Below are 57,355 nucleotides of genomic sequence, written 5' to 3' on the forward strand. Positions count from 1 at the left end.
CTTGGATTTTTTGAACCTCAAGCAGCGAGGGCCTCAAAAATCGGTGGGTACTTCAGACCTTCCTTAGAGCATTCTTGGAGTGTTTTTATAACCAAGAATCAATCTCGTTCCGAGGGGTGATGATCTTGTTAAGGAATTTTTCCGCAATACAGTACGAACTCAGCTTCCTGGCCGAGCAGCGACTGATCTCAGCAATAGAAGCGCAGGCCAACCTGACATATTGTAATGGTGAGTCTGTTACTGTCAGAGGGGCCAGCCGCGAGCAACTGATCGGTAGTCCACATAATACTGTCCGTCATCCAGATATGGCCGAAGTACTCTTCGCGCGCATGTGGTCGTACCTGAAACGTGTCAAAAATTGGATAGGAATCGACACTATACGCTGCAGCAGCGGCCACCCTAATTGGGTCAATGCTTATCTCACACCCACCTTTAAACAGGGCAATCTCATCGGCTATAAGTCCGTTCGGATCAAGCCTGCCCGCAACCAGCTTAGCGGTGTCACGGACCTTGATGCATGCCTGCAAAATCACGACAGCAGTTTGCAGATAAAGCAGCGACTAGGGGCCGTCCTTACTTCAATTTTCCTTCCCTTCGTCGTTCTTGCTGTCACTGCCGCAGCGTTGCTATTCGGTGGAGCGGCCCTAGGTGTTGCCGCCATCGCCTTGTTTTTTTTGGCGATACAGATATTGAGTGTTCACCAGTGGCATCGATCCCTCAACCACTTAGGTTCAGTCTCCACCGACTATGTTGATAGCGAACTGATTGCTCGCCCTTTCTCAGGCGAGCGAGGCCCGGTTGCCCGGTTACAGATGGTGTTAATCAGTGGAGGCGCCAACATTAGAACCGCGCTGAGCTTGATTAGTGACGTTGCCAACCAGACTGCAACACTGGTCATAAATAGCCAGTCGTTGAGGAGGCAGCCGGAATTGATCCTGAGCAAGCGACGGGATGGGGCCGACATTGCGGTGAGCTCTTCCGCCGTTGGAGATGACCTAAAGCACACTGTGCAACAAATCAATGCGCAGGTTGTGCGCTTCAAGAGCTAGTCGCCAGGCGGTCCAGGCCGTAGCGCGTCTTCTTGTAGATTGGGGATATCAGATGGCAAGCCTTATGGAAACGGTGAACAGCCGCACTCAGTTGGCTGGACAAAACCGTCTTGAACTGCTGCTTTTCCGCTTTAACGAAAGTCAGCTATATGGCATCAACGTATTCAAGGTGCGGGAGGTACTCAAATGTCCTCGACTGTCGGCGTTGCCAATGTCGCATCGCGTTGTCTGTGGTGTGGCGAATGTGCGTGGCGCATCAATTCCGATACTGGACTTGGCGTTGGCCACTGGACTGCCGGGTGTCAAAGACCACAGTACTGCCTTCGTCATCATTACTGAATACAACACCAAGACCCAAGGGTTCTTGGTCAGCGCGGTAGAGCACATAGTCAACCTCAATTGGGAAAGTATTCATTCGCCACCCAAGGGGAGTGGAATTAACAACTATCTTACCGCCGTAACACAGGTTAACGACGAGTTGGTTGAGATTATCGATGTGGAAAAAGTTCTGGCCGAAGTTTCGCCCGTATCCGAACAGATTTCCGAAGGCGTCATTCCGGCCGCTTTCCATGCGACAGCTGCGAAGTTATGCGTGCTGACGGTTGATGACTCTTCTGTGGCGCGCAAACAAGTTTCTCGATGTCTGGAGGCGGTGGGCGTGGACGTGATTGCACTCACCGATGGGCGTCAGGCCTTAGATTACTTGCACCGCATGCTCGATGAAGGGAAAAAGCCAGAGCAAGAATTGCTCATGATGATTTCTGATATCGAAATGCCAGAGATGGATGGCTATACCCTGACTGCGGAAGTCCGCAATGACCCGCGGATGCACGACCTGCACATAGTGTTGCATACGTCTTTATCCGGTGCTTTCAATCAGGCGATGGTGAGAAAAGTTGGTGCCGACGATTTTCTGGCAAAGTTTCGTCCGGATGATCTGGCAAGGCGAGTAATTGAACGAATGCAACGGCTGGGGGCTTGACTGCGTTTTCGGTAGCCCCGAACTGTAACGCAGAAATTAACAGTGAGACTTAAAGTTAAAACACATCGTTGTCATAACGATTGCGCCCGGGTGATCTAGATCACAGTGCTTCGTAGCGTCTGGAGCGTTTAGGTGTTTTAGATGAAGACGTTATCTTGCTGAATACCCTAAGCAGTATATAACGTGAGTGCTGGATTCAGCCACATTCGAAGTCTGGGTTGAGACCGACAACGGTTTAGATTTCGGAGCTGATGTGCCGGTTGTCAGCGTGTTACTGGCCAGCGCTTTCGTGCAGTTGCACACAGCAGAGCACTAGCCTCCAATAAGGTCTGAGTCAGGTTATACCTCTTCGAAACCATACGGGTTTTTACTAATCGTTTGCATTTGATCTGGCCTGCGATTGCACGTTGATAAGCACATTCGCTAATCATGAATGACAGTGGGCGGAAGTTTTCGGCTGCCCACCGAGCGCTTATCAGTGTTTTTATAGCGATGGAAGTAGATGATGGAATCCAAAACGTCAAAATCTTACCCGCTCAGCATGGCAGACAAATCTGTTCTGTATTAAAAAACGACAAGTGGCTGTTTGCCATCACCGCAGAGTCTTGTACAATTACTCGTGAATGTATAGGGTTTGTGCAGGTTCTGCTGTCAATAACAGGTTTTTATCTTACTGTCTTTAATAGCCAGTCCCTCGGGTTCTGTCACGGAGATTTAGCTCGATAAGTAGTATCGTGTCGTGTCCCTCGTATAGTGCTATAGCCTGCTTGCGTTTGATTCTTGTCTGTTAGGTTTAAGCAATGCCAGTGATTACCAGCAAGACTACTCTCTCCTTATGGGGCGGTATACCTGTGCCAATTATTAGCTCAAGATTTATGAGGTGAAGGTAACCAGCCGGGGGAGGTGCCGTGTTGTCAATGTAATGGGATAAAAATATTAGGATGTGTTGTGACGAATCCAGGTCGGGGTATTTTTTGTCTGGTGAAAAATTAAGATTTTTTTTGTGTGGGTTTTCATAGCCTGGTCGAAATTTTCTACGTCAAGTATTTCTAATGTCAAAGCCCTGGGGACATTGTGTCTTTTTGTTGCGCGATACGTGGCGTGAATTCGTTGTTCTTGGATTCAGGTGAGAATCATTTATTCGAAACATCCAAGTCGCACTCAAATAGATGAGTTGAGTAGAAAACTGTTGGTCAACTCTATAGTCGCGTCACTTCGTCCATAAATGGATGGTCTCAATCCATGTGTGCGTGTTCCGCTCGCATTCATAGCACGCTATCATATTATGAATGGTTTTTCTGTCCATAATAAATATTTTAACGGAATCAAGAAATGTCAAATTGCATGATTTTATATATGAGGGTGGCTGTACGGAGAATAAGTTTTGATGCTTAATGATATATCACTATTTGTTCAAATTGTTCGCTCGGGAAGCCTGTCGAGAGCAAGTAAAAAGCTATCCGTGCCAGCAAATACTTTAAGTCGGAGGTTGATAAATCTTGAGAGGCAGCTTGGGACTTCACTCATACTTCGCTCAACTCAGGCGCTTCGTTGTACCGCCGATGGTGAACGTTTGTTTGAGCAGTGCAGTTCCTGTATAGATAATTTAAATTCTACAATTAGTTCGCTTCAGTCTGCTATTGTTGGTGTTGTTGGTAAAGTTAAGGTTCAAGTGCCTTCGGCTTTTTTTGACTGCTCGATCAATAATTTTTTTTGCACACTACTTACCCTTCATCCTGGGCTTGAAATAGAAGTTGTAGTGTCTGACGAAGAGCCTGACCTGATTCAGGGTGGCATTGATTTGCTTTTGCATTTTGGAGAACTGAAAAAGGGTAGTTACATTGCTAGAAAGTTATGTAATTCAACACTTGGAATCTATGCTAGTGCGGAATATTTGTATCGTAATGGAACGCCGGAGTGCCCTGATGATTTGAATGCTCATACCTGTATTCATTATACATCCGAGGACTTTGTGGTTATTAGTCGGCGCGACGGCGGCGATCGTCATAGTGTTGCTGTGAACAAGCGGTTTCTAAGTAAATCTATTCCTGCTCTTGTTAATGTCGCGGAGCAGGGGGTGGGACTTGTGTTTATAAACACAATTTGCACGCTTACTAAAAGTGATTCTTTGGTGAGGGTGTTGCCAGATTATGTGTCGGAAGGAGAGCCGCTATTTGCAGCCTACTCAAATCGCCATGCATTATCAAATTGCGCGAGAGTTGTGATGGATTATGCGGTTGCCAGGGCTGAAGCATTTGATGATTGTTGATCTTTAGTCAGGATTGAATTTAAATTTACTAGGCTACGCTTGTGAAAAAAAACCTACCAATTACAAATCGAGAGCTAGTGTATCCGGCTGATCAGCGCCTTATTTCTGCGACGGATATACATGGAAATTTAACCTACTGCAATGATGAATTTATTGCGGTTAGCGGTTTCAGTCGGGAAGAGTTAATAGGCAGTTCGCATAATATTGTTCGTCATCCTGACATGCCGGAAGCGGTGTTTGCGCATATGTGGTCATACCTGAAGTCTGGCAAAAGCTGGATGGGTATTGTTAAAAATCGCTGCAAGAACGGTGACTTCTACTGGGTCAATGCCTATGTCACTCCGATTTTGGAGAATGGGAAAATAACCGGGCACGAATCAGTACGGGTAAAGCCGGACAGTGCACAGGTTGAGCGTGCAATACAGCTTTATCAGCGCCTGCAAAATGGTCAGCAGAGTGTCCGCTTAACCGAGCGCTTTCGCACAATAAGCAGTTTTTTTGGCATGCCGTTACTGGCTACAGGGCTAACGGCTATTGTGTTGTACAGCGGCACTTACTGGGCAAGTCTAGGCAGTGTCACTTTACTGCTGTTTGCGTTGCAGGCGCTAGCAAGTCGTCACGAACGCAAAGCGCTGGATAGCTTACGTAGTATTGCAGGTGGAAGTTTCGACAGCGAACTGATCGCCCGCACCTATACCGATGAGCATGGCGCTATTGCTCAGCTGCATATGATTTTAATCAGCGAGGGTGCGAAGCTCCGTACCGCTCTTAACCGGCTTAGCGATTATGCTCATCAGACCGCCACTCTTGCGTCCAAAAGCGGCAGCCTAGCCCAGCAGTCAGACAACGCTTTGCAGCACCAACGCGATGAGGCTGACATGGCGGCTACTGCGATGAATGAGATGGCTGCTTCAATTGGAGAAGTATCAATACACATTCACAACACGGCGCGGGAGGCCAATCAAGTCAATATCCTCAGCCAGACGGGGTCTGAGCAAGCTCAGAAGACCAGAGAGGTGATCGAGAAGCTTGCGACTACAGTACAAGCGATTAGCCAGTCGGTAGAGAGCTTAGCCTCCGAAACCAAATCAATCCAACAGGCTGCCGATATGATCCGCGCAATTGCTGAGCAGACCAATCTGCTGGCACTGAATGCCGCCATTGAGGCCGCAAGAGCCGGTGAACAAGGTAGAGGTTTTGCTGTGGTGGCCGACGAGGTCAGAGCTCTGGCGTCGAAAACCCAAGAATCTACACAGACCATTCAGCAGATAATTGGCTCACTCCAGCAGGTCGCTAGCCAGGCAGTAAGTATTGCTCATCAGGGCAGTCAAGAGGCGCAGGTAGGTGTCGAACAGGTCATCAATACGCAGCATGCGCTACACGGAATAAGCATAGCGGTCGATAGCATCCATCAAATGAGTGAGCAGATGGCATCAGCCTCTGAGGAGCAGGCTCATGTTGCTGAAGACATCTCGCGCCAGATTACATCAATCGCGCAAGTGTCCGACAAAAACGCCGACATCGCCAAACAATCCTCAAGTACCGGCAAAGAGTTAGAAAACACAGCGCATGCCCTTCATGCCTTGGTTGAACGATTCAACGGATAGATTAAATTGATGAAAGTTACCACGACGACAGGCAACCCATCTGGCCAAGTGTTCGCGCTGGGGGAGTTGTCTTCTGCTATATTCGAAGCTGCTGTAGACGCGATGATCGTCATTGATCAATTCGGCATAATTAATGCCCTGAATCCTGCGGCCGAGAATACGTTTGGCTTCAGTCGTGCTGAGTTAATCGGATGTAATGTCGCTGCACTTATGCCGGAGCCAGATGCTAGTAATCACGATGGCTATTTGCTTGCCCACGCCAAAACGGGTGAGCGAAAAATTATTGGTAAAGGGCGTGAGGTCGTTGGTAAGCGAAAGGATGGTAGCTTATTTCCAATGCACTTGAGTATTGGAGAGCTAAATATTGGTGGGCAACGATTGTATGTTGGGATCTGTCACGACATAAGTATTCGTAGGCAAATGCTTGAGCAGATCACGTACATGGCAACTCATGATAGTTTGACCGGTTGCGTGAATCGAAATCACCTTCATGATAACTTGCAACGGCTGATGCTTGAGTGTGAACATAGCAACTGGCAACTCGTAGTACTTTTTATAGACCTCGATGGCTTCAAGCAAATCAATGATCATTATGATCACGATGTAGGTGACCGCCTACTGAGTAGCTTGGCACAGCGACTTCAGGGGACCGTAGGTAAGAACGACCTACTCGCGCGTATGGGAGGTGATGAGTTTCTCATTGCTTCAAAACAGCCACGTGAACGTAATGCACCACGCAGACTAGCCCAGCGTTTGCTCGACTGTTTGGCAGCGCCTTTTGAAATCAACGGTATCGAACTTCGGGTGCGCGCAAGCATTGGCATCAGTCTGCACCCTGGGCCTGGCCAAAATAGCGATCAACTGGTCAATGATGCGGACATCGCCATGTATCAGGCGAAGGCTGAGGGAGGTAATTGTATACGTTTCTTTCGTCTGGCACTTCGCGACAAGATGGAAGCAATTTTCCGCACTGTCAGTCGGCTGCGAAAAGCAATAGAGTTCAATCAGTTTGAACTGCACTATCAACTGCAATTCGAACTGGCTCCACCCTATCGTCCCTCTGGTCTCGAAGCGTTGCTTAGGTGGCATGACGGTAGTAACGGTTTAATACCGCCGACCCATTTTATTCCATTGGCCGAAGAGTACGGTCTAATGCCGGCTATCAGCCGCCTGGTGCTCGAGCGTGCCTGTGGTGATAATAAGATATTGATTTCAGAGGGTTTGCTCGATGTGCCGATGGCAGTTAATATTTGTAGTCGTTCATTTCTGCAGAGTGACTTTATCGGTCAGGTAAGCTCAATGCTTGCGAAGTCAGGGCTGCCAGCCAGTCGTTTGGAAATTGAGATTACCGAAAGCGTGGCTATACACGATATTACTCTCGCCACTCAAACAATACTGGCTCTGCACGATATAGGTGTGGAAGTGTCCATGGATGACTTTGGTACTGGTTACTCTTCACCCGGTACATTAAAAAGTCTGCCCGTGGATCGTTTGAAAATTGATCGCTCATTCATTAGTGAGCTGCCAAATAATGACTTCGATCGAGCCATTGTCCAGGCAATACTTATTGTTGCCAAGAGCGCGGGTATGCAAGTTGTTGCCGAAGGCATTGAAAATACGGATCAGCTAAATTTTTTGCAGCAAAACGGATGTAGTCATGGCCAAGGCTACTGGTACGCAAAGCCTCTGCCGCTGGCTAAGCTGAAAGCTTTATTGAGGGATAAAGAAACAGTGTTTGATAGTGAGTCCTCGCCTATTGCCTAGGCTTTAAAAAGTTTTTAGTGCCATGCCGAGTGTTGGCTTTTTTAAACAATCTAAAATTGTTTGTGAGCGGTTATATGCAGTCATTGAAGGGTATTCGTATCTCTTTTGTTGATCCAGCACGCAAGGTGATGGACGTGGCATGTGCACTAAATATTGCTGGATTTTTTAGCGCAAATGACTGCTGGTTTAATCCGCCAGAATGTAATGAGTTCACAGCATGCTGCACCGCTCGCAGTACGCTATTTTTCATGCCGCTGTCTCAGGCGGTGACACCTAAGATTTGGAGTGTAATTGGTACATGGTTGGCCGCTGATGAAAAACGAAAGTTGCAAATTACCGTGGGCGAGGAAAAAAGCGAAACTGATTCTTTATCGGGTGTTCTAGAGGTGCTTGAACGAATACTTTTTACTTATAGCTCAATAGGTAGTGATGCGTGAAACTGATGTAGCTATTCACCTGTTCCTGCTGAAAATTGGGTTCTCGCTGAGCGACCCGGCCATGATCGTCTGTGCCATAAACGCCTGAACATCGTGACGTACTGACGACGTTACGTCGGTAAGTTATGGCTACTGCCCGATTCGTCCGGATCGTCTCTAAAGGTATTAGAGGCTGAAGAAATTTTTCTTATCGCATTACTAATGCATAGGTGATGGCCACTCATCAACCTGATGAAACTGAGCAGATACCATCATGCATACCGTTATCTTCAGCATCATCTGCTATCAATTGTTCTATCGCCTTAAAATGACTTTGCATCACCAGCACCAAGCTTGGGTCAAAGTGTCGGCCAGCCTGTTCAAGAATATAGGCTTGTGCACGCTCTGGGCTCCAGGCGTGTTTATAAGGGCGAGACATGCGCAGAGCATCATAGACGTCGCACAGCGCAACGATGCGTGATGACAACGGAATATCCTTACCGGCCAAGCCGCGTGGATAGCCACTACCATCCCATTTCTCGTGATGGCAATAAGCAATTTCTGCAGCCATATCGGTCAGCGCCGAAGCTTGGTCTTCATGGAGAATCTCGTAACCGATACGTGAATGCTCCATCATCTCGTGACGCTCCTCCAGGCTGAGAGGCCCTTCCTTGAGTAAGATCCGGTCAGGAATGCCGATCTTGCCCAAATCATGCATGGGGGCCGCCATACGGATCAGGTCGCACCAGTCCATCGGCATCCCAATGGCATCTGCCAGCAGGGCTGCGGTTTTACCAATACGTAAGATGTGATCCCCCGTCTCATTATCGCGGTAACCTGCAGCGCGACTCAGTGCTCGGATCACTGCACAATAGCTGTCTTGCAATTGAAGGGTGCGCTCGTGGACTTTGTCCTCCAGCACTCGGTTGAGGTTTTGCAGTTTCTCGGTAGCCTGGGACAGGCGTAGGCAGTTGCGTACACGCAGCACTAGCTCTGGCAGGTCCAGTGGCTTGGTCAAATAGTCGTTGGCGCCTAACTCCAAGCCAAGGCGGCGGCTTTGAGGTTCGCTGAGTGCGGTAAGGATAATTACCGGTGATCGAGATCGATCGCGCTCACTGAGTTGGCGCAGGATTTCAAATCCATCCGGGGCTGGCATGTCCAGATCAAGCAGCAGAAGGTCCCAGGGTTGCTCCTGCAGCCAGTGCAGACCGCTGGCGGAATCGACGAAGCTTGTCACATTGGACAGGCCAAAGGCCTTCAAGCTGGACTCAAGCAGGCGCAGGTTGGCAGCGACATCATCAATGATGACGATTCGGGTGTTCGCAGGAATATCAGTAAACATCCAAGTTCTCCTGTTGCAGCAGTGCGCTAACCAGCTCTCGCAATTCGTTCAGCTCTAGTGGTTTCCTGAGTACCGCCTGGAACTCACAACCCAGCATCATTAATGACCTGGGCGCAGAGCCCAACAGGATGACAAACAACTGATCGCCACCTGGCAAGCGCCGCATTTGCTGCAGCTTATTGCCAAGCTCGCTGCCCTGGCCGTCACAGTCGACTAGCAATATTGTCGGCACACCAGGGCTACCAGCGTGTGACAAGCACTCATCGAGGGTCCCGGCTTTCAGCTCTACCATCCCCCCAAGCGCATCTTCAATATGGTGCAGGGTCGCATCGTCGTCACCGACGTAATACAGATGTGGTGTACATACTGACGCAGTGCGTGCTGCGTTAGTGTTGGCCATAGGCAAGTCAATCCAGAAGCGGCTACCGACATCCAACTCGCTCTGCAGGCCCATACTACCGCCCATCAGTTCAGCAAGCTCATGGCATAACGCCAAGCCAATCCCGGTACCCTGAATGGCAGTGTTTTCCTTTCCCAGACGCTGGAAGGGCTCATACAGCGCGTGTTGCAACTCAGGGGCAATGCCGTACCCACCGTCCTCCACAAACAACCGAGCCCGATCACCATAGGTCGCCACGCCCATTAGCAGGCGCCCTTCAGGGCGGTTGTACTTGATCGCATTGGACAGCAGGTTGAGCAGTACCTGACGCAAACGTCGGGCATCAGCCAGCACACTCAACGAGCCTTGTGCCGGCTGCAGATCCAGGTGCAGCCCGGCAGCCTCGGCTTGGGAACGTACCATTTCTGCACATTCGCGCATCAGGCCAGTGACCTCAACGGCACGCAGTTGCAGGCGCTGTTTCTCGGCCTGCAAGCTAGACCAGTCCAACAGGTCGTTGACCAGATGGGTGAGGTGCTCGCTGGCTCCAAGGATTTCGTCCAGTGGCTGCACGTCGGCCTGTTGTTCCTCCGCCTGCATGCGGAGCAACTGGGCGAAACCATAAATGGCGTTAAGCGGTGTACGCAGTTCATGGCTCATGCTGGAGATGAAGCGCGACTTGGCCTGGCTTGCGGCCTGCGCCTCGAATGTGCGGCGGCGCAGATCCTCTGTCACCTGTTTGAGGGTGTCGATATCCACGAAAGTGCCTGCTGCGACACGCGGCTCGGCGCCATTCTCATCGATCAGACGGCCCCGGCAAAGCAACCAGAGCGATGTACCGTCCGCACGCAACAGGCGCAGTTCCAAGTCGATTCTCGACGTATGCCCCTGACGAAGTGCATCCAGTGCCTTGTCCAAGGCCGGGAGATCCTCAGCATGGACGTGATGATGAAGTGTTGCTCGCGTCAGTGCTGAGCCGGCAAGGTTGAAGCGTTGGCAGAGCTCGCCGTGCAGCAGTAGGCAGTCGTCCTCAAGACGATACTCCCACAGACCTGCGGTTATGCTCTCCACGACTAGATTAAGGTGCTGCTGGACAGTGTTACGTTGTGCCTCGCTGGAGGCGAGTTGCTTGCCCATGGACATCACATCGTCGGCCATGTCGTCCAACTCTTGAATATCCGACTCGGCGCGTCGTGGATGCCATACGCCGTGACCGATCTGCTGCAACATCTCGCCAATGTCACCTATGGGACGTCGCAGCCGTTCGCTAAGCGTGCGGGCACGGACCCACATGAAGGTGAAGAACCCGAAATAGAAAATCACCAGTCCCACAATCATCAAATAACCGATGTTGCGGTAGTGGCTGGCCAGATTGTTGGTGGCGGCCATGACCTCTCTCTTATCGGCAATCGCCAGCAAGCGCCAACCGGCTGGATGTATTTCGCTCCAGGCGATCAAGTGCGGCCGGCCGCTTAGCATCACCTCGGTATTGCCGCTGCTCTGCCGGGTGAGTTCCCCCACAAGGTCATTGAAATCCGCTCGCTGTGCCAGACTGAAATCGTCAGACCTCAAGTGATCGCCTTGCAGTGCTTTCAGCGTGTCTTGCGAGGACGATTCGCGCAATGCGAAGTCATGCTCAGCCTCAGGCGGTAGCGCCATGATCTTGAGATCATCGCTGACCAGCATCAGGTAGCCACCCCATGGCACCTTGAGCTTGCTTATCTCATCAAGGATACCGCCCACCGTAATATCCAGGCCCACAACGCCCTCGAGGAAGTCCCCAGCGTAGACCGGCTGGATCGCCGACATCATCCAGCCATGTCCCGCTGGATCAAGGTAGACATCGGTCCAGCGTGCAGTCCGCTGCGGATTGTGTGTGGTGTCGGCAAGGTAGTAAAAGTTGTACCCAGGAATCTGCATATTGTGCGGGTACTGCTCGTCGGCGCGAATCCAGGGATAGATGCGGTTGTAGCTGTCCCAACTATTGAAGTAGAGGCTAGCCACCAGCGGCTCATGACGCTTGATTTCGCGCATCAACGGATCAAGTTGTGCGAGTCGCCTGACCTTGCTCAGGTCTTGGCGCGAAGGCGGGGTTACAGACGAGTAGAAGGATGCTGCTCCCCCTTGGTCGCGCGGGCTAAAGAGCGCACCGTCCGATGTGGACGCCAGGCTTTCCATTGCTCCCTGAGCAGGGGTGCGTAATGCGTTGGCAGTCATTTGAGCAAACAGGCCCGTAATGCCTGCAATATGCCCTAGCTGATCCTGAACAATACGTGCATTTTGCTCGGCGGTAGCGCTGAGACTGTCGACTGCATTGCGTTCCAGGTACTCGAGCTGGGATTCGCGAACAGCTTGGTTACTGAACAAATAGCAAGCGATCAGTATCGTTTCCACCAACACCAGTGGAATCAAAGCGCTTTGCACAAATGCTCGCCAGATCCATTGGCGTAATCCTGTCCTGGAGGGACGTTTACTCACTTTGCCTCCCTGCGCGTAGCGGCAGGTTGATCTTTTATATGATGGCAAATTGCCTTTACTTAATTCTAACGCTTTCTGTGAGCAGTTTCTGCACCGTTAGCGAGGCTTTTTCACATGTGTCTGTAGCATTACTGACAGTAACCCTTATGCGAGAGACTCAGTAATTGAGCGGCGAATGGGGTTTAACCGTTTATAGTGCGAGCACATCACATCGGAAGGTCAATGGGTTTGAGACCACCAAGCACGTTAACAACGGTCTGGACGTTCCAAACCGAGGTCCAGCTACAGGCATTGCTGCGCGATGGCCTGTTACAGGGGCACTGGTCATACGTCTACCCCGAGAACGAGGCGGCGTACCGCCTCATGTGCCGCGAAATGGCGGTCCGTGGCTTGTCGTGCGAGGGGCGACCGCCGGTGTGGGGGTGGCATTCCTGCGGCGGTTATCAGCGAGCACCGGACGCCGAGCTGGCGCGCCAGTTACTGAGCGACCACCAACTGATCGAGACGCCCATGGTGCTGTTGACGTTCGAGTGCCCAGGCGATCAGGTGCTGAACTCGGACTACAACGCGTGGTGTGATCAGGTGTATTTCCCGCTATTTTCAAATGCAGCGTTCAACCCATTGCCTGAAGCGGTGCATGGGTTGTTCGAGATCGACTACACGGCGTTGGACGACGCACCGATTCAGACGGTGTCGCCGAGCTTGCGGCGCGAGTGGCTGGTAGAGGTGCGAAAAGTGCACCTCGACGCTTATCGGGAGGTGTGTATTGCCGAACCTTGGTGGTCGATGTCATCCCGCACCGACACGTAGCGGTTTGCAATCGAAAACAGCCATGCTTGTTTTGCGCTGTTTCAGGCTCGGATCGATTGTGATCTGTACATTCTCAAACAGGTCTTCTCATACCTGTTACGGTCAATCGTTACATTATCGAGGGCAAGGATGAAGACGCATACCTATGAGGCTATGGTCACTTGGACGGGTAACGTGGGTGAAGGCACCTCCAGCTATACCGCCTACTCACGAGACTTCGTTGTGGATGTGCCAAGCAAACCGGCCCTTCTTGGTTCTGCTGATCCGGCATTTCGAGGTGATCCCAAGCGATGGAATCCCGAGGATATGCTGGTCGCATCGTTATCTGCCTGCCATAAGCTTTGGTATTTGCACCTTTGCGCGGTCAACAAGGTGAACGTGCTGGAGTACGTCGATCAGGCCCAAGGGAACATGGTCGAAGGTGACGCACATCGAAAAGGACATTTCACCGAGATCACGCTACGTCCGCGAGTTAAGGTGAGCGCCGATTCAGACACGGATCTGGCGATGCGTCTGCATGAGGATGCACACCATGAGTGCTTCATAGCCAATTCGGTAAATTTTCCGGTGAGCTGCGAGGCGGTTATCACTGTGCAGGAGTAGAGCCTAAGGCGTTCTGGAGCATCAGGTAGAAACGAAAAGCCCGGCATCAGGCCGGGCTCTCTGTAGATGGGGCCAAATCCCTTTGGCTTGCTTCATTGTGCTCTGGCCGCGTGACGGGCTGATGACAGGGCGTAAACAACGGCCGGTGCCACCGTCGGCAGTACACGATCTCGGCTGCCGGTGCAGCGAAGTATTCGCGGTGCACCGGGGCGGCGCTCCGACCTTGGTCTTGGGCGCTGTCGAGGATGTGTTACATGAAACCGTTGGCCCCGCTCGGCTCGTTGTGTGCAAGGGCTGGCGGAGGCTGATCCTTGAGTCAGGCGCTAAAGCCGAACAGGCGTTTGGGGGTTTCCCAAAGGATCTGGTGGCGGTCACTGGCATTCGGGAACATCTCGCCGAAGGTTGTCAGAACGGTGCCCAGCTCCATGTGTTGATGTGCGCGCAAGAACGGCCAGTCCGTGCCCCACATACAGTTTTCCGCAGTGAACGCCTGCAGCAGCGCCAGTTGGTAGGGCTGCGCATCGGTATAGGGTGAGCGTTCCTTGGAGTATTGCGACAGCCCGGAGAGTTTGACGAAGGTACGTCCGTTGCTGGCCAGAGACAGCAGCGCCTGGAAGGCCGGCTGCTGCAACCCTGCACTGGCATCGGGACGGCCGGAGTGGTCGATCAGCACACGCGGACGGGTGCGCTGCAGCAAGGGTAGCAGGGCCAGCAACTGATCGTCTTTTACCTGGACCTGGGCATACAGGTCCAGTTCGGCCAAACGCCCCATCAGGGTGTCGACCTTCAAAAAGCGCTCGGGGCCAAGCAGTGCGGCATTGAGCGCCACTCCGACTACACCCTGTGCCTTGTACTGCGCGAGCGTTTCGCTGGAGACGTCGTTCGGCACCACGACCACGCCTTTATGGCGGCCCTTGTTGTGAGCCAGCGTGTCCAGTAGACAACTGTTGTCGTAGGCATAGGCAGAGGTCGGTTGCACGATCACTGAGTGACGAATGCCATAGGCCTGCATGACTTGCTCGTAGTACGCCGCTGGACCGACTTCAGGCCCCGCCGGTTGGTAGGTCGAGTCAGTGGGGTAGGGGTATTGGACAGGGTCGATCACATGATGGTGGCAATCGATCTTGGGTTGCGACAGCAGGCTGAGTAGTTGGGAATCCATGACCATGCCTGGCGATTGATTGATGTCTTCTTTGCCTGCGTTCTGCCGGCGATTGCCGGAGGCGGCCTGGCTCAAGATTGGCATGCCAAGCGCGGCGCTGGCTGTCAGCAAAACGGAGCTTTTCTGGAGCAGCGAACGGCGGGAAAAACCGGTGTCATCGAGACGCGTGGTCATGTTCAAACCCTTATCTTATTAGTATGTACGGCTACAGAGCGTCAATCACCGCTACCACCGTCAAGGCAGTCGCGTCGACTTTAAAGCAGGCGCGTCCTGAGCGTCGTCCACGAAATAATTAAGCGGGTATCGGTTTTTTTTATGGGCGCTGGCTATATGACCGAGGTCCATGCACCTTCAGTATCAAGGTTGGCAATGCCCAGGCCTCCGTCGGACGACAGGGTCACCTGGACGATCACAACGCCCCTGACGATATAGACAATGTTGCTCATGACCACGGCCTCTCGACGCTTTGCTTTTCCGGTGTCGACACGAGATCTCATGCCGCCTCGTCCGCCATGGTCGATTGTGGTTCAGCCTTCGGTTTGCCCGGCTTCAACCGCGACACGCCAAACAGCACAAGCGCCAAACCGGCGATTTGGTAGGTGGAGATCGTTTCGTTGAGCAAGGCCCAGGAGGCCAGCATCGTCAGCACCGGCCCCAGGTTACCCACGGCTGCCGTTTGTGTGGCGCCCATGCGCTGGATGGCCAGCGCCGCCCAGTAGATCGGCATCACGGTGGAAAACACCGCCATCAACCCCGCGTTAGCCCATACCGCCGCGGGCAGATGGGCCAGTTGTGATGTGTCTGCCACCATCAGGTAATGGGCCAAGACCATGATTGACGATGCGGCACCCGCCAATCCTGCCAGGCGCATGGAGCTCATGCGCTTGAGCATCATGCCGGTGCCTGAGTAGTAGAGCGCATAGGCTACGGCGCTCGCGAATACCCACAGTGAGCCGAGGATCACCTGGTTGCCCAGGCCCGAGACGCTCAGGTCGTGGACGAAGGCGACACCCAGGCCGACGTAGCAGATGCCCATGGCCGCCAGGGTGCGCAGTGTCGGCCTTTCGCGCAGGGCGATAGCTTGAAAGAGCAGCACCAGTGTCGGGTAGGTGAACAGGATCAGCCGCTCCAGCCCGGCGCTGATGTATTGCAGGCCGTAGAAGTCGAAAAGGCTCGCCAGGTAGTAACCGAACAGCCCCAGCAGTAGTACGCGCATGACGCTGCCCCAGGTTAGCGGCGCGCTGGCTTGCTGGCGGCTGAACCACACCAGCCAGAGAAACAGGGGCAATGACAGTCCCATGCGCAAGGCCAGGAGGGTGATCGCATCCACATCGCTGGCCACGTAGGAGAGTTTGACGAAGATGGCCTTGAAGCTGAACCCCAAGGCCGCCAGTACTGCAAACAAGCTGCCGTTTTGAACATAGCGCTGGAGGAGTGCGTGCATAGGTTTCATAGGGGGGTACGCAATAGGATGTGCAAGGCGTTATTCTGAACAGAATGGTCACTCGCTAGATATCGCTTTTTAGTGAAGGTGCCGTTCTGAAATGGAGAAGCCTCCCATGCACTTCGATCTGCAGGACCTGCGCCTGCTTGCCGCCGTCGCCGCCACCGGAAGCCTGAGCAAGGCCGCAGCAACCTTTCCGGTGGCGGTGTCCGCCGCCAGCACCCGGCTGCGTTTGTTTGAGGAACGCAGCGGCCTGACCCTGTTTACCCGCAAGTCCGACGGTATGCAGCTTACGCCTGGGGGGCACCTGGTCTTGGAGGCTGCTCGCAGTGTGCTCGCAGAAGCCCAGAAGCTACAGGAGACCTTGAAAGACCTGGTCGGGCAACGACGCATTACCCTGCATTTGGCGGTCTCCACCGTGACCAACAACACCCTGTTGCCAGCAGTGCTTGGGCCGTTTCTTTCCAACTACCCCGAGGTCGATCTGCAATTGGTGGAACATCGGAGTGTTGATGTCCTGAGGGTGGTTCGGGCCGGGGAGTGCGAGATTGGCGTGTATGACGGCAGCCTCATCAATGAGGGGGTTGTGTCCTTACCGTTCAGCACCGAACGCCTGGTGTTGTTGATGTCCGCCGATCACCCTTTGGCCGCGCGTGAACAGTTGCACTTGCGCGACGCACTGGATTACGCCTTTGTCTGCCTTCCTGCAGAGCGGGCGATGCAGCGTTTCATTGAAGAGCTGGCCCTGAACCTTGGCATGCCACTCAAGATTCGAGTGCGGGCGCCCAGCTTCGAGGCGATCGCGCAACTCGTAGCCCAGCGGGCCGGCATTGCCATGCTGCCCGAGACTGCAGCCCATCGGGCAGCGCAGGAGCTGTCCGTTCGTTGGGTGCCACTGGAAGAGAAGTGGGCGACGCTGGAAATGCGATTGTGCTTTCGCGGGTGGGATGCGCTCAGTTCTCATGGACGGCAGTTGGTGAGCTATTTGTCGGGGCAGTGAGCGTTGCCCTGAGCTCCGGCTACCCATTACCTTCCGGTGTGGCGCGCCGTGCTTGATACTGCTCAATCGCCGCATTGACATTGAAAAACATGCGTTCGGGTCCCAGTTTTTGGTCGAGCCCGGCACGTCGAACCATATCCAGTACGCCGGGGTTCAGGCCCGTCAGCCACAGGCTGGTGCCAGCTTCGCTCAGGTTTTTCTCGCCTTCAATCAGTGCCTGCAGGGCCGAGTATTCGATATCAGGCACTGCACTCATGTCCCACACAATGACACGTGGCTGATGCTGCACTTCCAGTGCAGTCATTTGTTCTTTTACGTAGTCCGTGTTGAAGAAAAACAGGCGTCCCTCTGGCCGCACGATCAGCAGCCCTTCGAATGTCTCGTCATCAGCGTGCTCTTCCGAGAGGGGGCGCAGTATGTCGGTGCCGCGCTTGCGGCCAAGGATATACAGGTGTGGACGTGCGGTTTGGTAGGCCAGGCCGACCAAGGAAACGACAATGGCGACGGTAATCCCTTGTAGCGTGCCAAACAGCAGTACGCCGACCGTGGCTACCAGTGCCCAATGGAATTCCATGGGCCGTACTTTGCGAATCGCCAGGAATTCTTGCGGCTGGATCAGCCCGATTGAGTAGTAGATGACGATAGCGGCGAGGGTCGCATGAGGGAGGAACCCGAGCAGCCCGGAGAGCAGCAGCATTGTGGCCAATGCCACGGCGGCAGTGACAATGGAGACGTTTTGAGACTGTCCGCCGGTGGCACGGACAACAGCCGTTTGCGAGGTACCACCACCGGAGGGCATTGCACCGAGCAGGGCGCCACCGAGGTTGCCGAGCCCGGTGGCGACCAGCTCACGGTTGGCATTGATGGGGGGATCGCCGGGTCGGACAAACGCACGACCTGCGGCAATCGTTTCGGTAAAGCTCATCAGTGCGATCCCGAGCGCGCCAGGCACCATCTGCTCGACCAAGGTCAGGTCGGGCAGGGTGAGGGAGGGTAAGCCTTGTGGAATCACACCGACCGTCGAGGCGCCAAGTGCCTGCAGGCCGAAGTACCATGAGGCTGCGATGCTACCGCCAACCACTACCAGCGGCGCAGGCGAATGTGCCCATAGGCGTTCCATTACGATGAGTATCAGGAGTGTCGCTGCTGCTACCGCGAGGGTGATCAGGGAGCTCTCCGGCAGGTGACGAACGATGTTGAGGATATCGATAAAAAAACCGTGTTTGGTGATGTGAATGCCCAATAGTTTGGGGACCTGGTCCAGCACGATCACCAGGCCGACACCTGCTTTGAAGCCGCTCAGTACCGGGGAGGAGATAAAGTTCGCGAGAAATCCCAAGCGCATCAATCGCGCCAGGAGCAGCATTGCGCCAACCAGGGCGGTTAGCGTTGCGGTTGCGGTGATCAGTTTGCCCGGGTCGCCGTCAGGTACGGCCAAGCCGATCTGCGTACCGGCCAGGATCGCCAGTGTGGCGGAGGAGCTGACACTGAGGACACGCGATGTGCCCAGAAACGCGTAGATCAGCATTGGCACGAAGGCGGTATAGAGGCCGACGGCAACAGGCAGGCCCGCAACCGTCGCGTAGGCCATTGCTTTGGGGAGTACGACGGCAGCCGCAGTGAGGCCCGATACCAGGTCAAGTCGAAGTGACGCGGTGTTGCCGTGAGCTGCTTTCGAAGCCTTGATGTGTGGTTTCACACTGCCTCTCCCGGTTGGTTCAGCTGCTTGGAACGCCGAAGGACGCCATGTCCAGTCACATGTCAGCGGTCCTTCGCGTTCGGCAGTGGAACTGAGGCCTGACGCAAGCCAAGTCAAGCCGATGGCCAAGGCAGGCGCCTTGTCTGAACCAATGATAGATGGGAAAAAGCTAATGATCTTGCTGTGTGGGCTGGGGAGCCAGGGTAAAAATAGCCAAGCGTCCCGCGGGTGAAGATGAAACCGAGACGACTTGGTTGCCCCTGGCAAGTCGCCTCTGGTCTCGAATCGGCCATGGCACCCTAAAGGCGCAACAAGCCACTGCAAATGACGTAATGCCTGGTCTTATGTCTTGGAGCAGGCTTGCGCCGCATCAAGCAACCTGCCTCTGTCATACCATGCATCTCGCTGGTAGGCAGAGTAGGTGTTGTGGCCGTTAGCGCTGGAAAGTTCGACTAGCCCTTCTGTTGTGGTGGGGTCTGTGCTGCCGAAAAACAGATCGGTTTTGCCATTATTTTCTACAGTAAATGTTGGAACGCCATTCTTGACCTCATTTCTTATGCAATCCATGTAGGCGTTATTGTCCTTGAAAGTAATGCCATCAACCGTATCGTGACCCACTCTTATATCAGGGTTGTGCGCGCATCCAGAGACGATGAATAGAGCGCATGCCAACAAGAATTTACTGCTTTTGATGGGCCTTGGAAGCTTGCCAGGTATCATGTTTTTCATGACTGTGACTCCAAGCTCAAACCGCGGGGCACCTCAAAGTATAGTCAGCCCCTCGGCCGACGGCCCCCGCATCAGCTATCGTGAGTGAACAGGCGCCAAACAGGATGGCGTACGTATTGGCACGGGTCGGATGCCTGTTAGATCACGTTCTCTCAGGAGCACTCGTATGTCTGTCTCCATGTACCAAGCCTCTGTCCCTGTATTCGTTCGCGGGCTGCATAACCTGGCGGCTATTTTGCACAAGGCCGCCGCCCACGCTCATGCGAAGGACATCATGCCGGAGTTCTTCCTCAACGCCCGGCTTGCTCCTGACATGTTTGCGCTGGTGCGTCAGATGCAGATAGTGTCCGACACTGCCAAGGGCTGTGCTGCTCGCCTGGCAGGGGTAGAGGTGCCGAGTTTTGCCGACACTGAAAGCAGTTTCCCTGAGTTGCAGGCACGTATTGCCAGAACCGTGACCTTCCTGCAAAGCATTACAGCGCAACAACTGGACGGCAGTGAGGCGCGTCCGATCACCCTCAACGTACATGACAGGGAAATCCACTTCACCGGCCAGGATTATCTGCTTGGGTTTGCCATCCCCAATTTCTATTTTCACCTGACGACTGCCTACGGCATCCTGCGCCACAATGGGGTGGAACTTGGCAAGGCGGACTACCTGGGCAACCCCTGATGATCGTGCCTGGCGAGGCGCCTGCGCCCCGGGGTAACGGCATGAATCAGCCGCGCACCGAAAAGACCGCGTTCGTGCTGGCCGGCGGCGGCAGCCTGGGTGCGGTCCAGGTTGGTATGCTCAAGGCGCTGAACCATGCGCGCATTACCCCGGACTTCATTGTCGGTGTCTCGGTCGGCGCGATTAATGCGGCGTATTACGCAGCGGCTCCCGATGAAGCCGGAATTGCACGGTTGGAGCGAATCTGGCTTGAGCTGCGCCGCAGGGATATCTTCCCTTTTACCACCTTGAGTACATTGCTTTGTCTGTTCGGCAGGCGCGACTTTCTGGCGTTGCCCGGCCAATTGCGCGCACTTGTTACGCTGAAGCTCCCGTATCGGAATCTGGAAGACGCAGTGCTGCCGTGCCATGTGATTGCCACCGATGCACTCGACGGCAAGGAGGTCATACTGTCCTCTGGCGAAGCTGTATCGGCGCTGCTGGCCAGCGCCGCTATCCCAGCGGTGTTTCCGACAGTGCTTATCGAGGGCCGCCCGTTGATGGATGGTGGCATCGCCAGTTATACGCCAATTTCCGCAGCGGTTGCCTTGGGGGCTACACGAGTGGTAATCCTGCCGACCGGCACGCCCTGCGCGCTGCATGAGCCGCCACGTGGCGCCCTCGCCATTGCCCTACATGCCATCAACCTATTGGCGATGCGCCAGTTGCTGGCCGACGTCGACCGTTTCTCTGGCCGCTGCGAACTGATCGTGGTGCCGCCATTGTGCCCGCTGGCCATCAATACCTACGACTTCTCACACACCGCCGAGCTTATCTACCGGGCAGAGAAAGCGGCCAGCCATTGGCTGCAGGACGGCTTGCAAGGGCTGCAGGGCAAGGATCCCCATACGCTCCTGGAGCCTCATAGCCATCGCAAGGGGTAATGGCGGGTACTCCCCAGGGCTTCGTGGTTGTGCACCAACCCTGTGTTTAGCGTTACAAAACGCTGTGGTCAGGCCAGTTCACGTTCGGCAATGTTTCAAATTCCGGTCTTGCAAACAGATAGCCTTGATAAAGGTTGATGCCCAGTGCCAGCAGTTGTTGAAGCTCGGCAGTGGTCTCTACCCCTTCTGCGATCACGTTAATATTCAACGCCTGGCATACGCCCAGGATGCCTTTGACAATCGCTTGCCTTACAGGGTCTGTGCAGATGCGCCGTACAAGGCTCATGTCGAGTTTTATGATATCCGGCTGAAACTCCGCCAACAGGTTTAGCCCGGAGTAACCCGCGCCAAAATCATCGATCGCGGTCTTGAAGCCTTGCAACTTGTATTCTCGAATAATGCTTTTCAGGTGTTCCTTGTCCACCAATTCCTCATTTTCGGTGATTTCGAAAATCAACCGCTCCGTGGGAAAGCCAAAGCGTCGTGCTGCATTAAGCGTGGCGCGAATGCAGGTTTCCGCTTTGTATACGGCGTTAGGCAAGAAATTGATGCTGACAAAACAGGGCATCTGTAACTTGGCGGCCAGCTCAACCGCTTTTACTCGACAGGCCTGGTCAAAGGCATAACGGTTTTCTTCGTTGACGTTGCCAAGAATAGTGGCTGCACCGCTGCCATCGAGACCGCGCACCAAGGCTTCATAAGCGAACACACTGTGGTTGCGGATATCGATGATAGGTTGGAAGGCCATGCTGAAATCGAAATCCAGTTTCTTGCCATCTTTACAGGCTTGGCAAGGGACCTTCGCAGGTGTTTCTTCAATCATTTAGGACCTGGCCTTTAGTGCTCATGGGCTTTTAGCGGGCTCCTTAGATTTTTAACCCGCCAATGTACAGTATTCATAACCACGCTAGGCACAGGATCCTTCTTCTACCTATCGGTCGCAGACAATGAGGGGGCATTACCGTATGGTTGGGCGATTGCTGGTTCCATCCCGGCGCTGATGTTCGCATGGTGGGCCCCTGAAAACTGACCTACGACAAATCGTAACAGGCTTTTGGGTCAGTGCGGATTACTGTAGTTCATTGGCAAAGCGTCCAACAGCGCCAACAACCTGCTTGGCACCATCCTGAATTTCCACAATCACAGCACCGGCCTGGTTGGCCAATGCGAGCCCTTGCTCTGCCTGTTCCCGACTGCTGAACATTTCTTGAACCGCTTCGCTGGCGAGCGCCTGGTTCTGTTGCACGACACTCACGATTTCTTCAGTTGCCGCACTGGTGCGGCCAGCAAGCTGACGGACCTCATCAGCAACCACGGCGAAGCCGCGACCCTGCTCACCTGCTCGTGCGGCCTCAATGGCTGCGTTGAGCGCCAGCAAGTTGGTCTGTGATGCAATGCCGCCAATGGTCTGCACGATGGAACTGATTAACAGCGACTGCTTGTCGAGTGCTTCAATGCGATGGGTGGCCGATTGCATCTGCTCGGCGATCTTTTGCATGGTTTGTACGGTCTCTTGGACGACTGCAGCACCCCGTTTTGCGCTGACGTCCGTTTGCAGTGAAACGTCATAGGCGACCGCTGCTGCGTCTCTCACCTCGGTTTCCCGTGCGACCTGATCGGTGACGACACTGGCGAACTTCACCACCCTGCACAGATGACCTTCCGTATCGTAGACAGGGTTGTATGTCGCTTCCAGCCAGACCGCACGGCCGCGGCTGTCGATCCGTTTAAAGCGGTCAGCTACGTATTCTCCATTGTTGAGTGTCTTCCAGAACGCCAAGTATTGAGGTGATGCAGCTTCCTCGGCACTACAGAACATACGGTGATGTTTGCCTTTGATCTGTTCGAGTGAGTAGCCCATGGCCTTGAGGAACTGCTGGTTAGCAGTGACAACGGTGCCATCCAGTTTGAACTGGATCACCGCAGTGGAGCGGATAAGCGCATCAATGAAGGACTCGTTTTCTTTGGTCTGTTCAATCGTCCGGCTGACTTCACTGCCGTAGCCCTGAATGTGGGAGAGCTCGCCGTTTTCGCCGCGAATGGGAAACCAATGCAATTTCAACCAGGCAAGGCTGCCATCTGCACGTAGATAGCGGTAGTCGTCGCTGATAGGTTCGAACTTTTCCACGGCAGACCTGAACGCGTGAAAGCAGGGCAGTTTGCTGACGTAAGGCGGCACAATTTCGGACAGTGGGCGGCCTTTTAGATGCTCGTCTCTATACCCCAGCGTTTGCGCGAAATGTGGGTTGAAATCGCAGATACGAGTTTGCGCATCGAGCCGTATCGATAGCATGCCGCGATTCATCTGCTCAACTAGCTGGCGCAGCGCGTAGAGCTCTGCACTCTGGTCTTGGAGCGTTTTTTTCAGGCGGCTGTTGAACATAAATGACTCCATGGGTGTTTGTAGGCAGGTAACAGCCCTGATCTGTCATCAATAACGCTATGTAAAATCTATACAAGAAGTTAAAATTGTACAGGTTTTTAGAGGCTGAGGCGGTGTGCAGTGCGTCACGAGCACTTAGCCGGGGCCGACCAAACGTGTGATCTTGAGGCAGGAAGCATGCTGAATGGGTGGATGCACCTGGTAGACGCAAAAAACGCGCGTAATCGCGTTTCATCGGGCGCTGCGTTATGAATGGGACTCGACGGCTGTGCCTGGTCCTGGGCGACCAACTGTCCTTTGATCTACCCTCACTGCAAGGGCTGGATAGCGAGCGCGATACGGTGTTGCTGGCCGAGGTGATGGAGGAGGCCCGCCATGTGCCTCATCATCCGCAAAAAATCGTGCTGGTTTTCAGCGCCATGCGCCATTTTGCCGAGGCGCTGCGCCAGCGTGGTATCCGTGTGCAGTATGTCACCCTGGATGATCCGGATAATACAGGCTCGCTGCCAGGCGAGTTGCAGCGCTGGCAGGCAATATTGCAGCCGGAAGAGCTGCACCTGACCGAGTGTGGCGACTGGCGTCTGGAGCATTCGCTCAGGTGTTGCGGCCTGCCTGTTCACTGGCATGTTGATACCCGTTTTCTTTGCACCCGTGCCGAATTTTCGGCGTGGGCCAAAGGCAAAAAGCAGCTGCGCATGGAGTTTTTCTATCGCGAGATGCGCCGCAAGAGCGGGCTGCTTATCAACGGTGATGGCAGCCCGGTCGGAGGGGCCTGGAACTTTGATGCAGACAACCGCAAGGCGCTGCCCAAGCACCAACGGGCGCCTTTGCCAGCACGCTTTACCGTGGATGCAACGACCCGTGAGGTGATTGCGCTGGTGGCCGAGCACTTCACTGACCACTACGGTTCGCTGGAGGCTTTCGATTATCCGGTGACGCATGCCGATGCGCAGGTATTGTGGGACTACTTTCTGGATTTCGGGCTGGCAGCCTTTGGTGATTATCAAGATGCCATGGCCAGTGACGAGCCGTTCCTGTTTCATGCCCGTATCAGCGCTGCGCTGAACATCGGCCTGCTGGACCTGCGCCAGGTGTGCTCGGATGTAGAGGCTGCCTACTGGTCGGGCAGGATCCCGTTGAATGCCGCCGAAGGGTTTATCCGTCAACTGATTGGTTGGCGTGAGTATGTGCGTGGTATCTACTGGCTGCAGATGCCGGCGTATGCCAGCCGTGATTTTTTCGGTAATAGCAGGCCGCTTCCGGCATTTTACTGGACGGGCGATACGCGAATGAACTGCATGCGCCAGGTCATCGGCCAGACCCTGGAGCATGCCTATGCCCACCATATTCAGCGGCTGATGGTGACCGGTAACTTCGCCCTGTTGGCGGGCATTGTGCCGAGCCAGGTGTGCGACTGGTATTTGTCCATCTATATGGACGCCTTCGACTGGGTCGAGCTACCCAATACCTTGGGCATGGTCATGCATGCCGATGGGGGCTATCTGGGCTCGAAACCCTACTGTGCCAGCGGACAGTACATCAAGCGCATGTCGGACTACTGCAGTGGCTGTGCGTACAACGTCAGTGAGAGTACAACGGACAATGCCTGCCCCTTCAACGCGCTTTATTGGCACTTTCTGATGCGTCACCGTGAGCTGCTGCAGCGCAATCAACGCCTTGCCATGGTGTACAAGAACCTTGCACGTATGCCCGAGGATAAGCAGCAGGCGCTTTGGCAGCGTGGCGAGGCGCTACTGACCATGCTGGATGCCGGTAAGGCGTTGTGAAAAAGTCTGATCTTCCGGCCAAAACCTGCGTGGTCTGCGGGCTACCGTTTGTTTGGCGAAAAAAGTGGGCGCGCTGCTGGGACGACGTGCGCTACTGCTCAGAGCGTTGTCGGCGGCATAGGCGCAGCTCGGTAGAGCGGTAGGGGTGGTGCAGGTGACGTCAACGCAACGCCGTCTCTTGCACCGGTCCTGGCATCAACTGTGCCGCCCGATCAGTTGCAGGAACTCGTGGCGCGTAGTGCATGACTCGCGAAAGGCTCCCAGCATCACGGACGAAGTCATGACCGAATTTTGCTTCTCCACGCCGCGCATCATCATGCACATATGCTTGGCCTCGATGACCACGGCCACGCCTGCGGCATCGGTGACGCGCTGGATGGCGTCGGCAATTTGCCTTGTGAGGTTTTCCTGTATCTGTAGGCGACGGGCGAACATATCGACCACACGGGCAACCTTCGACAGCCCTAGTACTCGCCCGGTAGGGATGTAGGCCACATGTGCCTTGCCGATGAAGGGCAGCATATGGTGCTCGCACAATGAGTACAGTTCGATGTCGCGTACGACGACCATCTCATCGTTGTCCGACTCGAACAGGGCACCATTAACCACTTCCTCCAGGCTCATGGTGTAGCCATTGCACAGGTATTGCATTGCTTTGGCGGCGCGCTTGGGGGTGTCCAGCAACCCTTCACGCTCAGGATTCTCGCCGACGCCGGCGAGAATTTCACGGTAATGCTCGGCTAATGACGGGTTCATTGTGACTCCTTGCAGCCATGTGTTGTTTGAAGGGTATGCGGGTTGCCAGGCGCTGGTGCCGACTCCGGCACCGGCACCGTACAGTGGTTGTCACGACAGCGACGGCTGCCATCGGGATGCGGCAGCCATGCCAAATGGGGACGCAAGCGGCAGAACAGGCGATAGCCGATGGCAAGCAATGGCCGGAGGGGGCGCCATGTCAGTGGGGCGGCCCAGATACCCAGACCTGCCGCTCTCCAGCTCCACAAGGTGGCGTCCAGGCCCGTAACCCAATGGCCGTTGGCAAAGCGCGCATGCAGTACTGATTGCATGCGCTCAAGGGTGAAACCTAATGCATGGGCATCGAAATCGTCGCTACTGATGTCAACCAGTAGCAGTCGGGCGTCTGTGGCGCGTCGGCGCAGGAGCTTGATTTCCCGAGCGCAGAGCGGGCAGTCACCGTCGAAGTAAAGCGTCAGGGGCCATTGCTCTATCTTGTACATGACTAAGTGTCTTGTATAGGTTTTGTATAAGATAGGTCGAAAAAAGCCGAGTTACAATGGCTTTGTTTTTTACTGCCCCTGTCAGTCGCCATTGCCCGTAATGAAAAATGCCCGAAGCAGTCCTTCGGGCATTTGACGCGGCAATTGATCAGGCTGGTTTGAAGCAGTAGACGGCCAGTTTGTTGCCGTCCAGATCACGTACATACGCGGCGTAGGCGTTTGGTGCCCAACTGCGTGGGCCTGGGGCGCCTTCGTCTTGACCGCCAGATGCCAGGGCCGCCGCATGGAAGGCGTCGATCGCTGCGCGACTAGGTGCTTCAAAGCTGATGGTGACACCATTGCCGACGGTGGCAGGCTTGCCGTTGGCCGGTTTCAGAACGAAAAAGGCCGGGGCGTTTTCGCCCCAGATCGAGCCGTTTTCGCCCAGGTCTGCGATGCGCTTGAGGCCAAGTGTACCGAGCGCCTTGTCATAGAAGCCACGGGCTTTGTTCAGGTCGTTGGTGCCAACAGTGACGTGTGTGAAGATGCTCATCGTTGAGTTCTCTTGGGTGTGTACGATAGGGCCAGGGGAGCGTCTCCCCAAGGAGTTGTCACCAAGCCCGTCGGCTCAGTGACCGAAGCCAATCATGCCCGGGTGAGGGTGCCGATGCACCCGAAAGCGTAGTTCACACTGTCCTCTGCCACCTACACAGTGGCAGCAGTCGGTGTTACTGGCGCAAATCCACGGTCAATGCGCTGGTTGGGCGCGTGCAGCAGAGCAGGATGTTGCCATTGATCGGTGCATCCAGCGGCTCTTCGAAGTACTCGACCGTGCCCTCCCTGAGGCTGACCTGGCAGCTGTTGCACACGCCGGCCCGGCAGTTGAACGAGGGCGTCAGGCCGGCCTGCTCGGCGAGCTCAAGTAGCGAGTGACAGTCCTGCTGCCAGTCTATGCGGGTACCGGACGGCAGGAAGTGTACGGTCAATGCATCGTCTGTCGTTGCGGGGGGGCTGCTGATCGACGGCGTCGCGAGTGCAGGAGGACGAGAGGCAGGGCGCTCCTGGTCGTCCTCAAGAACCGTTGCCGGGCCGAAAAGTTCATAGTGAATACGCTGGCGGTCGATTCCCAGATCGCGCAGCAGGCGCCAGTTCGCCTGCATGAACGGCTGTGGGCCACACAGGTAGACCTCGTAGTCGTCCAATGGCAGCAGTGCCTGCAGGGTGTCCCGGTTGATCAAGCCCTGGCTGTGATAGGCCTGTCCGGCCTGATCGTCGGCACTCGGGCTGCGGTAGCAGACGTGCACGTTGATCCCGGGGCGTCGTGTGGCCAACTGGCGTACTTCGTCACGAAATGCGTGTACGGCACCGTTCTCGCAGGCATGGATAAAGTGCACCGTACGGGTCGAATGGCGGCTGAGCTGGTGGAGCATGCTCAGCATGGGCGTCAGGCCCACGCCACCGCTTAGCAGTACCACGGGCCGTTCGCTTTGCTCGTCAAGGACGAACTCGCCGGCGGGCCCCGCGACGTCGAGCAGATCGCCGACCTGCACGTGGTCATGCAGGTAGTTGGAGCCTTGCCCCGGCGGCAGTTGTGGCTGGTCTGCGGGGGCAGGTTCACGCTTGACTGAAATGCGCAGGTGCGAAAGGTCGTTGCAGTCGCCTGAGAGGCTGTAGTTGCGCAGCAGGTGCGTGCCGTTTTTCAGGGGCAGGCGAATCACCAGGAACTGTCCCGGCACGAAGGGCGGGCACGCGCCGTGATCTGCCGCCAGCACGAACGAGGTAATGACTGCACTTTCCTGTTTCTTTTCGATCACCCGCAAGGCCCTGAAGCCTTTGGTGCTGAGTGCCGTCTTCGGTTGGGTGCTCATCTCACGCCTCCGTCTTGTCGTGCTCGGTCTGCGGCTGGATGCGGGCAATCAGATCGCCACGTTGTTCGTTGGCAATCAACTGCTCCAGGTTGCGGCGAAAGCGCAGCGGGCCAGCGTCGGAGGCCAGGTCGATGCTGGGGCTGCGCTTGTTGGCCATGCCCTGATGGACGGCGCTGAGCACGACACGGTCTTCAGCGAAGGCATGGCGTACGTCTTCATCGAACTGGCGGGAGACCTCCTGGTTCTCAGGGTCGAAATTGCGCACCTGGAACCAGTAGTAACGGGTGTTCTCCTCGTCGATGGGGGTCATGAAGTTGTAGGAGTTCATCAGGAACACCTGCTCGTGCAGTTCGCCCTCATCGCCACCCGTGCCAGCCGGAGTGAAGATGGCCTTGATAATGGCTTGAGCAGGGTATTGCACCTCGTAGTGTTGCTTACGGTCGCAATTGCCGCTGAACGTGACGAACTTGGCGTAGAAGGGCGCTACCTCCACATCACGCATCCAGCGCGAAACGATCACGCCAGTGTCGGTTACCCGGGTTTGCAGGGGCTCTTGGGCGCAGGCTGCGTTGCCAAAGGAAGACGGGTGCACCCAGGCAACATGAGAGGGGTCGAGCAGGTTGTCGGTCACGTACAGGTAGTGACACGGCACAACCATGCTGTCGCCACGGTTGAGTCCCCATGCCGGATTACCCCATTCCGGGACTTCGCAGATCTTCGATTCGTCGGCCAGTTCAGCATCGCCCATCCAGATCCAGATTAGGCCGTAGCGTACGGCGAGTGGGTAGCTGCGAACCTTGGCGCCCTGCGGGATGTGCTTGCTGCCGGGGGCACGGATGCAGCTGCCAGAGCAGTCGAAGGTCAGGCCATGGTAACCACACTCGATCGCATCGCCCTGGCGACGCCCCATGGACAACGGCAACTTGCGGTGCGGGCAGGCATCTTCAAGGGCCACCGGGGTGCCGTCGGTCTTGCGGTAAAGCAGCACGGGCTCACTGAGCAGGGTGACGGGGTACAGTGCTTCACCCAACTCGGCTTCACTGGCGGCTACATACCACGCGTTGCGCAAAAACATGGGGTCTCTCCTTATTGTTCTGGTGTTCACCCTGTGCAGCAGGGCGAGGCGTACGGCGAAGCCAGAATACGAGGCACGAATAAGGTCAGAATAGATGCTTAAAACTGTTTATTGATTTAGAAAAACTAAATCGTTTTTGGCGGGCAAACCAAAGCGACGCTACGTTGAGCGTCGCTTTGCACGAGGGTGTCATGGGGCGTAGTTAATGACCGGTATCGGGGCGCAAGTGGGGTAATGCACTCAGGGCCCGCTCCCAGATATGCCGGGTGCGCAGCCAGACGACGTCCTGCCAGTCAGGGTCTGCCGGGTAGAACTGCTCGACCAGTTCCCGTTTGATGTGTGCAGCGATCTTGTCGTCCAGGTCGCCATGCAGGTGCAGCCACTGGTCGTTGCGCAACACGGTGTGAACCTGCTCGCCCGGGTAGGTGCCGCATTCAATGACGAATGGCATCAGGTGCACGTGGGGCAGGGCGTTGAGGATCGCTTGTGAGGTGTAGCCGGTAGCCGTTGCTGCTACGCCGGTGTCACTGTGGCTACCGGCCCCGGTCATCAACGTGTACAGCCACGGGCCATAGATGGCCTGGGCATCGCGCAGTGCCGGGTAGGCAGACTGGGCAATGGTCATCAGCATCGGGTGCCCGTAGTCCCCGGCTCCGGTGTGCAGGTCAAAGCACATGGCTACGTCGCTGTGAGCCAGATGGGTGTGCAAGATCGTATGCAGGGTGGTGTTCGACCAGGCCGGTGACTGGCCGCCATAGAAAAGGCCATCGGGATGACGGTACTGGCCGGCCTCGACAATCGACATCACGGCTGACCAACCCTCGGCGCGAATTCGCTGGTTGAGCAGCGCGTCGGCTTGCTCCCGTTGCGGTCCGTGCAAGTGAGCGCAGGTGTAGACGGGGTGCAACGCTTCATAGGGTTGGTTGTCTGGCAGTGCTTGAGAGAAGTCCAGGTGGTTACGATTAAGGTCGATGTTGTCTTCGTTGACCCGGCGCATCCAGGCGGTGCCCCAGGGATTGATCAAGTGGATCATCAATACCGCGACATCAGCAGGCAGTGGCGTGTTGCCGAGGGTTTGCAGCCATTTGATCTGGCAGTCGGAGCCATAGAACCCTTCCACGCCATGAGTGCCGCTGAGCGCAACCAGCACCCGTTTGGCCTGGGGATCACCGAGCAGGGCAACGTCGGTGCTCAGCGGCTCGCCAAAGGGGCCGCGCAAGGGGTGTCGGTACTCGCTCAGGCGTGCGCCGGCAGCGTTGGCCGCCGCCAGAAACTGTTCACGTTGGTGGGCAAAGCTGGGAAGTGTGGGGAAACCTGCGTGCATGGTGGCCTCGCATCGATAAGCCGGCACCGGGCGTTCAGACGCAGCCCGGTGGCCAGCAGGGGAGTGTGCCGACTTACTTCAAGCGCCCGGAAAGGAACTGCGTCAGGCGTTCGCTTTTCGGATGGTTCAAGACTTCGCCAGGCGGGCCTTCTTCTTCAACACGGCCTTGGTGCAGGAACATGACGTGATTGGAGACGTTGCGGGCAAAGCCCATCTCATGGGTAACCACGACCATGGTACGGCCTTCCTCGGCCAGCGCTTGCATCACTTTCAGCACTTCGCCTACCAGTTCCGGGTCCAGGGCTGATGTCGGCTCGTCGAACAGCATCACCTCCGGCTCCATTGCCAGTGCCCGGGCGATGGCCACACGTTGTTGCTGCCCTCCAGAGAGGTGTGAGGGGTATTTGCTCGCCACACTCGCATCCAGCCCGACCTTGTTCAGGTACTGGCGTGCCCGTTGCTCGGCGTCCTTGCGTTTCACGCCGAGGACGTGGACCGGCGCTTCGATGATGTTCTCCAGTACCGTCATGTGTTGCCACAGGTTGAAATGCTGGAACACCATCGACAGTTTGGTGCGGATCTTTTGCAACTGGCGAGGATCGGCAATCTGCATGGCCCCGTTGATATCCAGCTTGGTGCGGATCTCTTCGTTGTTTACGGCAATACGCCCGCTGCACGGTTGCTCAAGGAAGTTGATGCAGCGCAGAAAGGTGCTTTTGCCTGATCCGCTCGAGCCAATGATGCTGATGACATCGCCGGCTTTGGCGCTGAGCGATACCCCTTTGAGGACTTCATGGGCGCCGTATTTTTTATGCAGTTCATCTACGTTCAGCTTGTACATGTTCGATGCTCTCTTATTACGGCGGGTCAATGAGTCTGTGGCTTCAAGAAGGCTAGCCAGCGCATTTCGCAGCGTCGGAACAGCCACACCAGGGCAAACACCATCAGGGCATACAGCACGGCAGCGATGCCGAACGCCTCGAACGAGGAGTAGGTTTCCGAGTTCACGTCGCGGGCAATCTTGAGCAGGTCGGGCACGGTGGCGGTGAATGCCAGTGTGGTGGAGTGCAGCATCAGGATCACTTCATTGCTGTAGTACGGCAGTGCGCGTCGCAGGGCCGAAGGCAGGATGATGCGGCGGTACAGGGTGAACGGCGACATGCCATAGGCCCGTCCGGCTTCGATCTCCCCATACGGTGTCGCCCGGATGGCGCCGGCGAAAATTTCCGTGGTGTAGGCGCAGGTATTGAGGGCAAAGGCCAGCAAGGTGCAATTGATCCCCTCGCGGAAGAAAGCATCCAGTACAGGTTGTTCGCGGACCATTTGCAGGCTGTAGATACCCGAGTAAAGAATCAGCAACTGGATATACAGCGGTGTTCCTCGAAACACATAGGTGTAGAACCAGACCGGCCCGCGTATGAGTGGGTTTCTCGACACCCGCGCCACTGACAGGGGCACCGCAAGCAGGCCGCCGATGGCGATGGCAACCACCAGCAACCACAGGGTCATGGCGACGCCAGAGAGTTGATAGCCATCGAACCAGAGGTAGGCCTTCCAGTAGTCCTTCATGATCTCGGTCATAGTGCTGCTCCCTTGACGCCGACGTTGTAGCGGCGTTCCAGCCACAGCAGCAGGCCGTTCGAGACGGTGGTAATGGCAAGATAGATCAGTGCACCGATGATGCTGAAGAAGAACAGTTGCATTGAGTTTTTACCGGCATCCTGCGTCACTTTGACGATATCGATCAGGCCGATGATCGACACCAGCGCGGTGGCCTTGATCAGCACCTGCCAGTTGTTGCCGATGCCCGGCAGTGCAAACCGCATCATTTGTGGAAACAACACCCGGATAAAGATCTGCCGACGGCTCATGCCATAGGCAACGGCGGCCTCCAGTTGACCGGCAGGTACGGATTGGAACGCACCGCGAAAGGTCTCGGTGAAGTAGGCGCCATAGATGAAGCCCAGGGTGATGACGCCAGCGAGGAAGGGGTTGATGTCGACCTGCTCGACCTGCATCCATTCAGTGAAGTTGTTCAGCCAGATTTGCAGGCTGTAGAACAACAGCAACATGATCACCAGGTCAGGGACACTGCGGATCAAAGTGGTGTAGCCGGTTGCCAGGTTACGTAACAGCCGCTGTTTGGACAGCTTTGCCGAGGCACCGGCCAGGCCGATCGTCACGGCGACCAGCATCGAGAGCAACGCCAGTTGGATGGTCGCAAGGGTACCGTCGAGAATGAGCGAACCATAGCCCTGTAAAAGCATGTTCTGTCTCTCCGTAGGCAATGGGAGGCCGTGGGCCGTCCATTGCGAGGCTTGAGTGTTCGGGGAGGGGCTGTGTTGGCTACAGCGCGCTCAAGCGCTGAACATCAGGTGATCGAGCGCGCTGCAGTCGTCTTCAGTTGTAGATGTCGAAGGTGAAATACTTCTTCTGGATGTCGTCGTAGGTGCCGTTCTTGTGCATTTCCGCCAGTGCACCGTTGATCGCCTCAATCAACTCATGGTCGTCCTTGCGCAGGCCAATCGCGATCCCTTCGCCCAGCAGTTCGTCGTGCTTGACGGCATCGCCGGCGAACGCAAAGCCGGTGTTCCTCGGTGTTTGCAGAAAGCCGATGTCGGCCACCGCCGCATCGGTCAGGCTGGCATCGATCCGCCCGCTGACCAGGTCTGGGTAGAGCACGTCCTGGTTCTGGTACGAAACCATGATCACGCCGTGCGGTGCCCACATGGCCTTGACGAAGGCTTCCTGGGTGGTGCCTTGTGCAACCCCGACACGTTTGCCCTTGAGCGATTCGACTGTCGGCAGCAAGCCGCTGTCTTTCTTCGCGATCAGGCGATTGGGCGAGTTGTAGAGGCGGTCGGAGAACGCGACATTCTGTTTGCGTTTCTCGTTGACCGTCATGGCCGACAGCACGCCGTCGAACTTCTTCGCCCGGAGTGCAGGGATGATGCTGTCGAATGCCGTTTCGACCCAGACACACTTGGCCTTGAGTTGAGCGCAAATGGCATTGCCCAGGTCGATGTCGAAGCCAACCAGCTCGCCGTCAGCGTTTTTCGATTCAAAGGGCGCAAACGTCGGGTCTACGCCAAAGCGAATAACGCTCAGGTCCTTGGCGAGGACGCCGGTGGAAGCCAGTGCAAGGACAGTGGCAAGGACAAATCTTCTCATTGTTGTTTTCCTTTGTCTGTTACAGGGGATGCGGAGGATGCGGGACTAGGGCACAGGCACATCATGATATGAATGTACTTGTATATACATGATAAGCAATATGCAGGCCAAACTGTGCCAGCGCAGGTGCGCGGCTCTGCTCCAAGGGTCTTGAGGGGGGGAGGGTAATTCGAGGGCTGGGTAGGTGCGTGGTTTCGTTACGCATTGTTACGTCAGGGTTTTTTGTGTTCCCGCCGGTACACGCTGAGTCCCGCGGGGCATCCCATCGGTTCCGTGAATAATGCGTGACACGCTGGGTAGTACGCATAGACATGGTGCTCTCCTTGTTTGTGCTTTTTTGACAGGGGACGGGGAGGCAGTGCCAAGACCAGCATACGAGCGTATGAAATTGCGAAAAGATGCTAAAAGCTGTTGCTTTGTATAGCTGAGCTAAAGTATCAAGCGGCCAGTGCCCTCCAGGAGAGACTGATGAACAGCTTGCCTTCTTTGCGTGCCTTGCAGGTGTTTGAAGCGGTCGGGCGCTATGGGGGCATTATCGAGGCCGCCCGGCGTCTGGGCATTTCTGCCGGCGCAGTCAGTCAGCAAATGAAACTGCTGGAAGATAGCCTGGGTTTGAGCCTGACGTTCAAGGTGGGCAAACGCATTCGGCTGACTGCAGCGGGGCAGCGTTACCATGAGAGCTGTGCAGCGGCGTTCGAAAGCCTGCGTATTGCCCAGGTAGAGGTCGAACGCTCGAAAAATGCCAGCAACCTGCGTATCAGCGCCTTGCCGTCGCTGCTTTCCGAATGGCTGGCACCGCTCATTTACGCATGGCAGAGCGATCATCCAGGGCTCAATCTGTTTCTTGACGGCAGCCATGCCGAGCCTTCGCCCGATGGCTACGAAGTCGACTTCCGGCTTACCTACGGCGATCTTGAATCGACCGAAAATGCCATTGAGTTGTTTCGGGATTGTGTGGTTCCGGTGTGCAGCCCGGGCCTGCTTCGAGATGACCAGCCACTGCAGACGCCTGCCGACTTGTTGGCCTACCCGTTGTTGTCGATTGACTGGTTACCGAAGTTCGCTTCGCCGCCGTCATGGCGCGACTGGTTTACGGCTCAAGCGGTCGATTGCTCGCCGTTGCGTGATGGCTACCGTGTCTATTCATTGTCATCGATGGCGATTCAGGCCGCGTTGTCGGCGCAGGGCGTGGTACTGGCGCAATGTTCGATGATTGCCGGTGCGTTGGCGGACGGGCGCTTGATCATGCCCTTTGCACACGCGTTGCCGATGCCCTCATCGTATTTGCTGGTGGGTGCCAAGGGCGCGTTTGACAATGCCCACTGCCGTGACTTCCATCGTTGGCTGGTAGCGCGAGGACGGGAGCAGATGCTCATTAATCAGCAGTTGCTGGCCGGTTCCGTTCCATAAGCTGAGGGGGCGTTGCTTCGGCGTTTCTATGCCTTGAAACACGTATCAAGCCAATGATCCAGCTCACTGGCGGTGTAGTGCGTCCACTCGGTGATTTGCTCCAATCGCATCGCGACACGGAGTCTGCTCTCATCGGTCAGGGCGTAGCCGCGAGTTCGCAGGAACTGGTCGACATAGTCCTCGATGTTGAGTATTTCATTATCAGCATCCAGCACCCCCTGCATTTTTTCGAAGTGCTGCCGCATTGCGCCACTGTCCCAACTCAATCCGCTCACCCTGCTCAGTATGGAGGTATTTGGTCATCTCTCCCTTACAGTGTAGGCGAGTGTCAAAATTATGGCAAAAAAATAGAGTTATTGCTCATTATGATGGGTTGTTGACGCTGATCAGTTTTGTGAACACCTGTGGTCGATATCTTGTACGTTTATGCCCGGATATTTGCGATCAAGCACCGCTCGCCAGCCGGCTTGTAAGGGCTATGAGATGCAGGGTTGAGTGTGAGGGTATCGCTTGGGGTGTTGCGAGGGACGCGGTGGTTGTATCCGACCGGATGGGAGCCTGGCCTGGACAAAACCACCGCGTTACGCCAGCCGTTACAGAATCGAGATCGGGTAGTCGATGATCAGGCGCATCTCGTTGTTGTCGCGCTCGGCCTGGTCGGCGTTGGCATAGTGGAACGACTGGCGCAGACGGAACGACAGGTCTTTGACCGGCCCGCTCTGGATGGTGTACTTGGCTTCTACGTCGGTTTCATGGTGCTTGCCGTTGTCACCGTAGCCATAGGTGCGGTAAGGGCTGTCTGCCGCCATGTGCGAGCCGTCGATGTTGTCGCCGCTGATGTAACGGGCCATGAAGCCCAGGCCGGGTACGCCAAGGGAGTCCATTTTCAGGTCGTAACGTACTTGCCAAGAGCGCTCGCCAGGGCCGTTGAAGTCCGAATACTGGACCGAGTTGGCGAGGAAGATCGAGTCGCCACCGGCACCACCGCCGTTATCACCAAACCCGACATAGTCAAACGGGGTATCGCCATCGACTTTCTGAAAGGCCAGGGTGACGGTATGGGCGGTCAGGAACGTGTAGGCCGCCGAGGCCGACCAGGTGGTGTTGTTGATCGAGCCGGCCTTGGCACTGCCTTCATCCAGTGTGCGGTAGAGGCTGAAGTCCAGCGCGAGGGACTGGCTGTTGGAGATCGGCAGCTGATAGTTCACGTCACCATAGTACTGGCGCCATATGTCCTTGAACTGCGAGGCGTACAGCATCAGGCCGAGGTTGTCGTTGAGTGCATAGCGTCCGCCGATGTAGTCGACGTCGCTGGTCTCGACGTTGGCATAGGTTGCCCAGAGTCCGCCGCTGGAGCTGGTAGTGGCATTGGAGGTACCGGCATAGAAATGCCCGGCCTCCAGGTCAAGGTCCTTGACCTCGCTGCTCATCAGCGAGAAGCCGGTGGCGGTCTGTGGCAACAGTCGGGTACCGCCGGCCGCGAACACGGGGGCGGTAGGTTGCATCTGGCCAAACTTGAGCTCGGTCTTGGACACGCGCATCTTGAGTGCGCCACCGGCGCGGCCGAATTCGTCTTCAGGACTACCGTTGCGGTTCACCGGCAGGTTGCCGGTTCCGGTCTGGCCTGAACTGCCATCAAGCTTGATCCCCCAGTAGCCGAAGGCATCGACACCAAAACCGACGGTGCCCTGGGTGTAACCGGAGTTGAAGTTGGCCATGAACCCCTGGGTCCAGTCGCGGCGCGTGTCACCGCCGTTCTTGCCATCACGATCGAAGTACATGTTGCGGAGCAGCAACTTGAGGCTGCTGTCTTCGACAATGCCCTTGGCATCGGCCTGGTCGCTAACGAAGGGTGCTGCGTTGGCCAGTGGTACCAGTCCACTGGACACGGCCAACAGCAGTACGCCATTTTTCAGGTGATTCATCTTACGGTCGCCCCTCTGCACAAAATGTCTGACAGACACTCGGTTTGAGATTGTTATGAATGGTCTTGTGGAAATGGCAGACAAGTACGCCGCGCTTGGCCTTGGAAGGCGCGTTGGCGTTGATACATTGTTCTTCTTTGTGTCCGTGTGCACGGATCTTCCGGCATCTTGCCGAAAATGAACGTTTTTTGAATACCGAGGTTTTGTAAAAGACTTTTCCCTATCGAGTAACAGTCCGTCATGGCGACGATACTTTTGGGGTATGGCGCCAGACCCACCTAATATTGGACTGCCACCACGTACAGCCTCTATCGTGGGATAAAGAACAATAAGAGCGCCCTATGACTCCGATACCTTTTTCCCGATGGACGCTTAACGGGTTCCGACCTGTGCTATCGGTAACGCCATCCGCCTGTTTCACACCCTGTACTGCCCACTCAAACCGTTGGACATGGAGTTGCGAGCGATGAGGCGTGGGTTTCTCGCGGGTATCCTGCAACTGGCAGGTGTGTTGATTGCAGCGGCATTACTGGTCTTAGAAGTGCATCAGGTTGCTCTTGCCGGTGTGGCACTGCTGTGTTTTGTCAGCGCCGGGCTGCTCTATCACGTTCGCCTGGTGACGGTGATAGAGGTACCGGTTGAGCCCCTGTTGGCCTATGCGCCGGAGGTTGTGCCTGAACCCACACCCGCTGCGTCGATCCCCGAGGTAATGCCTCCCGTGCGGGACGACGGCACGCTGCAGAAAACGCTGAAGCAACTTGATGACGCCATCATCCAGACCGAGGCGGACATGCAGTTCGCCGACCAGTTGGCGCGAGCTGCCGGCGCGCATGTGCGCTCAAGTGCGCAGAGCATCCAGGCGTCTTCGCATATCCTCTGCGAACTTGATACGTCCATGACCACCATTGCCCGCACCTTCAATGAACTCGGTGCCCAGTCTGTACGCATCGGCGCTCTGGTCGGCAGCATTCAAGATATTGCCCGGCAAACCAATCTGCTGGCCCTGAACGCGGCCATCGAGGCCGCACGTGCCGGTGAGCAAGGTCGCGGTTTTGCGGTGGTTGCCGATGAGGTCCGGAACCTGTCTCGTCGTGTCGCAGACTCCAGTGCCCAGATTCAAACCATTGCGGGAGAACTCCAGCAATCGGCGGGTGACGCCCGAGCCGGGATCGAGGGGCTGGGTGCTTCAACGCGTTCGGGCATGGAGCAAGCCAGCGTCGCGTTGCGCGCCATGGACGAGATACGCGGCGCCGCAGAGCAGCGAATGCAGATCGTCGAGCGGGTCATGGTTGGCCTGAGCGGCCAGCGGCAGCTGTCAGGGGCAGCCCAAGGCTTGATCGAGTAACCCGGCCTCGCCGTCATGCTGACGCCATGAGCTAGTCTGTTTCTAGGTGTTACGGCATAGCGCCGGTCCGAGGAGACAGCCATGAAGCGAGTACTGTTGAGCCTTGCCCTGTTCGCGATGGTCGGGTTCGCGAAAGCTGAAATTCCAATGGTGAATGCGACTTGCCCAGGGGGTATCGATGTGCATGCCGATGAAGGCGGGCCGATCTACATCAATGGTGAAGAGGGCAAACTGAAGACACTGAATGAAAACCAGTATGAAGCCACTGGTGGAGGAATAACCATCTCGTTGAGCATCGACCGCGACGGCACACCTTCGGTGTCGTACAGCAGCAAGGACGGTGCGAATGGGGTCTGCGAGATGACAGAGGATTGAAGTACCTGGGCTGACCTTGACGGGAAGACCAGGGCACACGAGGTGGTCGACCGGGCACTGCTGTGCCCGGAGATCACCCCGTGCTCAAGAGGTCACTTGATGTCGCCTACGTAGCACCGGTGGCGCCGAGGGCTACGTATCGAACCTCGAAACCACTGTGTTCAGTTCTGCCGCCAGGCGCGACAGTTCGTTGCTCGCGGCGTTGGTTTGCGAAGCCCCCGCCGCCGACTGCATCGACAGGTTGCGAATGTTCAACAGGTTGCTGTCGACCTCCCGGGCCACCTGCGATTGTTCCTGTGCGGCGCTGGCGATCACCAGATTGCGTTCGTTGATTTCGCTGATGGCCGTGTAGATGGATTCCAGCACTTCGCCGCAGGCTTGGGTGATGGACAGGTTGGCCTGGGCTTTCTCGGTGCTTGAGCGCATTGACTGTACGGCGGTCTCAGTGCCGCTTTGCACGTTACTGATCATCTGCTCGATTTCACGTGTCGACGCTTGGGTGCGATAGGCCAGGGTACGGACCTCATCGGCGACCACTGCAAAGCCTCGTCCGGCTTCACCCGCCCGCGCAGCCTCGATAGCGGCGTTGAGCGCCAGCAGGTTGGTTTGTTCGGAGATGCTGCGAATCACGTCCAGCACCTTGCCAATCTCGAGGATCTGGCCCGCGAGCTTCTGGATGTGCCCGGCGCTTTGCTTGATGTCATCGGCCATGGCCTGGGTGCCTTCGATCGTGCCTCTGACCTGCTGCCGGCTTTGGGCGGAGAGGGTATTGGAGTGAGTGGCGGCCTCGGACGTCGATACCGCGTTGTGGGCGACTTCTTCCACGGCGGTCGTCATTTCGGTCACGGCGGTAGCGGCTTGTTCCAGTTCGTGGTCCTGCTGTTGCAACCCCCGGTTGGTTTCCTCAGTGACGGCATTGAGTTGGGTCGCAGCGGCGGCGAGTTGTGCTGCCGAGGTGCTGATCTGGATGATGGTATGGCGCTGGCTGTCCTGCATGCGCTGCAATTCGCTGAACAACACGCCGATTTCGTTCTGGCTGTCGACCCTGATGGGTTCGCGCAGGTTGCCATTGGCAATGCGTTTGAAATGCCGGCCTGCTAGCTCCAGTGGGCTCAGGACGCGGCTTGCGATAAACACCCAACAAAGTACTGCGAGCAGCACCGTCAAGGCCACCAGCAACCCGGCGGTGATCTGCGCTTGCTTGAGTTTTACGCCGGCCTCGGCCATCAGCGCCTCACTGCGGCTGTTGAGTGACTGCATCATGCTTGTGCGCTGTTCCTGCAGCTTGCCCATGGCCGTTGAAGCGTCTGCGTTGACGCGGAAGTAGCCTGCCAGGTCATTTGCGCGGGCTGCGGCGCGCTGCCCCTCGATGGCCTTGCCGTACTCGCTGAAGGACGCTTCGAGTTGCAGGCCCAAGGCCTTGTCCGCTGGCGTCAGCAGGGTGGACGAATAGTTGTCGATTTTTTCCAGGGCGGAACGCCAGATATCCTCCGAGCGGATGAGCCGTGCTTTTGCAGCGTCCTTCTGCCCGCCGATGTCTTCAATGAACGCTGAGGACACGTTGGCGCTCGCACGGATGGCCAGCAGCAAGGCGTTGTTGAGCCTGTCGGCCTGCAGGGCAGTACTGTGCAGCTCCCTGATATGGGCGTCGCTTCGTTCGGCTGCACGCCACGCGTCGACAGTAGAGAACAGCAGCGCCAGGACAAACAGCAGCAGTACGCAGCACATCCCGGTACGGATTTTAAGATGACGAAACATGACGATCGCTCCAAAGATCGAAGGAATTTCAGCGGATTCTTCGGCCATCCCGGGCGGGATGAGGCGCGTCTGGATTGTTGTTATCAGAGTGATCCGCTGCTTCTTTATCTCTGAACGGGTTGTTGATCTTGAGCGTGTAAAACGGGATTTGTGCGATTATCGAACACTGATGGCGTCAATCCACAGCCCGCAGGATTTCGTATGCCCCGTGAACGAGCGTTGAGCCCTGTGCGCACCGTTTTGATGCGTACGGGTTCCCTTGACGCTGCATGTTGAATGCCGGGTGAAGGCTATTGGCTATTATTTTTTTCGGAAAAATACGCTGTAAATTCCGTGCTTTTTGGAGGATCTACACGGATAGATGACTTAAATCGACAGTTTCTTTTAGGTTGGATCGTTAGCACGCTTTCAACATGGCGTGGTAATTGCTTTCTAGTTCGGCGCCCAATGTCGTAGCTGGAGAAGAGAATGTCGCTATCAAGCAATTCCATGCAGTTATCCTCCGCCGAAAAACGCTGGTTGCCTTGGTTTGGCAAGACCGGAAAACTGGCCATGAACTGGTCGTGCCGTCTCAATCGATCGGCTTACCCGGTGATTGAGCAGACATTCGAAGCGATCGCCGAAACCCGTGTGAAGCTGCTGCAGAACTGGGCGCGGGAGCAGTGGGAACACCTGGCCGAACTGGCTGCTACCTTGAGCCGCGATGGAACCCAACCTGGCCCGGGTCCATTGCAGGAGAAGCTGGCCCAGGCCGAAGACTTTTCCGAACTTTTTGTCGTTGACCCCCAGGGCGTCGTCATCGCCTCGACCTGGAATGGTCATGCCGGAAGGTCGCCGTGCAATGCCAAGGCCCTTGCTGCCGGGTTGCAGGCAGCGTTCCTGCACGGCCCTTACAGTGATCCATTGACGTTGCAGATTGGCCCTTCATCGTCGCGTTTTCATGACGAAGTCACGCTGATGTTCTATCAACCCCTGAAGGTCGACGGCAAAGTGCTCGGCTGCCTCTGTGGTCGGGTGCCGAACGATGTGCTGGGTGATTTGATCCAGCGTGAGGCCGGGCACATTTTTGCCGAGTCCGGGGACAACTACCTGTTCATGGTGCAGTCACGCTTCGATCCGGCAGTACAGCCCGGGGTCGCCTTGTCGCGCTCGCGTTTCGAAGACGGCACTTTTACCCACGGCGAGAACCTCAAGAGCGGCGTACATACGCCCTGGAAAACTGTCCAGGTACAGCGTCACACCGAACTGGAACTGCGCTTCACCGACCCTTCGACCCAGGAGCTGCATCCCGGTGTGCGCGAAACCATCCGCACGGGCGCCAATTTGTTTGTGACCTATCCCGGCTACTCCGACTACCGGCATATTCCGGTGGTGGGCAAGGGCGTCACCTTCCAGTTGCCCGGCTCACCGGACCGTTGGGGCATGATGTGCGAGGCTGACCTGGAAGAGGTCTATCGCCGCCGTTCGCTGAGCTATGGCCTTATGAAGCCTTACCTGGCGACCATGGCCGGCCTGTTTGGCTGCAACTATCTGGTTCAACACTACAGTGGCCTTGCCCAAGGGGTGATTGATCTCTGCGAGATGTCGAGCATGCTCGTTGCGGCGTTGCTGTTCCGCTCCCTGGGGCCCAGACGCCTGGCCGCACGCCTCACTGAAATGACCGGGGTGATCAGAACCATCGCCGAGGGCGAAGGCAACCTGCGCCAGCGCCTCGACACGTCGCGCATGGCCAATGACGAGACGGGTGACATGGGGCGCTGGATCAACAGTTTCATCGACCATCTGGATGCCGTCGTGGGGCAGGTGATCAAGGCCAGTCACAGTGTTGGCAAAACCAATCAGCTGATGCTCGGGCGTAGCCAGGCGGCCAGCCTCACGTCTGAAGAAGTTGCCCAGGCGGTACACAGCATGATGATTATCGTCGAAGACCAGTTGGGCGAGATTCAGCAGGCCTCGGCCAGTGCCGAGCAGATGAAACAGGCCATGGATGAAGTGGTCACCCGTGCCCGCGAGCAATTTTTGGAGGTCCAGGCGGGCACTCAATCGATTCGTAATGTCGTCGAGCGCTCGTCCTCCAGCGTCCAGTTGCTCGACAGCCGCATGGGCGAGATTGGCACCATCACCGGGCTGATCAGCGATATCACCAACCAGACCAACCTGCTGGCGCTGAACGCCGCGATCGAGGCGGCGCGCGCCGGCGAGCATGGTCGCGGATTTGCCGTGGTCGCTGATGAAGTCCGTACCTTGGCGTCGCGCACGTCGAAGGCCGCTGACGATATCCGGCTGATGGTCGAAGGTCTTCAACGTGAAACGCAGCAGGCGGTGGGTTTTATGGAAGACGGGGTCAAGGATGTCGACAACAGCCTGCGTCTGGCTGAAGAGGCTTCTTCGGAAAACGTACAACTGCACCAGGCCGTGGAAAACATGTTCGCCATCATTCAGCAGTTGAATCAACGCAGCCTGGACTATGGCAAGACCATCAAGCAGGTCGATCAGTCGTCTGCCGAAATGCGCCAGACCGTCACCGTGCTGCAGACCAGCGCGGAAACCGTCAGGCTCGATGCCAACAAACTGCAGAAGCTGGTCGGGCTGTTTGAGGTGAGCAGCAACGCCCGACAACGGGATGCAGCCTAGAGCGTGCTGGTTGAACTGATACCTTGTGGGGTGTTTGCCTTGTGATAGCCGAGCTCTTCGCTGATCTGCGTCGCGCAGTGCATCAGTAGTTCGGTAAAGCGTGCCTGCGTGCCGTCCGGGTCCATGATCGCATCGGGGCCGGACAGGTTGATCGCTGCGCTAATACGTCCGGTGTGATCGCGTATGCCGGTGGCGATGGCCGTCGAGTAATCCGAGCGGTGCACGACCCATTGCCGCTCGCGGTCGACGGCTGCGAGCTGTTCCAGCTCCGGTAGGGTGCGCGGCGCAGGCGCTGGGTAGTCATCAAGACGGACATGCTGGTACAGCAGGCGCAGTTGCGCGGTGCCCAGGTCGCTTAACAGTACGCGACCCATGGCGGTGCAATGGCAGGCGATGCGTGTGCCAATCGGGATGTTCACTGACAGTCGCTGGGCGGCAAAGGCACGGTAGAGGTACAGGCTGTCAGTCCCTTCCCGGATGCTCAAATGACATGACAGGGACGTGCTGTCACGCAGTGCATTGAGGTGCGGCATGGCGATTTCGACGATGTCGCGGCTGGCCAGGTAGCTGAAGCCCGTGGAGATGACCTGAGCGCCCAGTTCGTATTGGTTGTTGTGTTTCTTCAGGTAGCCCATGTCGGTGAGGGTGTAGAGGATGCGGTAGATGGCCGAATTGCTCACGCCAAGCTGCTCAGCAATTTCGTTGATGCCCAAGGCGCGGGTTTGAGCGTCAAACAACCCAAGCACGCTGAGCCCACGTTGCAGCGCCGGTACGCTGTAGTCGGTTTCCTTTTCAATGCTCGACATCATCGGCTCCAGTCGTGGTGCGCGGCAGGGTTGCCCGAGCAGGCCTGGTGGCACTCGGGCGTTGTTCCTCGTTCCAGCCTGTTTGCAGGGTTTAGTGCCTCAAGGCTTCAGGCTCCAGCAGGGCACCATTGAACTCACTCATGGCGTCCAGTACGGCAGCTTTGAAGTAGGCCAGCGAGGCGCGATCGCACAGCAGTTGGAAACGCGGCAGGTCGATTGGGCCCAGGTTGATCACGATGACGTTGATTCGCGCCGCCGAGGTTTGTGCCACTGCACCGACCGGGAAGGCCTCGGGGCGCAGGTCGACCCCGCAAAGCTTGGCCATGACCTCGCTGATGCAGGCGCCGCTCAGTTGCAGCCAGGCGTGGCTGTCCTGACGTGGGAGCAGGTAATTGGCGTTGTGGTCCAGCTCCCAACTGACTTCTTCATCGGCAATGCGTTGCCCTTGATCGGCCAGGCCACCGAGCAGCAGGTACTCGGTCTGGGACAGGCGTGCGACCTGGCTACCGTCGGCCTGGAGCACGGCGCGGTTGGGCGCTTCGGGCAGCTCGAAACCGCGTACGCGCAGGTAGTCGGCGCTGTGCGTGCCACGAAAGCCGATGCGGGGCAGTGCGGTCAGGTCAATCAAGGCGCACTGCTGCAGGGCGCCGACATCGAGTAGAGGCTGTGCGTGCAGGTTAGACATGTCTCAGAGCTCCTGGCGCTGGTTGTCGGGGTCGAAGAACGGCAATTGCACCACGGTGGCCTGAACCACCAGGCCGCCGTCGACGCGGATTGGAATCTGTTGCCCTGGGGTACTTTGCTCGGGCGCGGCATAGGCCAGGCCGATGATCTGCCCCAGGGTCTGCGAGTGTTCGCAGGAGGTGACGTTGCCGCTGATGTCGGGGCCGTTCAGTACCAAGTGGCCTTCCAGCGGTTTAGGGCTGCCTGTGGGCAAGGTGAAGCCGACCAGTTTGCGTTTCGCCGGTTGCGCTTGAAGGATGTCCAGCGAGCGGCGGCCCACGAAGAATGGCTTGCTCCGGTTGATCGCCCAACCCATGTCGATCTCGTCGGGATGGGTCATGCCGTCGGTGTCCTGGCTGATGATCACATGGCCTTTCTCCAGCCGCAGCAGGCGTTGCGCTTCCACGCCGAAGGGACGGATATCGTAGGCCTTGCCAGCATTCATCAGGGCTTGCCAGAGGGTTGCGCCATGGCGCGACGGCACATGGATTTCGTAGCCCAGCTCACCGACGAAGCCGACCCGTAACACGCGGGCCTTGATGCCAGCGACCGTGCCCTGGCGCACGCCCAGGTAAGGGAAGCCTGCGCTGGACAGGTCAATGTCCGTGCAGAGCGTTTGCAACACCTTGCGCGCGTCCGGCCCGGCCAGGTTCACGGCCGACAGGGCCGCGGTGACGTTGGCGATATCGACGTTCAGGCGCCATTGGGCGTTCCATTTGAGCATCTGCTGGTAGATGCGATCGACGCCGCTGGTGGTGGCGGTGACGTAGAAGTGCTGCTCGGCAAAGCGTGCGCAGACACCATCGTCAATCACCACCCCTTGCTCATTGGTCATCAGCGCATAGCGTGAACGGCCTACCGGTTGCTTGAGGAAGGCAAAGGTGTACAGACGGTTGAGCAACTCGCCGGCGTCCGGTCCGCGCACATCCAGCCCACCGAGCGTGGACACATCGATCAGGCCGACTTTGGTGCGTACGTGCAGTGCCTCTTGCTGCATGCAGCGTTCGCGTTCACTGGCCTTGCCGTAGTAGGCCGGGCGTTGCCAGATGCCGGCCGGCATCATCTTCGCGCCGGCGGCCAGGTGCTGCGCGTGCATCGGTGTTTGCCTGAAGGGGTCGAACGCCCGCCCGGCGACGTGGGCCAGTTTCTCTGCCTCGAAGGGTGGGCGGGCAGTGGTTATCCCGGTTTCACTGACGCTGCGTTGCGTCGACGCCGCGACCAGACGAGCCGTGGGCAACGCCGAGTGACGGCCCTGGGACGGGCCCATGCCGACGGTGGAGTAACGTTTGACCAACTGGATATCGCGGTAGCCGATCCGGGTCGCATTGATGATGTCGTTGACCTGCAGGTCTTCGTCGAAGTCGACGAAGTCCTTGCCCTTGGGATGGGGGAAGATAGGCCAAGGAAAGTTGACCCGCGCTTCGGCCTTGAACGACTGCTGCGTCGGGCAGGGTAATGCCAGCGCGGTCAGGGCCGTGGCAGCAGCATTGGTGGCATCGGCCAGGACGTTGTCCAGGGTATGCCGACCATTGGCGGAACCCGCTACGCCGAGGTTGTTTGGCAGGCCGCTCAGGGTGAATTCTGCCGCTGCATCGTTGTAGGCCAGCTTGCCGCCAGCCTGGCAGAGCAATTGATACACCGGCATGTAGCCGCCGGACATGCACAGCAGGTCACAGGCCAGGGTTACGCCGTGGCCGGCCACTTGGCCCTGGCCGGTGATGCTGCGCAGTTCGACGCCCGTGATGTGGCGCATGCCTTTGTCATGCAGGGCTTCGTAGACAGTCGTCGCAAGGTGGCAACGGATGCTGCGTTTTTCCAAGGCGACGAGCAGATCGCGATTGCTCGGGCCGCTTCGCAGGTCCACCAGTGCCACAACGTCAACGCCTTGCTCATACAAGTCGAGCGCAGCCAGGTAGCCATCGTCATTGCCGGTGAGCACCACGGCGCGTTTGCCAGGCTTTACGGCATACAGCTTCATCAGGCGCTGGGCTGCACTGGTCAGCATCACCCCAGGCAGGTCGTTGTTGCGGAAGATGACGGGCTGGTCGAATGAGCCACTGCAGATCAGGCACTGGCTGGCGCGTACCTTGTACAGACGCTTGCCCTGAATCACGGGCAGGTAGTTGTCGGCGAACCAGCCGTTGCAGGTGGCCTGGGTAAGGATGTGGATGTTGGCATGCGCTTGGACCGCCTCGATCAACTGGTTGCGCAGGGTGTTGGCGCGTCGGTTGTCGATGTCGAAACGGGCATAGTTCAGCGAGCCACCGAGAATCGACTGTTGCTCGACCAGCAACACCTTGGCACCGGCATCGGCAGCGGTCAGTGCGGCTTGCAGGCCGGCCGGGCCTGCACCGATCACCGCAAGGTCGGCAAACAGGTAGGCCTTGTCGTAGTACTCCGGCTTGAAGTCGAGGTCGAGTACGCCAAGGCCGGCCTTTTTGCGAATGATCGGTTCCCAGAATTTCCAGATGCCCTTGGGCTTGTAGAACGAACGGTAATAGAACCCCACCGGCATGAACTTGGAAAACTTGCCCAGGTAGGCGTCCTTGTCGTTTTCCAGCGAGCCGTTGAAGTTCTGCCCGCTGGCCTCGAGGCCTTGTGTCAACAGTTGGCAGTCGGCCAGGACATTGGGCTCATGGGGTAACTGGATCAGGCTGTTGGCATCTTGCCCGGCCATGCTCAGCGGGCCGCGTGGGCGGTGGTACTTGAACGAGCGTGACAGTAGAAAGCGGCCATTGGCGAGCAGGGCGCTGGCGATGCTGTCACCCTGCAGGCCCTGATAGGCGGTGCCATCAAAGCTGAAGGTCAGCGGCTGATTACGATCGATCAGCAGGCCCATGGGGGCCGGAAGGCGATTGGGGAGGCTCATCCTGCGATCTCCTGCGGTTGCGCGGCAGTGAACTCAACCCGCGTGCTGAACAGTTCCCGAGGGTCGAAGGTGCGGATAATGTCGTCAGTCACGGTGTGGCGTTCAGCCAGAAACCAGTAGCTGGAGGGGGTGTGCATCCACCATTCGCGAACCACGCCGAGGGTGTCCTCGCTGTTGAAGACATAGGCCGCCCATTCACTGTCGCTGCAGGTATCCGGGTTCGGCATTGGCTTGAACTCGCCACCGTAGGTGAACTCGCTGATGTTGCGAGGCCCATTGAGCGGGCAAATCATGACTTTCATCTCACGCTCTCCGTTAGTGGCTGGCCGCCGTAGCGCCCATTTCGTTGACTTGGGCAAAGGTCGAGAAACGCTCCAGGCCGAAGGGTTTGATCAGGTCCGGCACCTTGCCGCCACTGGCCACCAGCTCGGCCATGGTCTTGCCGCAGATGGGTGTGGACTTGAAGCCCCAGGTGCCCCAGCCGGCGTCCAGGTAATAGTTCTTCACGGGTGACAGTCCCATGATCGGGCTGTAGTCCGGGGTCATGTCGGTGATCCCGGCCCATTGGCGCATCAGTTTGGCGTTGGCCAGAAACGGGAACATTTCGATCGCGTGGGCCAGCAGGCTTTCCTTGAGGTCGAGGGTCGAGCGGGTGTTGAACAGGGGATACGGGTCCGAGCCACCACCAAACACCACTTCGCCACGGCCAGTCTGCTGCACGTAACAGTGCAGCGCCGAGGAGCTCACCAACGGGTCAAGAAAGGGCTTGAACGGTTGAGTGACCATCGCTTGCAGGGGAAAGGTCTGGATAGGGGAGCGAATGCCGGCCTTTTTCATCATCTGCGAGCTCATGCCCGCGACGGCCTGCACGACGCAGCCACAGCGCACCGTGCCACGGTTGGTTTTCACCGCGCTGATTGTGCCGTTTTCGATGACCAGTTCCTGAACCTCGGTCAACTGATGGATTTCTACCCCCCGTTTGGCTGCCTGCTTGGCGTAGCCCCACGCCACCGCGTCGTGACGCGCCGTGGCACCGTCGAGATGCCAGAGACCTGCCAGTACCGGCAGATGACCCGGGTCCAGGTTCAAGGTCGGCACCAGTTCGCGGATCTGCTGGCGATCGATCATTTCGGTTCGCCCGCCGAAGTGTTTGTTCACCTCGGCACGCTGGCGGAATGCACGCACGGTAGCGTCGGTGTGGGCCAGGGTCAGTTGGCCGCGTTCCGAATACATGATGTTGAAGTCAAATTCGTTAGACAGACCCTGGAACATTTTGACCGACTCGGCGTAGAACTTGACGCCCTCGCTGGTCAGGTAGTTGGAGCGAATCACTGCGGTGTTGCGAGCAGTGTTGCCACCGCCCAGGTATGACTTTTCCAGTACGGCAATGTTGTTGATGCCGTGGTAGCGGGAAAGGTAATACGCCGTTGCCAGTCCATGACCACCGCCGCCGATGATGACCACGTCGTAGGCGGGCTTGAGCTCTTTTGGCGCGGGCAAGTCCACGTCCACCGGGTATTCCGAACTCAGCCCGTATTTCAGTAGGTTGAAAGGCATACGGCCTCCGATTGACTGCTCAGGGCTTGCTGCCGGGCAGCGGCCACCGTGTTTTTCATCAGGAAGGCGATGGTCATTGGCCCCACACCGCCAGGTACCGGCGTGATCGCTGCAACCTTGGGCAGGGCACTGTCGAAATCGACATCGCCGACCAGCCGGCTACGACCGTTGTCGTCAATACGGTTGATACCGACATCAATGACCACGGCACCCTCCTTGAGCCACGAACCATCGATCAGCCGTGGTCGCCCGACGGCGGCGATGACAATGTCGGCGAGCTGGCACAAGGCTTTGGCGTCGGCACTGCGCGAGTGAACCACGGTCACCGAGCAATGGGCCTTGAGCAGCAAGGCGGCCATGGGCTTGCCGACGATGTTCGAACGGCCGATGACCACGGCGTGTTTACCGCTCAGGTCGCCAAGGGTCTGTTCAAGCAGGTACAGGCAGCCGCTGGGGGTACAGGGCGTCAGTACGTCGCGGCCCTGGCTCAGGCCGCCGACGTTTTCGCTGTGAAAACCGTCGACATCCTTGCTCGGCGCAATGGCTTGCAGGGCACGGGTTTCCTCGATGTGTGGCGGCAATGGCAGTTGCAGGAGCAGGCCATGTACGTGCGGGTCGTCGTTGAGCGTGCCGATCAATGCCAACAGCTCGGTTTCGCGGGTGGTGGCGGGCAGTCGGTACTCCAGCGAGCGGATACCGGCTTCCTCTGCCCGCAGAATTTTGTTGCGTACATAAACGTGGCTGGCCGGATCGTCACCTACCAGGATCACCGCCAGTGCCGGTTCGATACCGTCGGCTTTCAGCGTTCGGACATCCTCGCGTACCTGTTGCAGCACCTGTGCGGCAGCAACCTTGCCATCAATCAGTTTCAGCGGGCTCATCGGAAGATCACCGTTCTGTCGTGGTTAAGGAAAACGCGGTGTTCCAGGTGGTATTTCACCGCCTTGGAGAGGGCGACGGTTTCGGTGTCCCGTCCGGTGGCGACCAGATCGTCCGGCTGGTAGACATGGTCGACCCGCTGTACCTCCTGCTCGATGATCGGCCCTTCATCCAGGTCGCTGGTGACGTAGTGGGCGGTTGCACCGATCAGCTTTACCCCGCGTTGGTAGGCCTGGTGGTAAGGCTTGGCACCTTTGAATCCGGGCAGGAAAGAGTGGTGGATGTTGATCGCCCGGCCTGACAGTTGCCGGCACAGGTCGTCTGAGAGGACTTGCATGTAGCGGGCGAGTACCACCAGATCGGTGCAGGTTTCATCAATGATCTTCATCAGTTCGGCTTCCTGCTGCGCCTTGGTGTCCTTGGTCACAGGCAGGTAGATGAAGCGAATCCCTTCTCGTTCGGCCATGGGCCGCAGGTCCAGATGGTTCGAGACGATGGCCGTGATGGTCATGTCCATCTCGCCTTTGTGGTAGCGGTAGAGCAAGTCGGTCAGGCAATGGTCGAACTTGCTGACCATCAGCAGCACGCGCATCGGCTCACGGGTATCGAAGAGCTCCCAGTGCATGTCGAAGCCGTCGGCGACGGCCTGGAACGCGTGCTTGAGCTGGTCAATATCGCCGTCGTGACCGTCGTTGAAACGAAACACCGCACGCATGAAGAATTTACCGCTGAACTCATCGTCAAACTGCGCCATTTCTCCGATGTAGCAGCCGTTTTCCGCGAGGTAGGAGGTCACGGCGGCGACGATGCCTGATGTCGCCGGGCAGCTGATCTTGAGAATGAACGGGTTCTTTTCGTGTTGCATGGCTGGTCCTCGGAAAGATGGCGGCAGGTCATCGCAGAGCGGAAAAGTTCATCAATGAAATCGTTTTTTGCGGGCCAATAAAAATCACCCTTGGGAATAAAATATTCCTGTGGTTGCTTTTATAGGTGAAGGAAGGCCGTAGCGTCCAGTGATTTTTGGAAACTTTTTTTACTTACAGGAATTTTTAGGCGGCCGGCCGAGACCCGGTGCAGAGCGTGGAGTCATTGCGTAGTGGGTCGCCGTAAAAGGCGGCGCCGGCCGGTGGTGCCGCCGCAGCGAATGGATAGGTTCACGAGGCGAGAGCCGCACGTCACGAGCGTGTATCGCCTCTGAAGGGCCTTCCTTGTTCTCACCCTCACGGCGCAGGAGAGGGTTTTACTTGAATGCGGATTACTCGTTCTGGTTGCCGTAGTTCATGATCGACAGGAGGCGAATCGGCACCTGCACCAGTTGCTCCGGCCCGTGGGGAACCTCCCCGTCGAAGGTCAGGCTGTCACCCGCTTCCATGCGGTACAGCTGATTGCCATGCCGGTAGATCAGTTCACCTTCAAGCAGATGGAGAAACTCGGTGCCGGGGTGGGAGAAGGTCGGGAACTCTTCGCTGGCGTCATCCATGCTCACCATGTAGGCCTCGAAGTTCTTCTTTGGCCCACGGGTATGGTTGAGCAGGTGATAGGTGTGACCTTTCTCGGTTCCCCGCCTGACCACTTCAAGGCCTTCGCCAGCCTTGACCAGCAGGGCGCTGCTGCCTTGTTGATCGTACTGGCTGAACAGTTTCGACATGGGCATGCCCAGCACGTCGCAAAGACGGCTGAGGGTGTCGAGGCTGGTGGATACCTGGGCGTTTTCGATCTTGCTCAGCATGCCTTGGCTGATACCGGCGATACGGGCGACGTCGGCCAGTTTCAGTTCCTGGGCCTGGCGCTGACGTTTGATCTGCATGCCCAAGTACTGCTCGAGCTTCAGTCGGGGTTGCGTTTCATCGGTCATCGTAATCACAGCCTGCACTATTTCTTTTCAATAATTTTATATTCGCACCAGGAATGTGCGATGTACATCCCTGTCGAGCACGTCCACCCTCGATTATTCGCGGTGGGAAAGCAAGTTTCCCATATAGACAGCAGCAACGCTCCCCTTCGCGCACTCAGGTCAGGGGTATCCAAGAGTTGGCAAGCTGATTGCATTCCTATTGGGAAAGTAACTTTCCTGATTGGAATAATGTGGTTGTCAGGGAAGTCAGGCGTTTCAACCTTCCACAACGCTTTGCCTTTCACGAGGAGTGAGATCCATGTTGCCACCAGATACCCAGCATTTGATCGAGAAGCATGGGATCAAGTACGTGCTGGCTCAGTTCGTTGATATTCACGGTTCGGCGAAGACCAAGTCAGTGCCGGTTTCTGGCCTGAAAATGGTTGCCGAAGAAGGTGCGGGCTTTGCGGGATTCGCCATCTGCGGCATGGGCATGGAGCCGCATGGCCCCGACTTCATGGCCCGGGGCGATCTGTCGACGCTGACGCCGGTTCCGTGGCAGCCAGGCTATGGCCGTATCGTGTGCATCGGTCATGTCGATGGCAAGCCCCATCCCTATGACAGCCGTTATGTCTTGCAGCAGCAAATCAAACGCCTGAGCGATAAGGGCTGGACGCTCAACACCGGGCTGGAGCCGGAGTTCAACCTGATGCGCCGCGATGAGCAGGGCCGCCTGCAACTGGTGGACAGCAGCGATACCCTGGACAAACCCTGCTACGACTATAAGGGCTTGTCGCGTTCACGGGTATTTCTTGAGCGCCTGACCGAAGCCTTGCAACCGGTGGGTTTTGACATCTACCAGATTGACCATGAAGACGCCAACGGTCAGTTCGAGATCAATTACACCTACAGCGATGCAATGGAGTCCGCGGATCGCTTCACCTTCTTCCGTATGGCAGCGGGTGAAATTGCCAACGACCTGGGCATGATTTGCTCGTTCATGCCCAAGCCCGACCCGAAACGGGCCGGCAACGGGATGCACTTTCACCTGTCGATTGCCAGCGCTGAAAACAAGAACCTGTTCCACGATGCCAGTGACCCGAGCGGCATGGGCCTGTCGAAACTGGCTTACCACTTTGCCGCCGGCCTGCTGGCGCATGGCCCGGCGCTGTGCGCCTTTGCAGCACCCACGGTCAACTCCTACAAGCGCCTGGTGGTCGGTCAATCGCTGTCTGGCGCAACCTGGGCTCCGGCGTTTATCGCCTTTGGCGCCAACAACCGTTCTGCGATGGTTCGTGTGCCGTACGGCCGCCTGGAGTTTCGTTTGCCCGATGCGGGTTGCAACCCTTACCTGGTGAGCGCGGCAATCATCGCCGCAGGCCTGGACGGCATCGACCGCAGGCTCGAAATCGACAAGGTCTGCAACGAGAACCTCTACAAGCTCAGCCTTGAAGAGATCGCCGCACGCGGCATCAAGACCTTGCCGCAATCACTCAAGGAAGCCTGTGATGCCCTGGAGGCCGACCCCCTGTTCGCTGAGGTCATGGGGCCGGAGATTGTGGGCGAATTCATCCGCCTCAAGCGCATGGAGTGGGTGGAATACAGCCGCCATGTGAGCGACTGGGAGATCCAGCGCTACACCGAGTTTTTCTGATTCGTTAATCAACCGTTCCTGACGCCCGGTGAGTGGGGAGGGCGTCTTCTGCCCTGGAGTTTCTAATATGTGTGGAATCGTGGGTCTTTACCTGAAAAACCCCAAGCTTGAATCCCAGTTGGGCAAGCTGTTTGAACCCATGCTCGAGGCTATGACGGATCGTGGTCCGGACAGTGCCGGATTTGCCATCTACGGTGATGAAGTGGCAGAGGGTTGGGTCAAGCTGACCTTGCAGGCAACCACCGAGGGGTATGACTTCAAGGCGTTGGTTGCCGCCGTCGAGGCCCGTCTGGGTTGCGCGCTGGACTGGTTTCAGAACGCCAGTGCCATTGTCCTCAAAGTGCAGGCCGACGAAGCAGCGGTTCGGGCCGTGTTGGCCGAGCTGGCGCCCAGTGTGCGCATCATGAGCGCCGGGCAGAGCATCGAGATTCTCAAAGGCATGGGTTTGCCCAAAGAGATCTCTGAGCGTTTCGGCCTGGCCAGCATGAAAGGCAGTCACATCATCGGTCACACCCGCATGGCCACTGAAAGCGCGGTGACCATGGAAGGTAGCCATCCGTTTTCCACCGGTGCCGACCTGTGCCTGGTGCATAACGGCTCGCTTTCCAACCACTCGCGCCTGCGCCAGAACCTGCGCCGCGAAGGGATCACCTTTGAAACCGAGAACGACACCGAAGTGGCCGCCGGTTACCTGACCTGGCGCCTGCAGCAGGGCGACACGCTCAAGCAAGCGCTGGACAAGTCGCTGGAAGACCTCGATGGCTTCTTCACCTTTGCAATTGGCACGCGCAACGGCTTTGCCGTGATCCGCGACCCGATTGCCTGCAAGCCGGCGATCCTTGCCGAGACCGACGATTACGTTGCCATGGCCTCGGAGTATCAGGCGTTGTCCAGCCTGCCAGGTATCGAGAATGCCAAGGTCTGGGAACCGGTCCCGGCCACCATGTACATCTGGGAACGCGAGTCGGCTTAAGGAGCACGCACATGAAAACCATCGATTTGTCCAACGCCTCCGTGCGTGATCTGAACCAGGCCCTGCACGACCAGGCCAAGCATGTGGACGACCGTGAATGGGTCGTGACTCACCCTGACGGTGCACACAACCTGGCGGTCGGGGTCAACCAGGAGGTCTCCATCGATATTCAGGGCCACGCCGGTTACTACTGCGCAGGCATGAACCAGAAAGCCTCGGTCACCGTGCACGGCAACGTTGGTGTCGGCTGTGCCGAGAACATGATGTCGGGGTATGTGCGGGTCAAGGGCAGCGCCTCGCAAGCGGCAGGCGCCACGGCACATGGCGGCCTGCTGGTGATCGAGGGGGATGCGGGCGCACGCTGCGGCATTTCCATGAAAGGCATCGACATCGTGGTCGGCGGCAGTATCGGTCACATGAGCTGCTTCATGGGGCAGGCCGGTCGTCTGGTGGTGTGTGGCGATGCCGGCGATGCGCTGGGCGACTCGCTGTACGAAACCCGCATCTATGTCAAAGGCAAGGTCGAGTCGCTGGGTTCGGACTGCATTGCCAAGGAAATGCGTGCCGAGCACCTGGAAGAGCTGCAGCAATTGCTTGATCGCGCCGGCTTCAACGAAAAGGCCGCTGACTTCAAGCGTTATGGCTCAGCCCGCCAGCTGTACAACTTCAAAGTCGATAACGCTTCCGCGTACTGATCCAGGAGAACCACCATGAGCGAAAAGACCCCTCCGGTGCTGCGCGAGTCCGCCACCTTCGACCGTCTGGCCATTCAGGAAATCCAGCGTGCTGCCGAAACCGGCATCTACGACATCCGCGGCGGTGGCACCAAGCGCAAGCTGCCGCATTTTGACGACCTGCTGCTACTCGGTGCCAGCGTTTCGCGTTATCCGCTGGAAGGCTACCGCGAGAAATGCGGCACTGATGTTGTGCTCGGCAACCGCTTTGCCAAGAAGCCGATTCACCTGAAAATTCCCGTGACCATTGCCGGGATGAGCTTCGGCGCCTTGTCGGCCAACGCCAAGGAGGCGCTGGGCCGTGGCGCGACCATCGCCGGAACCAGCACCACCACAGGCGATGGCGGCATGACCCCGGAAGAGCGCGGCCAGTCGCAGCACCTCGTGTATCAGTACCTGCCATCGCGCTATGGCATGAACCCGGACGATCTGCGCAAGGCTGATGCCATCGAGATCGTTTTGGGGCAGGGCGCCAAGCCGGGTGGTGGCGGTATGTTGCTGGGCATGAAGGTGACCGAGCGGGTCGCGGGTATGCGCACCTTGCCGATTGGTGTCGATCAGCGCAGTGCCTGCCGCCACCCGGACTGGACCGGGCCGGACGACCTGGCGATCAAGATTGCCGAGATCCGTGAAATCACCGACTGGGAAAAGCCCATCTACGTGAAGATCGGTGCCAGCCGCCCGTATTACGACGTCAAGCTGGCGGTCAAGGCCGGGGCTGACGTGATTGTCCTCGACGGTATGCAGGGCGGCACGGCGGCGACCCAGGAGGTGTTCATCGAGCATGTAGGCATTCCGATCCTGCCAGCCATCCCGCAAGCGGTACAGGCTTTGCAAGAGATGGGCATGCACCGCAAGGTGCAGTTGATTGTCTCTGGGGGTATCCGCAACGGCGCCGATGTCGCCAAGGCCATGGCGTTGGGTGCGGATGCTGTTGCAATCGGCACTGCGGCACTGATTGCGCTGGGGGACAACCACCCGCGCCTGGATGAGGAACTGAAGAAAATCGGCTCGGCCGCTGGCTTCTACGACGACTGGCAAAATGGTCGAGACCCTGCGGGCATCACGACCCAGGACCCGGAGCTGTCCAAGCGCCTGGATCCGGTCGAAGGTGGGCGCCGTCTGGCCAACTACCTGCGGGTGTTGGTGCTTGAGGCGCAAACCATGGCGCGCGCCTGCGGCAAGTCGCACCTGCACAACCTCGACCCTGAGGACCTGGTGGCCTTGACGGTGGAAGCGGCTGCAATGGCACGGGTGCCGCTGGCTGGCACCCATTGGATACCTGGCCAGCAGTACTGAGCCAGCGCTGTAAACACGACACCCCTCCCAGTAGGGGTGTCGTGCCGACCTAGAGGCTTATAAAAGCCCGTTCATCGATGTCCTTTTACGTGCTGCCAGCAAACCCTTTTTTTTGCAGGAGCTTCGAAAATGGTCAAGCGCTTTTCTGGCAATCTCCTCCTGAGCCTGGTTGCATTGGCTGCGGTTGTACCGCTGGCCCAGGCGGCCGATGCCCCGACACTCAACACCGGCAGTACCGCCTGGATGATCAGTGCCGCGGTGCTGGTACTGTTCATGTGTCTGCCGGGCCTGGCGCTGTTCTACGGTGGCCTGGTGCGGGCCAAGAACATGCTTTCGCTGTTTACCCAGTGTTTCGGTATCGCCGGTCTGGTGGGCGTGCTGTGGGTGATCTATGGCTACAGCATGGTGGTCGATACCACCGGGATG

At 57.1% G+C, this 57,355-nt stretch carries 53 protein-coding genes and 2 pseudogenes (1 of these 55 cut by a window edge); 23 read left to right on the top strand and 32 right to left on the bottom strand.

Annotation, left to right across the window (positions count from 1 at the left end; all coding sequences use genetic code 11):
• Positions 1–119: 119 nt before the first annotated feature.
• From IE038_RS19235 to IE038_RS19260, 6 genes are all read left to right on the top strand, one after another.
• Positions 120–1,049, top strand: a complete 930-nt coding sequence (locus tag IE038_RS19235; RefSeq protein ID WP_163939877.1) for a PAS domain-containing protein — start codon at positions 120–122, stop codon at positions 1,047–1,049.
• 52 nt (positions 1,050–1,101) lie between these two features.
• Positions 1,102–2,031: a chemotaxis protein CheV gene (locus IE038_RS19240; RefSeq protein WP_189396126.1), complete on the top strand. Its 930-nt coding sequence runs from the start codon at positions 1,102–1,104 to the stop codon at positions 2,029–2,031.
• 1,387 nt (positions 2,032–3,418) lie between these two features.
• On the top strand, positions 3,419–4,300 hold the full coding sequence (locus tag IE038_RS19245) for a LysR family transcriptional regulator (RefSeq protein ID WP_229775697.1): 882 nt from the start codon (positions 3,419–3,421) through the stop codon (positions 4,298–4,300).
• A 41-nt stretch (positions 4,301–4,341) separates the two neighbouring features.
• Positions 4,342–5,907 carry a methyl-accepting chemotaxis protein gene (locus IE038_RS19250; protein WP_189396128.1) on the top strand — a complete coding sequence of 522 codons (1,566 nt, stop codon included), beginning with the start codon at positions 4,342–4,344 and terminating at the stop codon, positions 5,905–5,907.
• A 9-nt stretch (positions 5,908–5,916) separates the two neighbouring features.
• Complete coding sequence (locus IE038_RS19255) at positions 5,917–7,671, top strand: putative bifunctional diguanylate cyclase/phosphodiesterase (RefSeq protein ID WP_189396129.1); 1,755 nt, start codon at positions 5,917–5,919, stop codon at positions 7,669–7,671.
• 74 nt (positions 7,672–7,745) lie between these two features.
• Positions 7,746–8,108, top strand: a complete 363-nt coding sequence (locus tag IE038_RS19260) for a hypothetical protein (protein ID WP_189396130.1) — start codon at positions 7,746–7,748, stop codon at positions 8,106–8,108.
• Between the two features lie 223 nt (positions 8,109–8,331).
• On the opposite strand, the gene IE038_RS19265 is transcribed toward IE038_RS19260, so the two are convergent.
• Positions 8,332–9,429 carry an HD domain-containing phosphohydrolase gene (locus tag IE038_RS19265; protein WP_189396131.1) on the bottom strand — a complete coding sequence of 366 codons (1,098 nt, stop codon included), beginning with the start codon at positions 9,427–9,429 and terminating at the stop codon, positions 8,332–8,334.
• A complete protein-coding gene (locus IE038_RS19270) occupies positions 9,419–12,232 on the bottom strand; it encodes a sensor histidine kinase (protein ID WP_189396132.1) in 2,814 nt (937 codons plus the stop codon). The genes IE038_RS19265 and IE038_RS19270 overlap by 11 nt, the downstream gene beginning before the upstream one ends.
• Positions 12,233–12,508: 276 nt before the next feature.
• Between IE038_RS19270 and IE038_RS19275 the strand changes: the two genes are divergently transcribed.
• On the top strand, positions 12,509–13,096 hold the full coding sequence (locus IE038_RS19275; protein WP_189396133.1) for a DUF3841 domain-containing protein: 588 nt from the start codon (positions 12,509–12,511) through the stop codon (positions 13,094–13,096).
• A gap of 129 nt (positions 13,097–13,225) precedes the next feature.
• On the top strand, positions 13,226–13,699 hold the full coding sequence (locus tag IE038_RS19280; protein ID WP_163935748.1) for an OsmC family protein: 474 nt from the start codon (positions 13,226–13,228) through the stop codon (positions 13,697–13,699).
• A gap of 316 nt (positions 13,700–14,015) precedes the next feature.
• Here IE038_RS19280 and IE038_RS19285 read toward each other — a convergent pair whose 3' ends face one another.
• The 3 genes from IE038_RS19285 to IE038_RS19295 form a co-directional block, all read right to left on the bottom strand.
• Complete coding sequence (locus IE038_RS19285) at positions 14,016–15,035, bottom strand: amidohydrolase family protein (protein WP_189396134.1); 1,020 nt, start codon at positions 15,033–15,035, stop codon at positions 14,016–14,018.
• Positions 15,036–15,187: 152 nt separating this feature from the next.
• A complete protein-coding gene (locus IE038_RS19290; protein ID WP_163935749.1) occupies positions 15,188–15,358 on the bottom strand; it encodes a hypothetical protein in 171 nt (56 codons plus the stop codon).
• Complete coding sequence (locus IE038_RS19295) at positions 15,355–16,314, bottom strand: DMT family transporter (protein WP_163935752.1); 960 nt, start codon at positions 16,312–16,314, stop codon at positions 15,355–15,357. The genes IE038_RS19290 and IE038_RS19295 overlap by 4 nt, the downstream gene beginning before the upstream one ends.
• 106 nt (positions 16,315–16,420) lie before the next feature.
• On the opposite strand from IE038_RS19295, the gene IE038_RS19300 reads away from it, so the two are divergent.
• Complete coding sequence (locus tag IE038_RS19300; protein WP_189396135.1) at positions 16,421–17,305, top strand: LysR substrate-binding domain-containing protein; 885 nt, start codon at positions 16,421–16,423, stop codon at positions 17,303–17,305.
• A gap of 19 nt (positions 17,306–17,324) precedes the next feature.
• Here the strand turns inward: IE038_RS19300 and IE038_RS19305 are convergent, their stop codons facing one another.
• Both IE038_RS19305 and IE038_RS19310 read right to left on the bottom strand, forming a co-directional pair.
• On the bottom strand, positions 17,325–19,004 hold the full coding sequence (locus tag IE038_RS19305) for a SulP family inorganic anion transporter (RefSeq protein WP_189396136.1): 1,680 nt from the start codon (positions 19,002–19,004) through the stop codon (positions 17,325–17,327).
• Positions 19,005–19,346: 342 nt separating this feature from the next.
• Entirely contained in the window at positions 19,347–19,733 is a 387-nt protein-coding gene (locus IE038_RS19310; RefSeq protein WP_229775695.1) for a hypothetical protein, read from the bottom strand.
• A gap of 166 nt (positions 19,734–19,899) precedes the next feature.
• Here IE038_RS19310 and IE038_RS19315 point away from each other — a divergent pair, with 166 nt between their 5' ends.
• Positions 19,900–20,406, top strand: coding sequence for a DUF1993 domain-containing protein (locus IE038_RS19315; protein ID WP_163939804.1), 507 nt, complete (start codon positions 19,900–19,902; stop codon positions 20,404–20,406).
• Positions 20,407–20,447: 41 nt separating this feature from the next.
• Positions 20,448–21,329 carry a patatin-like phospholipase family protein gene (locus tag IE038_RS19320; RefSeq protein ID WP_189396137.1) on the top strand — a complete coding sequence of 294 codons (882 nt, stop codon included), beginning with the start codon at positions 20,448–20,450 and terminating at the stop codon, positions 21,327–21,329.
• A gap of 52 nt (positions 21,330–21,381) precedes the next feature.
• Here the strand turns inward: IE038_RS19320 and IE038_RS19325 are convergent, their stop codons facing one another.
• The 3 genes and pseudogenes from IE038_RS19325 to IE038_RS25390 all read right to left on the bottom strand — a co-directional run.
• The gene (locus IE038_RS19325; RefSeq protein WP_229775696.1) at positions 21,382–22,152 is read right to left on the bottom strand and encodes an EAL domain-containing protein; all 771 of its coding nucleotides are present in this window, start codon (positions 22,150–22,152) and stop codon (positions 21,382–21,384) included.
• A gap of 246 nt (positions 22,153–22,398) precedes the next feature.
• A complete protein-coding gene (locus tag IE038_RS25385; protein ID WP_268244583.1) occupies positions 22,399–22,923 on the bottom strand; it encodes a methyl-accepting chemotaxis protein in 525 nt (174 codons plus the stop codon).
• Positions 22,924–22,941: 18 nt separating this feature from the next.
• A pseudogene (locus IE038_RS25390) lies at positions 22,942–23,724 on the bottom strand (PAS domain-containing protein); the annotation flags it as partial.
• 236 nt (positions 23,725–23,960) lie between these two features.
• On the opposite strand from IE038_RS25390, the gene IE038_RS19335 reads away from it, so the two are divergent.
• Together IE038_RS19335 and IE038_RS19340 are read left to right on the top strand one after the other, a co-directional pair.
• The gene (locus IE038_RS19335; protein ID WP_163931390.1) at positions 23,961–25,499 is read left to right on the top strand and encodes a cryptochrome/photolyase family protein; all 1,539 of its coding nucleotides are present in this window, start codon (positions 23,961–23,963) and stop codon (positions 25,497–25,499) included.
• Positions 25,496–25,642 carry a DUF2256 domain-containing protein gene (locus IE038_RS19340; RefSeq protein WP_163931387.1) on the top strand — a complete coding sequence of 49 codons (147 nt, stop codon included), beginning with the start codon at positions 25,496–25,498 and terminating at the stop codon, positions 25,640–25,642. Before IE038_RS19335 ends, IE038_RS19340 begins: the two co-directional genes overlap by 4 nt.
• A 52-nt stretch (positions 25,643–25,694) precedes the next feature.
• On the opposite strand, the gene folE is transcribed toward IE038_RS19340, so the two are convergent.
• The 10 genes from folE to IE038_RS19390 form a co-directional block, all read right to left on the bottom strand.
• Positions 25,695–26,255 (bottom strand): GTP cyclohydrolase I FolE, encoded by a 561-nt coding sequence (gene folE / locus IE038_RS19345; protein ID WP_163931384.1) that lies wholly within the window; start codon positions 26,253–26,255, stop codon positions 25,695–25,697.
• On the bottom strand, positions 26,252–26,737 hold the full coding sequence (locus IE038_RS19350) for a thiol-disulfide oxidoreductase DCC family protein (RefSeq protein WP_189396139.1): 486 nt from the start codon (positions 26,735–26,737) through the stop codon (positions 26,252–26,254). The genes folE and IE038_RS19350 overlap by 4 nt, the downstream gene beginning before the upstream one ends.
• A 148-nt stretch (positions 26,738–26,885) precedes the next feature.
• Entirely contained in the window at positions 26,886–27,269 is a 384-nt protein-coding gene (locus IE038_RS19355) for a VOC family protein (protein ID WP_163931381.1), read from the bottom strand.
• 175 nt (positions 27,270–27,444) lie between these two features.
• Entirely contained in the window at positions 27,445–28,584 is a 1,140-nt protein-coding gene (locus IE038_RS19360; protein WP_189396140.1) for an FAD-binding oxidoreductase, read from the bottom strand.
• A 1-nt stretch (position 28,585) separates the two neighbouring features.
• Positions 28,586–29,659 carry an aromatic ring-hydroxylating dioxygenase subunit alpha gene (locus IE038_RS19365; RefSeq protein ID WP_189396141.1) on the bottom strand — a complete coding sequence of 358 codons (1,074 nt, stop codon included), beginning with the start codon at positions 29,657–29,659 and terminating at the stop codon, positions 28,586–28,588.
• 202 nt (positions 29,660–29,861) lie between these two features.
• Positions 29,862–30,983 carry a DUF2817 domain-containing protein gene (locus IE038_RS19370; RefSeq protein ID WP_163931378.1) on the bottom strand — a complete coding sequence of 374 codons (1,122 nt, stop codon included), beginning with the start codon at positions 30,981–30,983 and terminating at the stop codon, positions 29,862–29,864.
• A 73-nt stretch (positions 30,984–31,056) separates the two neighbouring features.
• Entirely contained in the window at positions 31,057–31,824 is a 768-nt protein-coding gene (locus tag IE038_RS19375; protein ID WP_163931374.1) for an ABC transporter ATP-binding protein, read from the bottom strand.
• A gap of 26 nt (positions 31,825–31,850) precedes the next feature.
• Entirely contained in the window at positions 31,851–32,564 is a 714-nt protein-coding gene (locus IE038_RS19380) for an ABC transporter permease (RefSeq protein ID WP_189396142.1), read from the bottom strand.
• Entirely contained in the window at positions 32,561–33,250 is a 690-nt protein-coding gene (locus IE038_RS19385; RefSeq protein WP_163931371.1) for an ABC transporter permease, read from the bottom strand. The genes IE038_RS19380 and IE038_RS19385 overlap by 4 nt, the downstream gene beginning before the upstream one ends.
• Before the next feature lie 133 nt (positions 33,251–33,383).
• Entirely contained in the window at positions 33,384–34,154 is a 771-nt protein-coding gene (locus IE038_RS19390; RefSeq protein ID WP_163931369.1) for an ABC transporter substrate-binding protein, read from the bottom strand.
• A 468-nt stretch (positions 34,155–34,622) separates the two neighbouring features.
• On the opposite strand from IE038_RS19390, the gene IE038_RS19395 reads away from it, so the two are divergent.
• Positions 34,623–35,564 (top strand): LysR substrate-binding domain-containing protein, encoded by a 942-nt coding sequence (locus IE038_RS19395; protein WP_163931366.1) that lies wholly within the window; start codon positions 34,623–34,625, stop codon positions 35,562–35,564.
• A 26-nt stretch (positions 35,565–35,590) separates the two neighbouring features.
• Here the strand turns inward: IE038_RS19395 and IE038_RS19400 are convergent, their stop codons facing one another.
• Positions 35,591–35,809: a hypothetical protein gene (locus IE038_RS19400; RefSeq protein WP_189396143.1), complete on the bottom strand. Its 219-nt coding sequence runs from the start codon at positions 35,807–35,809 to the stop codon at positions 35,591–35,593.
• A 348-nt stretch (positions 35,810–36,157) separates the two neighbouring features.
• On the bottom strand, positions 36,158–37,489 hold the full coding sequence (locus tag IE038_RS19405) for an OprD family porin (RefSeq protein WP_189396144.1): 1,332 nt from the start codon (positions 37,487–37,489) through the stop codon (positions 36,158–36,160).
• A gap of 895 nt (positions 37,490–38,384) precedes the next feature.
• Between IE038_RS19405 and IE038_RS25395 the strand changes: the two genes are divergently transcribed.
• Both IE038_RS25395 and IE038_RS19415 read left to right on the top strand, forming a co-directional pair.
• Complete coding sequence (locus IE038_RS25395) at positions 38,385–38,834, top strand: methyl-accepting chemotaxis protein (protein ID WP_438810787.1); 450 nt, start codon at positions 38,385–38,387, stop codon at positions 38,832–38,834.
• A gap of 81 nt (positions 38,835–38,915) precedes the next feature.
• Complete coding sequence (locus tag IE038_RS19415) at positions 38,916–39,209, top strand: hypothetical protein (RefSeq protein ID WP_163935158.1); 294 nt, start codon at positions 38,916–38,918, stop codon at positions 39,207–39,209.
• A 132-nt stretch (positions 39,210–39,341) separates the two neighbouring features.
• Here IE038_RS19415 and IE038_RS25400 read toward each other — a convergent pair whose 3' ends face one another.
• Positions 39,342–40,205, bottom strand: a complete 864-nt coding sequence (locus tag IE038_RS25400; RefSeq protein ID WP_438810788.1) for a methyl-accepting chemotaxis protein — start codon at positions 40,203–40,205, stop codon at positions 39,342–39,344.
• Positions 40,206–41,015 (bottom strand): annotated as a pseudogene (locus IE038_RS25405) (Tar ligand binding domain-containing protein); the annotation flags it as partial.
• On the opposite strand from IE038_RS25405, the gene IE038_RS19425 reads away from it, so the two are divergent.
• Both IE038_RS19425 and IE038_RS25410 read left to right on the top strand, forming a co-directional pair.
• Positions 40,966–41,190, top strand: a complete 225-nt coding sequence (locus IE038_RS19425; protein WP_189396147.1) for a hypothetical protein — start codon at positions 40,966–40,968, stop codon at positions 41,188–41,190. The pseudogene IE038_RS25405 and the gene IE038_RS19425 sit on opposite strands and share 50 nt — an antisense overlap.
• Before the next feature lie 1,760 nt (positions 41,191–42,950).
• Complete coding sequence (locus tag IE038_RS25410; RefSeq protein ID WP_438810789.1) at positions 42,951–43,601, top strand: methyl-accepting chemotaxis protein; 651 nt, start codon at positions 42,951–42,953, stop codon at positions 43,599–43,601.
• Here IE038_RS25410 and IE038_RS19435 read toward each other — a convergent pair.
• The 8 genes from IE038_RS19435 to IE038_RS19470 form a co-directional block, all read right to left on the bottom strand.
• A complete protein-coding gene (locus IE038_RS19435) occupies positions 43,598–44,407 on the bottom strand; it encodes an IclR family transcriptional regulator (protein WP_163935153.1) in 810 nt (269 codons plus the stop codon). The two genes, IE038_RS25410 and IE038_RS19435, sit on opposite strands and share 4 nt — an antisense overlap.
• Positions 44,408–44,498: 91 nt before the next feature.
• Positions 44,499–45,092 (bottom strand): sarcosine oxidase subunit gamma, encoded by a 594-nt coding sequence (locus tag IE038_RS19440; RefSeq protein WP_189396149.1) that lies wholly within the window; start codon positions 45,090–45,092, stop codon positions 44,499–44,501.
• A gap of 3 nt (positions 45,093–45,095) precedes the next feature.
• Positions 45,096–47,999 carry a 2Fe-2S iron-sulfur cluster-binding protein gene (locus tag IE038_RS19445; RefSeq protein WP_163935151.1) on the bottom strand — a complete coding sequence of 968 codons (2,904 nt, stop codon included), beginning with the start codon at positions 47,997–47,999 and terminating at the stop codon, positions 45,096–45,098.
• Entirely contained in the window at positions 47,996–48,301 is a 306-nt protein-coding gene (locus IE038_RS19450) for a sarcosine oxidase subunit delta (protein WP_163935148.1), read from the bottom strand. Before IE038_RS19450 ends, IE038_RS19445 begins: the two co-directional genes overlap by 4 nt.
• A 13-nt stretch (positions 48,302–48,314) precedes the next feature.
• Positions 48,315–49,556 carry an FAD-dependent oxidoreductase gene (locus IE038_RS19455; protein WP_163935144.1) on the bottom strand — a complete coding sequence of 414 codons (1,242 nt, stop codon included), beginning with the start codon at positions 49,554–49,556 and terminating at the stop codon, positions 48,315–48,317.
• The gene (folD, locus tag IE038_RS19460) at positions 49,538–50,437 is read right to left on the bottom strand and encodes a bifunctional methylenetetrahydrofolate dehydrogenase/methenyltetrahydrofolate cyclohydrolase FolD (RefSeq protein ID WP_189396150.1); all 900 of its coding nucleotides are present in this window, start codon (positions 50,435–50,437) and stop codon (positions 49,538–49,540) included. Before folD ends, IE038_RS19455 begins: the two co-directional genes overlap by 19 nt.
• Positions 50,434–51,300, bottom strand: coding sequence for a formyltetrahydrofolate deformylase (gene purU / locus IE038_RS19465; RefSeq protein ID WP_189396151.1), 867 nt, complete (start codon positions 51,298–51,300; stop codon positions 50,434–50,436). The genes folD and purU overlap by 4 nt, the downstream gene beginning before the upstream one ends.
• Before the next feature lie 390 nt (positions 51,301–51,690).
• Entirely contained in the window at positions 51,691–52,290 is a 600-nt protein-coding gene (locus IE038_RS19470) for a helix-turn-helix domain-containing protein (protein ID WP_065761885.1), read from the bottom strand.
• Between the two features lie 298 nt (positions 52,291–52,588).
• Here IE038_RS19470 and glnT point away from each other — a divergent pair, with 298 nt between their 5' ends.
• The 5 genes from glnT to IE038_RS19495 all read left to right on the top strand — a co-directional run.
• Positions 52,589–53,923, top strand: coding sequence for a type III glutamate--ammonia ligase (gene glnT / locus IE038_RS19475; protein ID WP_163935221.1), 1,335 nt, complete (start codon positions 52,589–52,591; stop codon positions 53,921–53,923).
• A gap of 67 nt (positions 53,924–53,990) precedes the next feature.
• Positions 53,991–54,896 (top strand): class II glutamine amidotransferase, encoded by a 906-nt coding sequence (locus tag IE038_RS19480; protein WP_163935218.1) that lies wholly within the window; start codon positions 53,991–53,993, stop codon positions 54,894–54,896.
• Positions 54,897–54,907: 11 nt separating this feature from the next.
• Positions 54,908–55,591 (top strand): GltB/FmdC/FwdC-like GXGXG domain-containing protein, encoded by a 684-nt coding sequence (locus IE038_RS19485; RefSeq protein WP_163935214.1) that lies wholly within the window; start codon positions 54,908–54,910, stop codon positions 55,589–55,591.
• Positions 55,592–55,606: 15 nt separating this feature from the next.
• Entirely contained in the window at positions 55,607–56,929 is a 1,323-nt protein-coding gene (locus tag IE038_RS19490) for an FMN-binding glutamate synthase family protein (RefSeq protein WP_065761881.1), read from the top strand.
• Positions 56,930–57,058: 129 nt separating this feature from the next.
• Positions 57,059–57,355, top strand: the start of a protein-coding gene (locus IE038_RS19495; protein ID WP_163935212.1) for an ammonium transporter. The gene runs 1,029 nt beyond the window's last position; only the first 297 of its 1,326 coding nucleotides appear in the window; its start codon is at positions 57,059–57,061; its stop codon lies beyond the right edge, outside the window.

This window comes from Pseudomonas laurentiana, assembly GCF_014648275.1.
In the GTDB taxonomy this organism is placed as follows: Bacteria; Pseudomonadota; Gammaproteobacteria; order Pseudomonadales; family Pseudomonadaceae; genus Aquipseudomonas; species Aquipseudomonas laurentiana.

Coding starts and splice junctions, on each gene's coding strand:
- IE038_RS19235 (WP_163939877.1), top strand. CDS start 120: ATGATCTTGTTAAGGAATTTTTCCGCAATACAGTACGAACTCAGCTTC.
- IE038_RS19240 (WP_189396126.1), top strand. CDS start 1,102: ATGGCAAGCCTTATGGAAACGGTGAACAGCCGCACTCAGTTGGCTGGA.
- IE038_RS19245 (WP_229775697.1), top strand. CDS start 3,419: ATGCTTAATGATATATCACTATTTGTTCAAATTGTTCGCTCGGGAAGC.
- IE038_RS19255 (WP_189396129.1), top strand. CDS start 5,917: ATGAAAGTTACCACGACGACAGGCAACCCATCTGGCCAAGTGTTCGCG.
- IE038_RS19260 (WP_189396130.1), top strand. CDS start 7,746: ATGCAGTCATTGAAGGGTATTCGTATCTCTTTTGTTGATCCAGCACGC.
- IE038_RS19265 (WP_189396131.1), bottom strand. CDS start 9,429: ATGTTTACTGATATTCCTGCGAACACCCGAATCGTCATCATTGATGAT.
- IE038_RS19275 (WP_189396133.1), top strand. CDS start 12,509: ATGGGTTTGAGACCACCAAGCACGTTAACAACGGTCTGGACGTTCCAA.
- IE038_RS19280 (WP_163935748.1), top strand. CDS start 13,226: ATGAAGACGCATACCTATGAGGCTATGGTCACTTGGACGGGTAACGTG.
- IE038_RS19285 (WP_189396134.1), bottom strand. CDS start 15,035: ATGACCACGCGTCTCGATGACACCGGTTTTTCCCGCCGTTCGCTGCTC.
- IE038_RS19290 (WP_163935749.1), bottom strand. CDS start 15,358: ATGAGATCTCGTGTCGACACCGGAAAAGCAAAGCGTCGAGAGGCCGTG.
- IE038_RS19295 (WP_163935752.1), bottom strand. CDS start 16,314: ATGAAACCTATGCACGCACTCCTCCAGCGCTATGTTCAAAACGGCAGC.
- IE038_RS19300 (WP_189396135.1), top strand. CDS start 16,421: ATGCACTTCGATCTGCAGGACCTGCGCCTGCTTGCCGCCGTCGCCGCC.
- IE038_RS19310 (WP_229775695.1), bottom strand. CDS start 19,733: ATGAAAAACATGATACCTGGCAAGCTTCCAAGGCCCATCAAAAGCAGT.
- IE038_RS19315 (WP_163939804.1), top strand. CDS start 19,900: ATGTCTGTCTCCATGTACCAAGCCTCTGTCCCTGTATTCGTTCGCGGG.
- IE038_RS19320 (WP_189396137.1), top strand. CDS start 20,448: ATGAATCAGCCGCGCACCGAAAAGACCGCGTTCGTGCTGGCCGGCGGC.
- IE038_RS19325 (WP_229775696.1), bottom strand. CDS start 22,152: ATGATTGAAGAAACACCTGCGAAGGTCCCTTGCCAAGCCTGTAAAGAT.
- IE038_RS19335 (WP_163931390.1), top strand. CDS start 23,961: ATGAATGGGACTCGACGGCTGTGCCTGGTCCTGGGCGACCAACTGTCC.
- folE (WP_163931384.1), bottom strand. CDS start 26,255: ATGAACCCGTCATTAGCCGAGCATTACCGTGAAATTCTCGCCGGCGTC.
- IE038_RS19350 (WP_189396139.1), bottom strand. CDS start 26,737: ATGTACAAGATAGAGCAATGGCCCCTGACGCTTTACTTCGACGGTGAC.
- IE038_RS19355 (WP_163931381.1), bottom strand. CDS start 27,269: ATGAGCATCTTCACACACGTCACTGTTGGCACCAACGACCTGAACAAA.
- IE038_RS19360 (WP_189396140.1), bottom strand. CDS start 28,584: ATGAGCACCCAACCGAAGACGGCACTCAGCACCAAAGGCTTCAGGGCC.
- IE038_RS19365 (WP_189396141.1), bottom strand. CDS start 29,659: ATGTTTTTGCGCAACGCGTGGTATGTAGCCGCCAGTGAAGCCGAGTTG.
- IE038_RS19370 (WP_163931378.1), bottom strand. CDS start 30,983: ATGCACGCAGGTTTCCCCACACTTCCCAGCTTTGCCCACCAACGTGAA.
- IE038_RS19375 (WP_163931374.1), bottom strand. CDS start 31,824: ATGTACAAGCTGAACGTAGATGAACTGCATAAAAAATACGGCGCCCAT.
- IE038_RS19380 (WP_189396142.1), bottom strand. CDS start 32,564: ATGACCGAGATCATGAAGGACTACTGGAAGGCCTACCTCTGGTTCGAT.
- IE038_RS19385 (WP_163931371.1), bottom strand. CDS start 33,250: ATGCTTTTACAGGGCTATGGTTCGCTCATTCTCGACGGTACCCTTGCG.
- IE038_RS19390 (WP_163931369.1), bottom strand. CDS start 34,154: ATGAGAAGATTTGTCCTTGCCACTGTCCTTGCACTGGCTTCCACCGGC.
- IE038_RS19395 (WP_163931366.1), top strand. CDS start 34,623: ATGAACAGCTTGCCTTCTTTGCGTGCCTTGCAGGTGTTTGAAGCGGTC.
- IE038_RS19400 (WP_189396143.1), bottom strand. CDS start 35,809: ATGCGGCAGCACTTCGAAAAAATGCAGGGGGTGCTGGATGCTGATAAT.
- IE038_RS19405 (WP_189396144.1), bottom strand. CDS start 37,489: ATGAATCACCTGAAAAATGGCGTACTGCTGTTGGCCGTGTCCAGTGGA.
- IE038_RS25395 (WP_438810787.1), top strand. CDS start 38,385: ATGACCACCATTGCCCGCACCTTCAATGAACTCGGTGCCCAGTCTGTA.
- IE038_RS19415 (WP_163935158.1), top strand. CDS start 38,916: ATGAAGCGAGTACTGTTGAGCCTTGCCCTGTTCGCGATGGTCGGGTTC.
- IE038_RS25400 (WP_438810788.1), bottom strand. CDS start 40,205: ATGCAGGACAGCCAGCGCCATACCATCATCCAGATCAGCACCTCGGCA.
- IE038_RS19425 (WP_189396147.1), top strand. CDS start 40,966: ATGACGATCGCTCCAAAGATCGAAGGAATTTCAGCGGATTCTTCGGCC.
- IE038_RS25410 (WP_438810789.1), top strand. CDS start 42,951: ATGGATGAAGTGGTCACCCGTGCCCGCGAGCAATTTTTGGAGGTCCAG.
- IE038_RS19435 (WP_163935153.1), bottom strand. CDS start 44,407: ATGTCGAGCATTGAAAAGGAAACCGACTACAGCGTACCGGCGCTGCAA.
- IE038_RS19440 (WP_189396149.1), bottom strand. CDS start 45,092: ATGTCTAACCTGCACGCACAGCCTCTACTCGATGTCGGCGCCCTGCAG.
- IE038_RS19445 (WP_163935151.1), bottom strand. CDS start 47,999: ATGAGCCTCCCCAATCGCCTTCCGGCCCCCATGGGCCTGCTGATCGAT.
- IE038_RS19450 (WP_163935148.1), bottom strand. CDS start 48,301: ATGAAAGTCATGATTTGCCCGCTCAATGGGCCTCGCAACATCAGCGAG.
- IE038_RS19455 (WP_163935144.1), bottom strand. CDS start 49,556: ATGCCTTTCAACCTACTGAAATACGGGCTGAGTTCGGAATACCCGGTG.
- folD (WP_189396150.1), bottom strand. CDS start 50,437: ATGAGCCCGCTGAAACTGATTGATGGCAAGGTTGCTGCCGCACAGGTG.
- purU (WP_189396151.1), bottom strand. CDS start 51,300: ATGCAACACGAAAAGAACCCGTTCATTCTCAAGATCAGCTGCCCGGCG.
- IE038_RS19470 (WP_065761885.1), bottom strand. CDS start 52,290: ATGACCGATGAAACGCAACCCCGACTGAAGCTCGAGCAGTACTTGGGC.
- glnT (WP_163935221.1), top strand. CDS start 52,589: ATGTTGCCACCAGATACCCAGCATTTGATCGAGAAGCATGGGATCAAG.
- IE038_RS19480 (WP_163935218.1), top strand. CDS start 53,991: ATGTGTGGAATCGTGGGTCTTTACCTGAAAAACCCCAAGCTTGAATCC.
- IE038_RS19485 (WP_163935214.1), top strand. CDS start 54,908: ATGAAAACCATCGATTTGTCCAACGCCTCCGTGCGTGATCTGAACCAG.
- IE038_RS19490 (WP_065761881.1), top strand. CDS start 55,607: ATGAGCGAAAAGACCCCTCCGGTGCTGCGCGAGTCCGCCACCTTCGAC.